Below are 57,671 nucleotides of genomic sequence, written 5' to 3' on the forward strand. Positions count from 1 at the left end.
GTGAATTTCTTAGCGAGCAATCCAGCAACGAGCTATTTGTTAAAGCATGGATTAAAGGTGACAACAGAGCAGGTACAGATGACAAAGCAACTATAAGCCAGGCTGTCGTTCAGTATACAAATCAATAAAGAGTGGAAATAGAGCGACGTATGTAAAAAGCAGAGGGAAAAGTAATTACAAAACAACAAGGGCTCCTTATGGTACATGAAGCGCCATAAGGAGTCCCAGCTATGAAAAAATAATTGACCTATTGATTAATTTGAGGGTCTTGGGGTGCCTCATTATTGTTATTATCAGGAGATTTATTGAGTTGCACCGAATTATTGGATGTGTTCGATAGCGAATAAGTTCCTTTCGCCAAAATCAGAACCTTAGCAACATATTCTGTAGATGAATCAAGTTGATTACCAAATGCATCTACTGGTTTGCTTAGCGCTTGGCTAACGTTGGAGAGAGGATTCGGTTGAATTCTGGTGCTATTTGGATTGCTAATAGCATCCCCCAATTTGAAACTTTCTGCTTTATCCTTCGGCAACATAAACACTCTATACTCCGTTACGCTTTGACCATTTTTGACATCGAAACTAATGTTAATATCGTTATATTTATATCCCTTATTCAAGAGACTAAGTGTCACTTTCTCCACTGATCCAGCGGCTGAAAGGTCTTCCAAAACAATGTAGGAAGATGGGTAGGATAAGCTATACATTTCCTTAGAATTTCCACCACCTACAGACAAGATATATACGCGATATTCTTCGCCATTCGTTATAAGTCTTCCGTCTGTATCTCTACTAGTAGCTCCCAATTCCATACTATATTGGCCTTTACCCCAACTTGTATAATTAGTTGCTCTAATAGCTGTGTTCAGATCAAAGTCATTTGCCTTTGATGCGGGTACAACTAGAATACGGTAACTATCTATATTTGATTCATCAGAAGGTTTTGTAAACGATATCTGTAGGTCTCGACCATCTCCATAATCACCAACATCGCTTACATTAATATTGCTTACTGCCTGAACAGCTTTGCTTTTACTAATTGTAATCACAGCTGAAGGAGAGGATAGAGCATAGGCATTTGAAGAGTTACCATTTGCAACAGTCAGTACATAGACGCGATAGCTAGTTCCTTCTGTAATAAAATTACCTCGTACATCCCTAATCCCATCTAACGTTCTATTCGCTACTAAATTTCCACCTTTGCCTTCTGTGATGTAATAAGAGCTACTATTGGCTTGTGAAAGATTAAAGCTACTGTAATAGGCAGTTGGTACCATTAGAATCCGATAATGATTAACATTCGATTCATCTGTAGGCTTCGTGAATGTTACTTGCACATCACGGCCATCCCCTTTATCATCGATATCTGCAACATTCAGATTAGTTACAGCTTGCACTGTGAAGTTTTTAGTTAGTGTAATCGTAGATGTTGCGGCAGTTAGCGCATTGTTTCCTAAGGTATTTCCATTGGCAACCGTCAATACATAGATACGGTAGTTCGTACCTTCTTTAATAGTATTTCCGCGTACATCCCGAGTATTTTCAGTTAACGCTTGCTCATATGTGGTTTTCCCAGATTTGTTAATAGTCGTGTAATTGCTGCTGGATACGCTATTAGCATCCGTCAGACTAAAATTATTGTAATTTGCTGTTGGTACCACCATAACCCGATAGTGATTAATAGGTGCCTCATCAGCAGCTTTATTGAATGACACAAAGAGGTCACGACCGTTACCATTATCACTCACATCGCTGGCAATGATATTCGACACTGCACCCACATTGTTGCTTAGCAGCGAAATCATATTGGAGGCTGGAGAAAGCACATTATTTGCAGAGTTATTAGTTACTGCCATAATAAATACACGGTAGCTAACGCCATTTTGAATAGCATAACCGTCAGTATCTTTTGCTCCTGCAGAGAGCATCTGCGTAATATTGTTGCCTGTTTTGTTCACTTGTGTGTAATAAGTGTTAGGTAAACTGTTGGCTTTTGTCAATGTAAAGTTCGTATAGTTGTTAGCTCTTACAACAAAAATTCGGTAAGAGAGAACATTCGATTCATCAGACATTTTGTTGAAGCTAACTCTCAAATCGCGTCCATCGCCAAAATCATTAACATCATCTACTTGTGTAATAATCGGAGTAGATACAGTAAGCGTTACTGCTAATGAAGCAGGTGAGAGTTTATTCATGCTAGAATTTGTATTACTTACAGACATAACGAACGCTGTGTAGGATTCGTTATTCTTTATAAAGTCACCTGAAGTATCTCGTGTTGAGGAGGACAGAGTTGCTATCAACGTACTGCCGTTGCTTCCCGATTTGTCCACTGTTGTATAATAATTGCTGGATAAATTATTCGCAGTGGTAAGACTAAAATTGTTAGCATCCTTGGTCTTTACTATAAACACACGGTAATTGGACGTATTGCTATCATTCTGTGGACGAGTAAAGCTAACTGAGACATCACGTCCATCGCCAAAATCGTTAATATCGCTAATCTTCACATTTGTTACCGCTGTAACAGTAGACATGTTTGTTAGAGTAATCTTCGGAGAAGAAGTTGATAGTACGCTAGAATAAGAACCTTTGCCAATGGCAAGTATATAAACCACATAAGACTGATCATTTTTTATGTAGTCTCCGTCCACATCTCGTGAGCTTTGCAATAAAGTTATGGCACGATTCGCATTTGAAGTCGATACCACCGAATAATTAGAAGAGGAGACTTTAAGAGCTGATGACAAATTAAAACTTTTAGAAGCCTTCACAACCATAACCCGATAATGATCTACATATGATTCTGTAGACGATTTAGAGAAGCTAACCTCAAGATCACGCCCATCTCCCTGATCATTCACATCTCGAACTGACACATTGCTCGCTGGAGCAATACTGATATTACTTGGCGTGTCAGATTTAATAGATACTTGCTGTTTTTCTGAGTTCCAATCAACATCCTGCCCAAGTGCTTCACTGACGAAGCGTACTGGTACCATTGTTCTACCTTTTAATACCTGTGCTGGTACATCAAGCGTTACTGTCTGGTTATTAATAGTAGCTGTCTTCGATTTAATCTTGAGAACTACCGTTGTATCACCTTTTATCCCTGTGACTGTTTGAGTCTTTTGGTCCCAGTTTACGCTTGCATTCAATGCTTCAAAGATCGCTCTAAGTGGTAGCATAACACGTCCTTGAATCATCGCTGGTGGCTGATCGGTTTTTAATTGCACCCCATCCACATTAATTGTGATGGCTTTTGCAGCTTGTGCGGTTGCCGGCTGCAATACTAACGGTACAATAAGTATCACAGCAAAAAGTAAAGTCCATATTTTTTTCATAAATTCCACCCTTCTTCATGCCATTTGAATGACTTAGCATGACATCTAATTTAACGTATGAGCATCCTAAAAGTTTCACCCTTTTACCTTTTGAAGAAAATTTAACCATCATGCAGTTTTGATACTTATTCTGGCTTACTTTCCTTACAAGATGATTGAAAAGAGTAAGGGAATTTTGAGTGGATAACCTCACACTATTCGACGTAGGAGAATTGAATAAAGCAGGTTAAATTGAAGTGTTACAATTTACGGGAAGTGCAATTTTCTTAAAATAACTGCACGACTGTATGTATATTACCAACTAAATTTTTTATGACATATTTTTTGTACACTTTCACCAAACTAAGGGAAAGGCAGAGGAAGGTGAAGAGATGCAACAACCATTTGATGTGGGTGATATTGTTTATATTTTTTACCGCAATCCACATATTCAAGATGTAACGAATATACAGGAAGCGGCAGTCGTTTATCATCCAGAAAAACCAGAGGAGCTAGCTCTATTTTTATTTGAAACCTATTATCCAATCACGAATGACATGGTGATTTTTGCAAGCGAGATGGCGGCTGAACAGGCCTATCACCAGTATTTTCATTAAGGGAGGACTCACATGATAAAGCCATTTACCCCTCAGCTTGTTTATTTTGAGCCAGATGCCCTCCAGTATCCATTAGGTCAGGAGCTAAAAGAGAAGTTTGAGCAGATGGGAATTGAAATTCGCTATACAACTTCCCATAATCAAGTGAGAAACCTTCCTGGAGACAATGATTTTCAAAAGTATCGGGTAGCAAAATCGACCTTAGTAGTGGGTATTCGAAAAACATTAAAGTTTGATACATCTAAGCCCTCAGCGGAATATGCCATCCCATTTGCGACTGGCTGTATGGGACATTGTCATTATTGCTATTTACAAACAACTATGGGCAGCAAACCTTATATTCGGACGTATGTCAATGTCGATGAAATCCTAGAACAGGCCGATCACTATATGGCTGAACGAGCACCTGACATCACTCGCTTTGAGGCATCCTGTACTTCTGATATTGTAGGAATTGATCATCTTACGCATACCTTAAAGCGAGCCATTGAGCATTTTGGACAAAGTGAGCTAGGTCAGTTACGATTTGTAACGAAATTCCATCATGTGGATCATTTATTAGATGCTAAGCATAATGGTCGTACAAGGTTTCGTTTTAGTGTCAATGCTGATTATGTGATTAAGCACTTTGAGCCAGGTACATCACCATTGGAAAAGCGCATTGAGGCAGCGGGGAAAGTGGCAAGAGCTGGATACCCACTCGGATTTATTGTTGCGCCAATCTATCTTCATGATGGCTGGCAGGAGGGCTATTATCATATGTTTGAGCGATTGGACGCTGAATTGCCAAAGGATGTGCGCGATGACATCACCTTTGAATTTATTCAACATCGCTTTACAAAGCCTGCAAAACGAGTGATTGAAAAAAATTATCCAATGACAAAGCTAGAGCTCGACGAGACGGTAAGACGATATAAATGGGGCAAATATGGCATTGGTAAATATATTTATCAAAAAGAGGAAGAGGAAGACATTAAGGAACATTTGTATCGCTATATGCAGAAATTTTTTCCTCAAGCAAAATTAGAATATTTTACATGATAATTAGAGAGAGAACGGCTTGTTTTCTCTCTAAATTAATTGTGCGATATATGGTTCAATATATCGACGATCTTTTAAATCGTTTGGTAAATGGTAAAGAGAGAAATATTGCATTGTCTCTGATTCATTGTAATCAATCACTAAATTACCAAGCACATTTCTTGTATAGAAGACTGCTGTAACGGCGTATAATTCGTCCCCATTCGAAACTTGAAGGTAACAATCCGGACCAGAAAAAACACCTAATAACTGTAAATCTGTGATGGCTAGTCCTGTCTCTTCTTGTACCTCTCTTTTGGCAGTATCCTCTAAGCTCTCGCCTAATTCCATTAAGCCTCCAGGGAGCCCCCAACCGCCATCATATCTTTTTTGTAGTAATATTTCGTTTTCAGTATTAAGAATGAGAACCACCGATCCAGGTAAAATAATTGGTTGGTGTCCTACATACTGTCTTAAAAATTTATAGTATTCCATAATGACACCCCTTTCTCTAAATAGTTTTAATTGGTAAATTCTTCTTAATTATGGTCTTTGTATAATCTGAAAGTCAATGGTAACGCTAACAGAGATTGTTGTGAAGAAGGAGAGAATACTTGAATGGATTCATTTCAACTAAATTGTTGGTCAGAACATGGAGAACTGAAAGTAGTGATGCTTTGTGCACCTTCACTCGTAGATGTAACGGATTTAACAATAGCAGAGCAGGTTGGTTGGAGTGATACGGTCAACCATCAGAAGGCGATGGATAATTTCATGGCATTAAAGACAACATTCGAAAACGCAGGGGTACATGTACTTGATTATGCAAGAGAACTAGCCCACGATCAGCAGCTATTAAGTGAGCAGCTCCTCAATCGTTATTTTGTGCGTGACCTAGCCTGTGTCATTGGGAATCGGCTTTTACTTGGAAATGCTGGAACCTCACTTAGAAAACCAGAGTACCCTCTTGCACATTCACTATTAGAAAAATGGTTTCCACAACAATGGAAAGCTAATTTGCAGCCGCTTCATTCCTTCGAATGTGGAGATTTGTTAATTTTAAATAAAGATGCTGTACTTATTAATCTTGGAATGAGAACTTCGATAGAAGCTATCGAAAGCTTAAAGGAAGGCATTTTTCAAGAGGGGTTTTCTGAAATTGCCATAATTGATTTACCGAAAAGCAATGATACGCTGCATTTAGATATGAATTGTAATGTTGTAAATGCGAATCTGGTTGTTGCTAAAAGCTTTGTACGCCATTTTCCTATTCAGGTGTTAACAGCTCAAAGCAGTCGTTTTGATATGGTAGAGTCATTTTTAAAGCGTCATGGTTTGGATGTTTACTGGCTGAACTCGTATAAGACCATTCCAGACATCAACTTTATTAACCTGAATCCAGAAACACTGTTGATAAGCAAGCAGGCAACACAACAACAATTATTAGCGCATCCACTGCTGAAGAATAAAAACTTGCTTGAAGTTGATGTCACTGAGCTTGAAAAAGGCGGTGGTGGCATTCGATGTATGATATTGCCATTGGTAAGAACGTAACGAAGGGTTGAGAACAAATGACTTCAAAATCAGCTAAAGGAAGTATGGCCTGGTGGCAGCTTTCGCTTCTTGGTATCGGTTGTACTTTGGGCACTGGCTTTTTTCTTGGGACAAGTATGGCCATTCATAAAAGTGGGCCTGCGGTATTAATACCTTTTTTATTAGCGGCCATTTGTACGTATATCGTGTATGATGCACTTGTTAAAATGTCTGTGGAAAATCCAGATAAAGGCTCTTTTCGTACCTATGCCAAGCAAGCCTTTGGACGCTGGGCAGGATTTAGCAATGGCTGGGTGTACTTGATTTCTGAGCTATTAATCATGGGAAGCCAGTTGATGGCGCTCGGCATTTTTACGAAATTTTGGTTTCCGGCACTGCCCCTGTGGATTGCTGCATCGATTTATGCTGCTATTGGTTTAGTCGTTATTCTCACAGGCATGAAGGGCTTTGAAAATTTCCAAAATATCTTCGGTGCCTTAAAGGCAGCTGCCATCATTATGTTCATTATTGTAGCAGTGGTCATCATCATGAAAGGTACACCATCTACTACAATGGCTTCACTTCAAGCTAATTATGAAGCATTTTTTTCACAAGGACTAAAAGGTATTTGGCTCGGATTACTTTATGCCTTTTATGCCTACGGAGGAATTGAAGTGATGGGTTTAATGGTCATCGATTTGAAAAATCCAAAAGAGGCGCCAAAAGCGGGGAGAATTATGCTGATCGTGATTACCGTTATTTTTATCATGGCCATCGCCCTTGCATTAGTACTCGTTTCGTGGAAAGACTTTTCGATTGATGAAAGTCCTTTTATTACAGCGCTTCAAGGACACCATATCCCTTTTGTGGCAGATATCTTTAATGGTGTGCTAATCATTGCTGGTTTTTCAACAATGGTGGCCTCGCTTTACGCGGTGATCACCATTCTCACTACACTTGCAGAGGATCATGATGCACCGGCAGTCCTTGCAAAGAAAGGAAAAATGAAAGTTCCTTTTCCAGCCTTTTTATTTTTAACGTGTGGGCTAGTAATTACGATTGTAATTGGTTTTTTGATGCCAGAAAAAATCTTTGAATATTTAATTACAGCGGCGGGTTTAATGTTGATCTATAATTGGCTTTTTATTTTAGTGACCTACTGGAAGCTCATGGAGTTAACTAAGTGGGGGCATGTAAAGAATGCTATGGGGATGTTGCTCATTGCTGTGACGGTATCTGGAACTTTAGGTGAAAAAACAAGCAGACTCGGTTTTTATGTGAGCCTGCTCTTTATAGTCTTAATCAGTGTGGCGACCTGGATTGTTGTGAAAAGGCAAAAAAACATTACGTAATGAACCGTTTTCCTGAGACATCCTTAAAAAAGGACATTTGGATGGACTATGGTTATCATCACTTAAGAAGTACTGCTTCCATTCATAACTATCTTCTTGCCCATACCATTTCAAATCTGGATGTCCTGGGACTGTGTCGTAGTCTGCAATCCGCTGACGAATGAGCTTTTTGATTTTTCGCCCAAAGGCTGTGGTGTCGTTTATATCATCGAATATCCAACGGGGTTGAATGGCCATTAATAAAGTGGAAAAATGACGACTCTTTCGCAATTTATGGGCTGGTGTTGCACAAGAGATAAAATAGGGTTCACCATGAAAGCAAAACTCCCATTCATGGTGAGTAGGCTCCATTGGTATTCCTTCAGGCCAATTCATCTCATCCAAATTGGTTAAATTATTTAATATGGACCAAAATAACTGCTGATAATCTGCTACCTCAAAGCTATCTTGCATATCGTGAGGGGTATGAAAGAACACAGTAAGAGTTGTATACTTTCCGAAAGTTCGTGATGCTTTCGTATAGTCCTTTAAGCATTGTGCTAACATTTTAATCGATTGCTCTTCCCGTGGATCCCCGACAAAACTATAGCGCAAATGGTTTGATAAAAAGCCCATTCTTGCTGGTATACACGGAAACGTATTTGCTTCATCCGCAATCGTGGCAGCAAAATCTGTATAGGCTGACCGTTGCCATAATGGAAGTGTATCAAACTGTTCTTCAATCCACTCCCGATCAAACACTACTTCCACTTGAGACTCCTCCTTCTACTCACCTTTATACTATTAAAGAAAAGACAAAGTGGTTACGAATCTGTGGTGCGTGACACTAAAGATTTTTAATGATTCAAGTCAAATTATGGCTAACCTTTTTGCGTGTAAGATGAATAATTCCTTAAAGAAGAATGAGCAGTTTTGGTTTAGAAGTGATCACTCTGAGCAAGGAGATGAGCAATTTGAAGTAAAAGAGAGCGCTTCGAACCAAGAAAAGAACGGCTTTGCATGAAAAGAGAGTGCTTCAAGCCAATAAAAGAGCGGCTTTGAATCAGAAGCGAGCACTTTAAACCAAAGAAAGAGCGGTAGCGATTGAAAAGGGATCACTTAGAGCAAAGGAAAGAGCGGTTTTGAACAAAAAATAATCACTTCGAGCAAAGAAAAGATCGGTTTTGAAAAAATGATCACTTCAAACCAAAGCAAGAGCAATTTCAGTCAAAAAAGATCTCGCCTCCTGCTTCTCCAATAGTAGCGATCACCACACCCGAAAAGCAGCATGGTCTTAGCCGTTTTGCTGTAAAACCTTTTCCTCTAAAATGGTTAGAGCATGTTGGATGTCCTTTAGATCATCCTGTGTTGCGTGTTGAATAAGCTGTAAAAAGCGTTCTTCGATACAGGCAAATGCCTCCTCCATCATTTTTTCACCCTCTTTGGATAAACGGACATACTGCTTTCTGCGGTCGGCTGTGTCGTTAAATTTTTCGATTAGCTGCCGTTCCTGCAATTTCCGAAGTTCACGGCTTGTGTTGGGTAGGGACATATGCTGACATTCACTGATTTCCGTTGGTGTGACAGGTTGGCTTACTTTAATATATTCAAGAATTTTATATTGTAGCGGTGTAATATTCGCAGTGTTAACATTTTGTGTGAGATCATGTGTCACTTGATGGATTGTGGCTGTAAATGCTACAAACTGATGAAATAAAGCGCTTTTATTCAATGGGATCACCTCTTACTGTCAAGATAACAAATAACTTGTCCTAAAACAATTATCATTTGACAACTAAAATGAAATGAATTATTATTTTGTTATCAAATGATAAGTAACGAGGAGGCGCACAATGAAAACGTTAATTGTTTATACATATCCCAACCATAAAAGTTTAAATTATGCTTTTTTACAAGAAGTGATAAAGGGGTGTCGAGAGAATCCTACCATCGAGGAGATTCAGATACTAGATTTATATGAAGAAGAGTTCGATCCACGCTTAATTTTCCATGAACATAAACGACGTCGTGATATGTATCGGGATCCGAAAATGGAAAAATACCGCCAACAGCTCTCTTGGGCAGATCAAATTGTATTTGTTTATCCGATCTGGTGGGGGAGACCGCCAGCCATGCTGTTAGGATATATCGACCAATTATTTGCAGCAAATTTTGCTTATCGAGATACAAAGGGTTTATTTCCAGAGGGTCTTTTAAAAGGGAAGTCTGTAGTCTGTGTGTCCACGATGAAGGGGCCAACCAATTATCCATTTTTATGGTTAAACAATGCACATAAAATTTTAATGAAAAGGGCGTTGTTTAAATTTGTTGGAATGAAAAAAGTGAAGTTTTTTGAGTTTGGTAATATGGAAAGTAAAAAGGGGAAGCAACAGCAAAAACTAAATAAAGTATATCGATACTTTAGTAAAGTAGCATACTAGAAAAAACAACTCATGCAGACGGGGTTAGTCGTTTGCATGAGTTGCCGTACTGTCGATGGGGACAGTAATCAAAAATCTTGTATATTCTGCTATTTGGCTTTCTACAGCAATGGTTCCATGATGCATCTCAATTATTTTTTTGACAATGGCTAGCCCTAATCCGCTACCGCCATTTCCAGCAGTTCGCGATTGATCGGCCTTATAAAACCTTTCGAAAATATGCTTTTGTTGTTCTTCGGTTAAGCCTATGCCAGTATCTTGAACCCGAACGGTTATCGTGTCGAACTGCTTTTTCATAGATAATGAGATGGTTCCATTGGTAGGTGTAAACTTAATACTGTTTGTCAGTAAATTCATCCAGACTTGATTCATCAAATCCTCATCTGCAGTGATGCTCAGGTTATCAAGATCGAGATCAAAGTCAATCTGTTTGGCTAACCAATTCGGTTCTAGTGCCAGCACAACATTGCGTAATTGTTTATCGAGTCGATAAGTTATAGGCTCAAATGGATGGTGCTGCGATTCTAAGGAAGTTAGCTTGAGCAAATTGTCGCTAATTTTTGATAAACGATTACTTTCTAATTCAATTATAGCTAAATAATGCTGACGTTTTTCTTCAGGTAGGTTAATATTTTTCAAAGCCTTGGCAAAGCCATTAATAGATGTTAAAGGTGATTGAATTTCATGGGAGACATTGGAAATGAACTCCTGACGCATTCTTTCCAGTTCACCTAACTCAACAGCCATATGATTAATACCATGAATCAATTGCCCAAATTGATCCTCCTCATCTGCTCTCAAATCCAGCTGAACATCAAAATCACCTTTTGCCATGCGGCTTAATGCATCTACAATCGTATCCCAATAGTTACGTTGTCGATTTAGTCCGATTAAAAAGATAATGGCAGCTGAACAGGCAAAGAGTGCAAACACCCCAATCACTGTTGCTAGTTGTAGCCAAAATCCATGAGGCTCAGTTCCTAACCGTCCATAAAGCCATGAAGTTACATGATAGGAAATAAAAGCGAAAACGGTGTTTGCAATCAGAAACAGGCAAAAGACCATCGCTAATCTTAACAAGAATCTTCGTTTTCTCATGTGCCTAGTTCCAAGCGGTAACCAAGACCACGAATGGTGCGAATGACAAAGCCACTCGTCTCCTGTGGAAAGCGTTCTCGTATTCTTTTGATATGGACATCAACTGTTCGTTCATCTCCCTCATAGTCGTAGCCCCAGATTTCTTCGATCAACTGTTCACGGGAAAAGGTTTTGCCAACATAGCTTGCAAGTGTAAATAATAGCTCGAACTCCTTCAAACGAAGGAGAATCGTCTCGCCGTTCATTTCCACTTCATGTGTATGGCGATTTAATTTGACATGACCAGCCTCTACAACTTGAGAAAGGGAGATACGATATCTTTTTAAAATAGACTTAACACGTACGATTAGCTCGGCAGGCTCGAATGGCTTCACAAGATAATCATCTGTCCCTAAATGAAAGCCCTTGATTTTTTGAGAGGTTTCTCCTTTAGCTGTTAGCATAAGGATTGGTAGATCTGTATTGAATGAACGTATTTCCTCACATAATGCCCAGCCATCCATGTTGGGCATCATAATATCCATCACGACCATATCGACTTTCTCAGTGTCTAATTTAGACAGTGCATCGACACCATCGATAGCCTCTATTACTTCTAAGCCCTCGTTTTGCAGAAACACTTTTACCAATTCGCGAATATGTGCATCATCATCCACGACTAATAGTTTTGTCATCTCAACAAACCCCTTTATTCTACGTCTTTAATGCGTAATTGCTGCATGGCAAACTCACGATACATAGCATGTGTTTCAAAGAGTGTTTCGTGTGTACCACAGCCTGTAATATGCCCTTTCTCAATAAACAATATTTGATCGGCATCTACCACTGTCGATAAACGGTGCGCAATGACTAGTGTTGTGCGTCCTTGCATTAAGTTGTCTAATGCTTTTTGTACATAAATTTCTGAATTACTATCTAAGCTTGATGTTGCCTCATCCAGCATTAATATTTGCGGATTACGTAAGAGCGCTCTTGCGATAGAGATACGCTGACGTTGTCCTCCTGAAAGCTTGATGCCTCGTTCTCCAACTTCAGTATCGAACTTATCTGGAAGCTCGTTAATAAATTGATCTGCATAGGCCATTTTAGCCACTTTTTCTAGCTCATCATCTTGCACTTCACGGTCTATACCATAGCAAATGTTTTCTCGAATCGTACCTGAGAGCAGGGCACTTTCCTGCGCTACATAGCCGATTTGACTGCGCCAAGAGTGGAGTGAAAAAGTTTCGATTGGTGTATCTCCTAGTGTGATACTGCCGTTCGTTGGCTGATAATATCGTTCTAGCAGTGAAAATGTAGTTGTTTTACCGCCACCACTTGGTCCAACGATGGCTGTTACTTTGCCTGGCTCAATTGTGAAGTTAATATCGGATAAAATGGGCTCCTCACCATAAGAAAAATCAACATTTTTAAGATAAATGGGTTGATCTATTTTTTCTACTGTTAAGCCTTCTTCAATATGTTCTTCCTCGTATTCAAGCAATGCACTAATTCGTTCTGTAGCACCCATGGCTTTTTGGAGCTGGGTAAAGAACATCGTTAATTGCGTCATTGGCATAATGATTTGGATTAAATATAAAATAAATGCCACCATATCGCCAGCCGTCAGCTCTCCAGAGGAAACACGGACACCACCATAGCCAATAATAGCTACAAGCACAGACATCAGAACGAATGAAATCAGCGGGGAAATCAGTGCATGAATTTTTGCTTCTTTTAAGCCAAATGTAAAGAGATTCGTAATGCCCTTTTTTCCACGCTCATATTCAATTTGCTCAGCATTTGAAGCCTTGACTAGGCGCGTTTCAGGTAAAACTTGATTTAATACAGACGTAAATTTTGCTGTTTCATCTTGCATCCCTTTTGAAATCACAAACATGCGTCGCCCTAACAACATTAAGATCACCATAGCCAGTGGTACGGCAATCAGCATGACTAATGTCATTTTCCAATCTAAAAATAGAAGAATGATGATAGAACCTATAATGGAAATAACGCCAGATAAACAGTTTGCTAAATGCTCTGTTATAAGCTCTTTCACAACCCCTGTGTCATTCGTAACACGGCTCAATGTTTCGCCTGTATCATGTTCATCATAATAGGGGATTGGTAAATGCAACAGCTTTCGCCATAGCTGGTCACGTAATTTTGCCACAACATGATGTCCAACTCGATTTAAATAATAGATGGATAAGCCACTGGCAATAGCCTGTGCGATAAAGGCAATACCTAGTACAATAATTTGCCAATAATTAAGCGATTCTAACGAAAAGCCATCCACTAATTGTTTTGTAAATAATGGAACAATAAACCCTACACCTGTCGTTGCTAAACTCATCACTAAAGCGATGACAAGTAGCCATATCGGTGGTTCGGCACGTTTTACTAACTGTATAAAACGGCGCCAATCTTTTTGTTTAGACATATCATTTGATGTTTCTTGCAAAGAAATAAGCCTCCTTCATTGTCTGAAAACAATGTATTTCGTTTCTATGGCTTTACTATAGCATGCGTTTATGAACTGAATATGAAATGAATGGTCATCAAAAAAGGTGATGCGATCACCACCTTTTGATACTAGTCTGCAAATTCATCGTGGTATAAAGACTTACCAAGCAAGCGATAGATTCTTAAGGCTAGCTGGATTTGTAACAGCTCCTCATAGCTTTTTAAATCGGTTTTTAAAATTTCTTTAATCTTTTCAATCCGATAAATTAACGTATTGCGATGGATAAACATTTCCTTGGCTGTTTCACTTATATTCATATGATTGATAAAGTAATTTTCTAATGTAAGTAGATAGCTTGTCCCATGTAATAGATCATGCTCAAAGACAGAACCCAAGCTTTCTAAGAAAAAGTCCTTTAGCTGCACTTCATTAATATTCGAATCTAAAAAATGATAAATGGAGTGATCCGCATAATGAGCCACTGCTCCACGCTCTTCGAAGCGGTGCATAAGACGGAGAGCTTCATGTGCCTCTGCAAAGCTTTTATGGACAAAACGTATATGTTTATATTCTTTGCCAATTCCCATTAAGAAAGAGCTTTGCGTATGTTGCTGTACTAATAATTGGAGAATGTTTTCTGCGTATTGCTTTGTTTCATTGATCGTGAAATCTTGTTTGCTGTCTTGCTGTCCAACTAATATAATGATTTGATTGTTGCGATAAAGGCATGTAATTTCCCCATTAATTGTGCTAGAGTGCTCATAAATTAAATTCATACATTTTTTTGCAATATTATCGGTTTCGTATTTTCTAGAAATTAAATCATGCTGGTTTTGCAAATTTTCATGGCTAATAGAGATGACGATGCAATAATATTTATGGTTGATCTTTAAGCCGTGGAGATCGCATAGTGTTTGTAGCGTTTCAAGCGAAGTGATTTTTCCAGTCAATAAATCATCAAAAAACTCTTGTTTAATCTTTAGACGTACACCCTCAATTTCCTTCTGTTTTATCCTTTCTAGTGCCACAATCGTGGAGGCTTGCTCTAAAACGATGAAATCAAACTCATTCAGATCCCGTACAGTTTGCCAAATGACAATATAGCCATAAATATAGTTGGCTACTGCAACAGGAAGAATTCTACATTTTACGGCTAGATCTTCTAATTGATAGATTCGTGTAATGGATTTTTGCATTTCATTGAGATCATTCGGAATGGTATTTATAAAATCCTTTGAAAATGTTGGACGATTCTTCTTTAAATTAATGCCATAGGCAAGGGGCACAGGATTCGTATCAAGATCTGTATAATGCAGTAAATTCCAGTCATTATCTAAAAAAATAATCGGGTTATTAATTGTTTCAGCTAACTTAGAGGAAATAGATTCGATGCCTCCTCCTTCAAGCGCCACCTTAAATAGCGTATTGTGCATGTCCAAAGATTTTCTATTTAATAGATCATAACGGCCAGATGCCTTTTCATTGATAATCGAGATGACCTTGGAAAGGGTGTAATTATAAGGTAACTCTAATAACGGCAATCCATGCTGATTGGCAATATCGATCATGTTTTGAGGCGTCTTTTGTAAATAGCGTCTCATTTTAATAACAAGGCCTGCACAATTGATTTTAGAGATTTCTTGGATAATTTTATTTTGTAAGGCTTCGTCATCTTGGAAGATGTAACCAGTCGTTAACAGTAATTCATTCGGTGTCAGCCAATCAAATGCATCGGGATTTTCGATAATATTCACAAGTGCAATTTCATTGTGAATTCCTTGCTCTCCAGCAACAATTTTAATTCCTTCAAGTGCCTTTATCTCTAATATATCTTTAATTGTTAGCAAATGATTTCACTCCTTCGCCATAATCTTATCACAAAACATTGTACATATTGCCTAAATGATCTTCATTCTTTTTGGTTTTGCTAAACAATGATATCTACGGCATAAGAGAATAAAATAAAGCTTGTAAGACGGAAATGTGAAAGTAGTAACATTCTCGTGGTTTATTTCTTTTTAGTTGAAATGAACAATAGGTCAGAGAAATGGAGGAATGAAATTGGTAGATATGAATGTGGTCTCAGAATTTTTAACTGCAGCTGAAGCAGGTGATAATAACGCTCTGAAAGGTTATTTACAACAAGGTGTGGATATTAATTCTCAAAATAAGCGCAAACGTACAGCAATTTTACTTGCTGCGATGAATGATCAGTTAGAAACAGTAAAATTTTTAATTCAGGAAGGGGCAGATATTGACCTTCAAGATCAAATTTGTTTAAACCCATTTTTGTATGGATGTATAAATGGAAAGTTAGAGCTTGTGAAAATAATGCTACAAGCAAACACAGATTTAGAGCGTTTAACACGCTTTGGCGGTGTAGGGATTCATCCAGCAAGTGAGAAGGGCTTTGTTGAGGTAGTTCGTGAACTTGTAACGACTACAGACATCAATGTCAACCATACAAATATTTGTGGATGGACACCATTGATTGAAGCCATTCTCCTCAATGATGGGGGAGAAAAGCAACAAGAAATAGTTCGTCTATTAGTAGAACATGGAGCAGATACACAATTAGTGGATCAATATGGTGTGACACCATTAACAATGGCTAAAGAAAAAGGATTTACTGAAATTGAAAAAATTCTACTAGAAGCAGGAGCGAAATAGTAGTACTCCTACGACATAAAGAGGTGTACATATGATACATGCCAAATTGGGTGATGATTATTTCCTGCAGCAAATAGTGGCGACGTTTACGGGAACGGTTCATAGCGTGTTTAAACATGCCTTAAATATACGGAGTGATGGTAATGATGAAATTTTTACACTTGCTACGAAGGCAATGGATCGGGCACCCAATACACTTGTCATTGATCTTGATACATTGGATCACCTGGGCATTCAGCAACATGACAGGGTATCGGTTCGCCATAATCAACTATTAATAGAAGAAAAATTAATAATAGCGATCCCAACCGCCTCTCGTTGGCAATGTCAGCTACCTATTTATCCAGCAAATTGTACACGCTTAAAAATGAATATGATCCGTGTAAAACAATTCATTGATTTACATGGGAAAGGCGGCGGCATAAAACGTAATGATTCTCCCGTCAGTGAATTTGAAGCGGAGACATCGAGATTATTACAGCAACGTACAACTTTACTTTATGAGGAAATATTGAATCAACGTTTGGATCGTTTTCAGGCATATGCTGCTGATTTAGTAGGCTTAGGGCCAGGGCTCACACCATCAGGGGATGATTTTTTAGTAGGCTTATTTGCTATCATTCACTTACAAAATAGCCCGTGTTCTATGTATAAACCTTTGTGTGAAAGCGTCATCAAAGTGATTCAGCCTTTGACCAATGAGATTAGCTTTACAACATTGAAGAAGGCAGCATATGGACAAGTAAGGGAGTCCATCTGTTCATTCATACACGCCATTTTATATGGCACAGAAGTGGAATCCATTGAGGCTCTGAGAAAGGTGCTTGCTATTGGCTCTTCCTCAGGAACAGATATTGCCTTAGGGCTGATAAGTGGCTTAGAAGCCAATATAAAATTAGGAGGATAATGATGAGTATTAAAGTCGTAATTAAGCGCAACACATATTTTGATTCAGTGTCATTGATGTCACTATCTACAAAAGCGAATCAAATTGAAGGCGTCGAGCAAGCAATTATTGGTATGGGTACGGAGATGAACAAAGGAGTCATTCGTAACGTTGGTTTGATGACGCCAGAAGTGGAGGAAGCAACAGTAGGGGACTTAATGATTATTGTTAAAACTGCTAATGCGGATCAAATAGAAAGCGCTTACCTAGCAGTGGAAGAATTACTAACAAATAAAGATAAAGCACAAGCAAAAAGTGATATTAAATATGCAACGATTGATTCAGCTGCACAAGGAATTCCTGATGCAAACTTTGCGGTCATTTCTGTCAATGGGGCATTTGCTGTTCGCGAAGCACGCAAAGCACTTGAAAATGATCTACACGTGATGCTTTTCAGTGATAATGTGAGCGTTGAAGACGAAGTAGAATTAAAAACTTTAGCACATGAAAAAGGCTTATTAATGATGGGACCAGACTGTGGTACCGCTATTATTGGTAATACAGGACTTTGCTTTGCAAACGCTGTAAGAAAAGGCAATATCGGTATCGTAGCGGCATCTGGTACAGGTAGCCAAGAAGTAAGTGTTCGCATTCATGACTTCGGTGGTGGTATCACACAACTGATTGGTACTGGCGGAAGAGATTTAAGTAAAGAAGTGGGCGGTATGATGATGCTTGATGGAATCAAAGCACTAGAAGCCGATGAAGCCACTAAAGTGATTGTACTTGTATCGAAGCCACCTGAAGCAAGTGTTGAGAAAAAAGTACTCGCACAAATTAAAGAATGCAGCAAACCGGTAGTGGTTTATTTTATAGGTGGTAATGAAGAGGCTGTAGTGGCAGCTGGTGGACAATTTGCTAAAACATCGAAAGAAGCAGCCTTAAAGGCAGTCTTACTAGCAGGTATTGATGAAGCAGGTATTAACAAACGTGCGCTTAACATTCCATTAGTTGAAGAGGTTCGTGCAAAATTAGCGCCAGAGCAAAAATACATTCGTGGGTTATTCTGTGGCGGTACGCTTTGTGATGAATCTATGTATCTAGCTATGGAAAAATTAAATAATATTTACAGTAACATCCAAAAGAATCCTGATTTCTTATTGAAAGATATCAATGTGAGTCAGGAACATACATTCATTGACTTCGGTGATGATGATTTTACAAATGGTAAACCACATCCAATGATCGATCCGTCTTCTCGCATTGAGCGCTTCTTACAAGAAGCAAAAGATCCGACAGTTGGTGTCATTGTGATGGACTTCGTATTAGGCTTTGGCTCTCATGAAGACCCAGTAGGTGTTATGCTTCCCGCCATCATTGAAGCTAAACAATTTGCTGAAAAAGAAGGTAGACATTTAGAGATCATTGGGTATGTCCTTGGAACAGACTTAGATACGCCAAACATAGATGAGCAAGTGGAAAAATTAGTCGATGCAGGTGTTACACATGCAAGCAGTAGTACAAATGCAGGGTTACTTGCTAGAGAAATGGTGTTGAAAGGAGAAAATCATGAGTAAGATTAATGAACTTTTCACAAGTAAAATTAACGTAATTAACGTAGGTATTGAACTTTTTAAGGATGATATATTAGCACAAAATGCAAGTGCTACACACCTAGAGTGGTCACCACCGGGAGGAGGTAAGCCAGAAATTATTGCAGCACTAAACAAAATCGATAAAGCAGAACTTGCTGAAAAAATCGAAGCAGCAAATCGTCTTGCGGTGGAAAAAATTGTGAACTCTCAACCCGTGTTGATTGGTTTCGATCAAGCCATCAATGTTGTACCTGGCATGACGAAAAAAACAATTTTACACGCAGGACCACCCATTACTTGGGAAGATATGAATGGCCCAATGAAGGGCGCTGTGATGGGTGCTCTTGTATTCGAAGGATTAGCAAAAGATTTAGAAGAAGCAGCAGAGGTAGCGGCGTCTGGAGATATTACATTCTCACCTTGCCATGAGCATAATGCAGTTGGTTCAATGGCTGGGGTAACATCTGCTTCGATGTTTATGCACATCGTTGAAAATAAAACGTATGGCAATATCGCCTATACAAATTTAAGTGAGCAAATGGCAAAAATCTTGCGTATGGGTGCCAACGATGACAGCGTTGTCGAGCGATTAATATGGATGCGTGATGTGTTAGGACCAATTTTACGTGATGCAATGAAATTAAATAAAGACGGCATCGATCTACGATTAATGCTTGCACAAGCGCTCCACATGGGTGACGAATGTCATAACCGTAATAATGCAGGTACAAGCTTATTAATTCAAGCATTGACACCATATATCTTAGAAACAGATTATCCTGTTGAACAGAAGCGAGCAGTATTTGATTTCGTTGCAAGTAGTGATTATTTTTCAGGTCCTACATGGATGGCATGCTGTAAATGTGCATTAGATGCTGCACATGGAATCGAATATAGTACTGTCGTGACAACAATGGCACGTAACGGTGTAGAATTTGGTGTTCGTATTAGTGGCATGTCAGGTAATACATGGTTTACTGGCCCAGCACAAAAAGTAATCGGACCGATGTTTGCTGGCTACAAACCAGAGGATTCAGGTCTTGATATAGGGGATAGTGCTATTACAGAAACTTACGGTATTGGTGGTTTCGCAATGGCTACTGCACCAGCAATCGTTGCTTTAGTAGGTGGAACAGTGGATGAAGCAATTGGTTATTCTCGTAAAATGAAAGAAATTACGACGACAGAAAACCAAAATATTACCATTCCATTATTAAACTTCATGGGAATTCCTACTGGTATTGATATTCGCAAAGTCATCCAATCAGGTATTCTTCCAATTATTAATACAGCTATCGCACATAAAGAGGCTGGAATCGGTATGATTGGTGCTGGTATTACAAATCCTCCAATGGAAGCTTTTGAAAAAGCATTAATTATAATTAGTGAGAAGTGGGCTTAAGCCCACTTCCTATAAGTAGGAGGAGCTTTCTATGGAACACGCAAAAATTGAACAGTCCAATCAAGATTATAGAGCACTTGGCTATTCGGAAGAACTTTTACCAAAAGGTCCTCAGGAAAGAGACTGGGGAATCTTTAACTACATTACCGTGTGGATGGGTGCAGTTCACAATATTATGTCTTATATGACGGTTGCAGGGTTTTTTGTCTTAGGATTATCAGTTAATCAAGTTTTCTTAGCCATTATGCTTTCAGCAGTAATCGTCTCAGCAGGCTATTGCTTAAATGGATATTCCGCCTCTAAATATGGCATTCCGTTTGCCATATTACTAAGAGATTCATTTGGAGTAAAAGGCTCTATTATTCCGGCGTTATGTCGAGGGTTGATTGCTGGGGTTGTATTCTTTGGTACGACGACCGTTGTGGGCGCTCAATCCCTTAATGTATTATTTGCAAGATTCATTCCGAACTATATGTCTATTGGTGGAGACTTCACTATTTTTGGCTTAGATGTTCCGACTATGATTTCTTATATTATTTTATGGGTAATTACAGTTTTACTTTTTTTAGGTGGCATGGATATGCTAACAGTCTTCGGTAAATACTCATCACCGATTGTTTATATTTTCATTATTGGCGCAGCGATTTGGGCAATTAATATTGCTGGAGGAATTGGACCAATTTTAGAATATAAGCCTTCTACAACGATGGAAAGTCCATTGGTTTTTATTGCATGTGTTAGCGCATTGGTGTCTAACTGGGCTGGTCCAATTGTAAATATTGCAGATTTTACGCATAGAGCTAAATCGCCAAAAGCAATGATCTATGGCTTATCCATCGGTATGATCGGCTCGTATCTATTATTTGCGATTACTTGTATTAGTTTAATAGCAGGGACAGAAATTGCTTTTGGGCAACCAATTTTTAATATTGTAGATGCTATTGATAAAATTCAAAATCCCTTTTCAGTGATTGTATTAATTTTAGCTTTAAATGTAGGCGCAACAGCTTTTGTAGTTTTTGGCAATTTATTACCATCTGGATTACAAATGACAACTTTATTCCCTAAAGTATTTACGGTCAAAACAGCAGGTATTTTAACAGCGATTATTGGCACAGTCATTTTGCCTTGGAAACTAGTATCGAGTACAGAAACGTTATTTTTCTTTTATAGTTTTATAGGCTCTATGTTTGGACCGATTGCAGGTATTATGTTGTCTAGCTTCTTTATCGAGCGTAAAAGACGTTTAGATTTATCTATGATTTATGTGGAAGAAGGTCATAATGGAGCTTATAAATCTGGCTATAACATCGTAGCATGTATCGTTCTATTAATAAGCTTCCTCTTACCAATGTCAGGTGCTTTCCTGAAAAGTGTGCCGTTTTTAGTACAGCTAAATAACTTTGCTTTCTTTAGCGGACTGATCGTGTCATTCATTTTATATACGCTGTTATATAAATTTAATCAGCAAAATGTTCAAAATAGTGTAGAAAAAGAAGTAGGGGTGTAGTTGTGAATAAATTAGTAATTGTAGCAATCGGCGGTAACTCGTTGGTAAAGGATAGTGGAAGTGAATCTATTCAAAGTCAGCAAGAGGCAGTTGCTCAAACTGTCGAGCATATCGCGGATATGATTCAGGAAGGTTATAAAGTGGTTGTCACACACGGCAATGGTCCACAAGTTGGTTTCACTTTACAACGAAGTGAAATTGCTAATGAAGTATCAGGCATGCCAGCAATTCCGTTAGTAAACTGTGTGGCTGACACACAAGGTGGAATTGGCTATTTAATTCAACAAGCATTAATTAACGAACTGACTAAACGTCAAATTAATAAAAAGGTAGTCAGTGTGATTACACAAGTTGAAATCAATGAACATGATCCCAACTTTATTAACCCTACAAAGCCAGTTGGTTCATTCTTTACAAAGGAGCAAGCGGAGGCGATGCTAGTAGAGCATCCAGATTGGAAAATGGTAGAGGATTCTGGCCGTGGCTACCGTCGCGTTGTGCCTTCACCAAAACCAATCGATATCGTGGAAAAAGAGGCGATTAAATCATTAATTGATAATGATTATGTCGTGATCGCTGTAGGCGGTGGTGGAATTCCAGTTGTGAAAAAAGAAAATAATGTCTACGAGGGTGTAGATGCAGTCATTGACAAAGACTTTGCAACAAGTCTATTAGCGGCACAAGTAAATGCGGATTCATTAATTATTACAACGGGTGTTCCGCGTGTGTTTATTAACTTTGGAAAACCTGAACAACAAGCACTTGAAGAAATTACTGTTGAGGAAACAAAGCAGCATGTTCAAGATAATCAGTTCCCGCCAGGAAGTATGCTACCAAAAATCGAAGCCAGCTTAAGCTTCTTAGAAAATGGTGGTCATCGAGTAATTATTACAAACCCTGAAAGTCTGAAAGAAGCGATCAATAATCAGGCTGGTACTCATATTATTAACTAGGAGGAATCACGGTATGGATTATATTCAACTAGCTGTTGACAAAACAAAAGAAGGCATCGATAAAAATATTGGTGGACCATTTGGTGCAACCATTGTAAGAGGTGATGAAATCATCGCTGTTGTTGGCAATACAATGATGCGTGATACAGACATCACTGCACATGCAGAAATAGTAGCCATTCGTGAAGCCTCTAAAAAGCTTGGCACAATGGATTTATCCGATTGTGTCATCTACGCTACTTGCGAACCATGTCCAATGTGTGTGGGCGCTATTATTTGGTCGGGTATTAAAGAAGTTCATTATTGTAATACAGCAGAAGATGCTCATGTACATGGCTTCTCTGATATGCATCTACGTGATTACTTAACTGGTAAAGATAAAAGTGTCCTGAACATGCAAAAAATTGAAACGACTGAAGAATGTGATGCATTGTTCCATCATTTCAATGACAAAATGGCTAATAGTAAATAGATTAGAGCAGTCATATACTGCTTAAGTCTTTCCAGTGAATTAGAGTAGGGATCTCGTTATGGAGAATCCCTTTTCTAATTTTCAACCAAAAAGGTGTAAAATAGATACTATACAAGCGTACATTTGGTCTGATTTTCATCTTCGTAATTCTTCAAAAGGAGCTGTTTACATGATCTATAAAGAACGTTATCAACAATTACTAGATAAAATGAATCAATATAATTCAGGCGAAAAAGGGATTACGAGAGTTGCCTATACGAATGAAGAACAGGCTTGTTTACATGCCTTTATTCGTTTATGTAAAGATGAAAATCTTCAAATTCATATTGACCATTGTGGAAATCTTATTGCTCGAAGAGAAGGCAGTGTGCCAGGATTGCAGCCTGTTGTCATGGGATCTCATTTAGATACTGTCTATCAAGGCGGTAAATATGATGGCGTTGTAGGGGTAACCGCTGCCCTAGAGGTCATCAAGCGATTAAACGAGCGATCTATTGTGACAGAGCATCCAATTGAAATTATCGCCTTTGCCTGTGAGGAGTCTTCAAGATTTGGTGTGTCAACAGTAGGCAGTAAAGCAATGGCAGGATTAATTGATAAAGAAAAATATCGCCATTTAGTCGATCGAGATGGTATTACGATGGAGCAGGCTTTTGCTCATTGTGGACTTGATTTTAGTAGTGTTGATCAAGCGACAAGAGTAGAGGAAGGATTCCATGCCTTTTTCGAATTGCATATTGAACAGGGACCACTGCTAATTAACTATGAAAAGAAAATTGGTATTGTCACAGGGGTAGCAGCACCAGTTCGCTTATTAATGAAGTTAAATGGAAAAGCGTCCCATTCAGGCACGACTCCAATGAATATGAGAAAGGACGCTCTTTTAGGAGCATCCGAATTGGCATTAGAATTAGAAAAAGCGGCGATAGCAGAGCAGGAGTTTGGCACTGTGGCAACTGTTGGAATACTAGAGGTTGTGGCAGGCTCGATGAACGTAGTTCCAGGTGAAGTGGAGTTAACTGTAGATATCCGATCATCCTCTGTGGAATCGAGAGAACGTGTGCTTCAGCATTTTTATACGGTTATTGCAAACGTTCAACAAAAGAGGCAGCTTGCGATTGAATACAATGTCATTAGCTCAGAGGATCCTGTCCAGCTTTCTCCAAAGCTAATGCAAGATTTAGAAACAATTTGTGTAGAGAAGAAACTATCCTATCAATATATGCAAAGTGGAGCAGGTCACGATTCTATGAATATGACAAGGCTCGGACCAGTTGGCCTTATTTTTATTCCTTCAGTGGATGGTTTAAGTCACCATCCAGATGAACATACGGAGCTTGAAGATATATTAATAGGAATCGATGTTTTAGAGGCAGTTGTGCTAAGATATGCTTCAGTCAGCTAATTAGCAAGCATCAGTTGAAGACGCTACATGTATGGCCAGTGTCATCCCGTGAAGGCAATACAACAAAGGCACAAAATCGATTCCATCATTAAAAGACGACCTTCCTTGTTAGAAAGTCGTCTTTTTCATGTGAATATGATGCATTTGTGGTTGCTTTTGGTTTCCAATTTTTAGTTGAATCAGAATCATCACAAGGACGATGATGATCATGCCAATAATAGCAGTTGTAAAATTGCCTGTGAAATCTCGAACAAGACCGACAAAGAAGGGGCCCAATGCAGCAAATACAAAGCCAACTGATTGTGTCATAGCAGCTAAGAAGCTAGCCTCGTGAATATCTTTGGCCTCATCAATTGGTAATGTTAGCCCTAATGAGAAAAGCCCACCTGCACCAAGGCCAATCAGAATACTGCTCAGCCAAGGATTATAAGAAAACAGTAGCATCAATAAACCAATTAATTCTAATGATGAACTACCTACTAGCCATACGGCTCGATGCTGAAAACGGTTATTTAATATAGGCACTAAAAATGTAGCTGGCATTTGGGCAATTGTTAATAGTGTCAGCATCATTCCAGCGTCGTGTTTGCTATAGCCTAAATTTTCTGCGATGGGAGGTAACCAAGCCATGATGGTATAAAACATAAAGGCCATTAACCCAAAAAAGCCTGTTAAAAGCCAAGCCTTTTGATTCATTAACATTTGCTTCACACTGTTGCTCTTACTAGGTGAATTTGTGACTGATGCAGTAACTGCTTTTTGTTCAATTGGCTTCCACCAAAAGAATAAAGCGATTAAAGCAAGAATAGCCCAGGAGGCAGAAGAAGCTTGCCATGAATGAAAAAAATTGCTTAGTGGAATAGAAAGCCCAGAGCCAAGTGCAGCTCCTACTACAAGTGCTAGCGAGTAAATCCCCACTACACGGGAAGGGTTCGCAAATTTCTCCTTAATATAGCCCGATAACAGTGGTCCTACGATGGCAATGCCAATGCCTGATAACAAGGCTGTTACTAGCATGACCCAAGCAGTATTAGCAAAATATCTGGTAGCTGTTGCTAGTCCAATAAGAATAAGAGCGTAAGCGATAGTTCGCTCGATGCTCCAACGATTAGCTAGTTTGATTGCGAAAGGTGCAAATAAGCCCATACATAGCACAGCTAAAGAAGTTAGCAAACTAGCAGTAGCTGCGCTCATATGTAAAGTCTGGCGAATAGTTCCTAATAAGGGGGACACCGAAGTAATGACAGGCCGTAAATTAAAAGAAGCTAAAATAATGGCAATAATTGGTACAATTTTGTGATTTATATTCATTGTCTTTCCTCTCCGTCCTATCAAATAAATAGTAAGCCTAAATTGAAGTCTATCTGAATTAGAATGATTGAACAATACTATTATTACTATTACAATGATAGTTAGAAACTATGATAGGGCGTGGTCTATGTGGAAATACGGCATCTGCATTATTTTATGGCAGTCTATGAGGAGCTACATTTTACAAAAGCTGCTGAGAAACTTGGCATCTCTCAGCCAACGTTAAGCCAGCAAATACGTGTGCTGGAGGATGAGCTAGGAATGCCATTGTTCGATCGTATTGGCAAAAAAATTGTTGTGACTGAGGCAGGCTCTCTTTTGTTTAGCTATACAACAGAGGTATTTAATACATTACAAAATGTCAAAGATTCGATTAAAGATTTACAGGGGCTACAAGGGGGACAAATAAGTATTGGCATCATGCCATCTGATCTTGATTATCGGATTACACAGCTTGTTATTGATTTCCATCAAAAATTTCCAAAGGTAAAATTAAAGATACTTGCTTCCATCGATATTATGCGGCAGGTTCTCGAAAATGAAGTGGATATCGGTATTGGGACGAATGTAGAATCAGATGATCGATTGGTCATTATTCCTTTATGTAGAGAGGAATATGTACTGACCGTTTCAAAGGAGCATCCATTGGCACAGCAAACAGTGATCCCAATTGCTGAATTAGAAGGACTTCCTATGGTGATGTATCCAGAAGGTTTTCTTGGTAGAGAGATAGTAGAAGAGGCTGTAAAAAAGCATGGTTTTCACATTCATTCTATTCTTGAAACAAGCTCTGTCACGTCCATTATGAATCTCGTTCGAGCCAATATTGGTGTAACGGTGCAACCCTATCCTTTGCTCCAACAAATGAATGATCCTAGTTTGTGTAGTATACGAATTTCAAATGGTGCTCCAAGCCGAAGCCTATCCATTATTTTCCGCGTAGATCGCTATGTTAGTCAGGCAACTACTGCTATGATTGAGCAAATTAAACATTACTTTAAAAGTAAATAGGGTTAACAAAAAGGAAGATATAAAAATATGTTCCTTTTTTTGGGGAGTTCACATATACTATTTATAAACCGACAGTCAGTCTAATTTGTAGGGCAAGTCCTAGAAGCTTGTGCCTACAATTTTTTAACATATTAAATGACCGACTGTCGGTCTAAAAATAATAAGGGGTGTTTTTTATATGGAAATGCTAGTCAAAGAAAAAGGCTTTTCGAAAGATTTTATCATTATGGTAGCTGGGCAGATTATTTCTATTTTAGGCTCTGCGCTTTTAAGATTTGCTCTTTCACTTTTTGTTTTAGATATAACAGGACGGGCAGATCTTTTTGCTGCGCTTTTCGCTATTTCAAGCCTTCCTGTTTTACTTACACCATTTGGTGGCGCTATAGCAGATCGTTTTAATCGGCGAAATTTAATGGTCCTATTTGATTTTATCAGTAGTGGCATTGTATTGATTTTTTTTATTGTATTACTAACAGACAATCATTCTGTGCTATGGATTGGGTTGGTTATGGTGCTTCTTTCATTCATTAGTGCCATGTACACGCCAGCTGTAATGGCTAGTATTCCGCTATTAGTTAGCGAACAAAAGCTTGAGCAGGCTAATGGGATCGTCAATGGGGTCCAGGCATTAGCAGGAGTGACAGCACCTGTGCTAGGGGGGATACTATATGGAATGCTTGGCCTCAAACTTCTCGTCATAGTAAGTGGTTTATTATTTTTCTTTACGGCTATTGTAGAAATGTTTATGACAATCCCATTTGTGAAACGTAGCTATGATGGTCATTTGATGCCGACCTTAATCAAAGACATGAAAGAAGGTTTTACTTATGTGGTGACGCAAACTTTTATTTTAAAATGTACGCTACTTGCTGCTTTATTGAATTTACTATTGACTCCACTTTTTATCGTTGGTGTGCCTATTATTCTTCGTGTCACGATGAAAAGTAGTGATACATTGTATGGAATAGGAATGGGGATTATTGATTTTGCGACGATTTTAGGCGCGTTAACGATGGGGTACTTTGCAAAAAAGCTGCGTATTCACACCCTCTATATTTGGGTATTGATGTCAGCCTTTTTGGTAATTCCCATGGCTATGTCTGTGCTACCTCGCGCCCTTCAAATTGGCTATTATCCATCGTATAGCTTATTTATTGGTTGTGCTCTTATCATTGCGATGATGATGACGATTATCTCCATTTACGTAATGACCCTTGTCCAAAAAGAAACACCAAATGAACAATTAGGGAAAGTCATGGCAATTATGATGGCAGTATCACAGTGTATGGCACCACTTGGGCAGATGGGGTATGGGTTGCTATTTGAGTTCTTTCAAGCCAACATCTATATACCAGTCTTTATAATCTCTGTGTGTGTATTATTATTAGCTTTCGTAACGAGAAGAATATGGCGATTGGAGGTCAAATAAATTGCTGGAACAAAGAAAACCACCTTTTCATGGGTAGTTTTCTTTGTAAAGCGTACTTAGCTAAAATCTTCGGGTTCTTTGACGAGGCCTATGCCTGCTGGTAGGAGTATTGGTAGGAAGGGTTGGAAACAGTAGCGTTGGCATATGTTGTGTATTATCTCCTATATGAATAGTAATGGATTCTTCTTCTTGAGGTGAGACTACCTTTTCTTCCTCAAGTTGTGAATGTTCTACCTCATTTAATAGTGGAGCTGAAGATTCACTATGATGGGTAGTACTTGTAGGATTTGTAGGATTTGTGGGAGCTGTTGATTCTTGATGTGTTACAGGATGTTCTACTGCTGCATGAGGCTGCTGAACAGCATGGACGTCTTTCATAACGAGAATGGGTCGCATCATATCATGATCCTCATGCTCAAGGAAATGACAATGCCACATATAATTCCCGACATGATCTTTCCAATGCATAATAATTTTTGTCACCTTTCCAGCGTCAGCCTTCACCGTGTCCTTCCAACCTCGCTCATAGTCTCTTGGTTCTTCAGGCGGCCCTGTAAATTGTACGATGCCTTCATTTTGATAGATTTCTAAATCAAACGGCCTTCGTTCCAGAATTTTAAATTGAATGAGGTGCAGGTGAATAGGATGGATAAAGGGTGTAGCATTAATAAAGTTCCAGATTTCCACACTATCTAAAGAAGGTTTTTCCGTTGCTGGATCATGGTACATTCGATCATTTAACAGCAACATAGGTCGACCAAACTCATCGGTAGTCGCCGTCAATGGTAGTTGTCTTTCAATATGTGCATGGTGTGGATGTAGATCCATAGAAACGGCAAGTCTTTCTGGAATCTCACTTGTATCTTCACATTTCAAAGGTAAAGTTACTCGAAACTGCATAATCACGTTTGTGTGTTCATCACTGAAATCGGTATCAGTATTAAGTAAGGTAATCTCCTGTCCAGCACAGCTTGAAAAATCGATAATGACATCCGTGCGTTCAGCTGGCAGCAACTCGACAGATTGGATAAGTTGTGGTGCTGATAAGAAACCGCCATCTGTACCAATTTGAAACATTGGTTGATCATTGGAAAGACTGATGACATAGCCTCGTCGATTAGAGCCATTTAGTAAACGAAATCTATATTTACGTGGCTCAACATCTAAAAAAGGCCATAGTTTTCCGTTAACCACTATCGTATTGCCAACAAAGCCTGGTGTGATAGAGGGATGAACAGGCACGGGAAAGGGTGGTTCGTCAGGATAAAACAATGAGCCATCCTCATTAAACGTTTTATCTTGAATTAAAATCGGATATTCATAGTCTCCACATGGTAAATTAGAGCGTTCCTCAAGGGCATCCCTCAGTAAATAAAAGCCTGCTAATCCTGCATATACATTTAAACGTGTTAAAGCCATGGCATGGTCATGATACCACATGGTAGTGCCAGGTTGATGATTCGTATATTCATGTATTTCCTTATTAAACTTTGGACCAGTATGCCGATAGTCTCTTGTGTACCATGCTTCAGGATGGCCATCACTCTGCCAATCCACATTGGCACCATGTAAGTGAGTAACTGTTCTTACTTCTTGTGAATCGTTTGCAGCATGAAGCGTAAAATCTACTGGTAAAAAGTGCTGTAAGGGCAGCTGGTTTTTGTATTTCACATAGATAGTTTTATCTTTAGAAGCTTCTATGGTTGGCCCTGGGTAAAGCCCATTGTAGCCCCAAATTAATGAGTTTGGAAAATGCTTATGAAAACGATGCTGGCCCTCCATCATGACCAATTCGTAATAATCATTCTTCTGTTGCCCTCTGCTGTATTTTGGTTTAGCAATCATTGGTTTTGGAAGTTCATCTACAAATTTTGGAATTGTTGCTGGATCAGAAGGGTTAATTTGCATACTCACAACATCACGTCCCTTTTCGATACTAAAAAAGCTAATTAACTCATCATATGGGTAAAAACAACAGGTAACGAGGACAAAAATGGAGAAAAATGTGTAAAGACATAAAAAATTTACCTACATATTATGATGGGATAAGATGATTCACTTTCAAGCAAACAGATGTAAGATTTTAAAACAATCATCACAAAAGATTTTTGCGTTGTAGGTAATAGTTGGTATCATACGAAAAAGGCGGACTAAGTGAATACATATGTCTTATAATTGAGAAAGCACAAAGTAAACTGGATGATATGGGGTATGGAGAAGTGGTGAAACGGTGGAATTAACATTAGAAGAATTAAATAAAACGATAATGGAGATGCGCACAAAGGGGTATTTAACGAAAGCACTAAAGCTTGCTGATCAAGGTCTTTTAGTCGCATTAGAGAGCAATAACTATCCATATGTCATGGATTTGTACTATCAAAAAATATTAGTTCATCATTCTTTAGGTGACACATTAAGCATGGTTAATCTTATTCATGATTATGAGGCCATTTGTCAAAATTATGGTACGACAAAAGATTTAATGCATTATCATTTAGTAATGTCATTAATCTATGATTTAGTTGGCATCCGTGAAAAAACGGTGGAGATGACGAAAAAATCTATCGCCTATGCACAGGAGCTACAAGATCCTGTCATGCTTGTTCGCTGTCATAATAATCTGTGCTATTTAGAGGTAGAGAAGGGCTGTACAAAGGAAGCACTTCAAGCAGGGCTATTAGCTAGAGAATATAATAAATCTCTTGCTAGAACAATGCCTGATCTAGCAAAATTACATGATATTCGTATTAATAATAATTTAGCAGATGTGTATATTTTAGAAGGGGATTTTAAAAAGGGGAAGGCATTGCTGGACAGTACGTTATCCTCTACTATTATTCATCATCATAAACGAGAAAAAGTAGCGGCATTGTTTGGCTACGGTTTTTTATTTGAAAAACAGCAAAAGCTTGAAGAAGCTGTATTTTATTATAAACAAGCCATAGATCTTGCCCGATCTTATGGAGATAAGCCAATTACAAAAAAAGTGATGCGCTTACTGTTAAATGTATTGTATCAATTGGATTGGCGAGATGAAATTTTTGATGTACAGCGTGAATATATTGATCTCTCGGAAAAAATGAGTGTTGCAAATTTATTACAACAAGTAATGAACTTAGAATTTAAGCGTCAAAAGGAAAAGCTTGAGAAAAAAGCACATTATGATCCATTAACAGGCGTTTTAAATCGACATTTTTTAGACTATGAGCTACAGGAATGGCTCAATGCAGCCGAAATAACGCAATCCTATGTATGTATTACGGTTTTGGATGTCGATTATTTTAAACTATTTAACGACACGCATGGTCATTTATTTGGAGATATGATTTTACAGCTTTTAGCTAACAGCTTGAAGGATTTTTTACAGGATGAAGATGTGGAAATTATTCGTTATGGCGGAGATGAATTCATCCTTTGTTTTAGGCATTCTCAGAAGGACTATATCAAAACATTGGTCCATAACACACATGCCTATTTGCTCTCACTAAAGCTCGAACAGGAACAGCAAAGTTATCCCTTAAGGGTCAGTATGGGTGCTTGTGTGAATAATCAGAAAAACTATCAATACAAGGAGCTATTTGAGCAAGCGGATAGCTGTTTATACCAAGCAAAGGCGAATGGCCGTGCTAGCTGTGTGCTATACGAATTATCATAATGACAGGTTCCTATTTACATAGTTAAATAGGAATTTTTCTTGTGATAGGACCATGTTTTTTATGCCCAAAACGAGGCTTCTATGAGGTGAAATGAAATTTACTGTAGTCATTGTTTGAAAACGTTGTTCTAGCAACGTACAATATATGAAATTAAGAAACACGACAGCACAAAATTGTTGTATAATGTTGTGGTATGAGGAAAGAAAGCAGGTTGACAAAATGGAAAGCAAAATGAATGGTTACACAGTTATAGACACACACATGCATCAGCTATGTGTTATGCCAAAACAGCTCGATGTGAAACATAAGGTGAATAGATGAAAAACTGGTTAATTTTCATTTCTGTCTTTATTGTTTCGTTGTCACTTGTCATTAGTATTTTAGTACTCTGGAAAGCCGAGGCTCCGTTCCGTTCAATTGAAGAGCAGGCTGAACAGTTGGCACTCGATGCCAAAGCCCTCGCAATTGTATCGGAGTCCTACACATATAATGGCAAACATTCGTATGTTACTGTGTTCGGGGTAGACGAATACGGTGATAAAAAAGCTGTCTTTGTTCCGACGAATCTAGACGAGGATTCCATTCAGGAAGTGATATTAGAAGATGGTATTACGGAAAAGCAAGCATTATCGGTTTTTAAAAATGAAGGAAATGTACAAAAAGTCCTCCACATGAAATTAGGCTATGAGGAGCCTGGCGCAGTTTGGGAAATTACATATCTGAACGACCACGACCAGCTCAACTATGTCTATATTCTGTTTAAGGATGGCGACTGGTGGAAGCGCATTACGAATTTATAAGAGGAGTAGATCCCGAATGAAAAATTTATTAGCAACACGTGTAAAAACTTTAACACCATCTTCAACATTAGCGATTACTGCAAAAGCAAAAGCATTGAAAGAGCAAGGTATTGATGTGATTGGTCTTGGAGCTGGTGAACCAGACTTTAATACACCTCAAAATATTTTAAATGCTGCCATTGATTCAATGGAGAAAGGGTATACAAAATATACACCTGCTGGCGGACTTCCAGTTCTGAAAAAAGCCATTATTGATAAGCTTCAACGCGACAATAACCTTACCTATCAGCCAAATGAAATCATTGTTGGTGTAGGGGCAAAGCATATTTTATACACGCTATTCCAAGTGATTTTAAATGAAGGTGACGAGGTTATTATTCCAATTCCTTATTGGGTGTCTTATCCAGAACAAGTGAAATTAGCTGGCGGCGTACCAGTTTATGTTGAAGGTACACGTGAACAAAGCTATAAAATTACAGCGGATCAACTGAGAGCAGCTGTGACAGACAAGACAAAAGCAGTGATTATTAATTCTCCTAGCAACCCATCAGGCATGATTTATTCTCGTGAAGAGCTTGCAGAACTTGCTGCTGTTGCAGAAGAAAAAGATATTTTAATCGTGTCAGATGAAATTTATGAGAAGCTTGTATACAATGGTATTGAGCATTTTTCAATTGCACAACTTTCTGATGCAGTGAAAGCACGTACAATCGTTGTTAATGGTGTGGCAAAATCTCACTCTATGACAGGCTGGCGTATTGGATATGCTGCAGGTGACACAGACATTATTAAAGCAATGACTGACCTTGCATCACACTCAACATCTAATGCGACAACAACAGCACAATATGCAACTGTGGAGGCGTATAATGGCTCTCAGGATGCGGTAGAGGAAATGCGTCAGGCATTTGAATCTCGTCTTGAAAAAATTTACCCACAGTTAAGTGCTATTCCTGGCTTCCATGTATTAAAGCCACAGGGTGCATTCTACCTATTACCGGACGTAGCAGAAGCTATGGCTCACACTGGCTATGATTCAGTAGATGCATTTGCTGCGGATATTTTAACAGAAGCAAACGTAGCAGTGATTCCAGGCTCTGGCTTCGGTACACCAACTACTATGCGATTATCTTATGCTACATCTTTAGACTTATTAGAAGAGGCAGTCCGTCGTATTGATACATTCGTAAAATCAAAATGGCAAGACTAATCCTTCTAGTCAACTTTGGAGGATTTCTATGAAAAAAATTATGATTAAAGATATGCCACAGCATATCGGTGAAACAGTCAAAATTGGCGCTTGGTTAGCCAATAAACGTTCAAGTGGAAAAATCGCGTTCCTACAGCTACGTGATGGCTCTGGCTTTGTACAGGGCGTTGTAGTGAAAGAAGAAGTAGGCGAAGAAATTTTTGCTACGGCAAAAGGGATGACGCAAGAAACTTCTATGTATGTGATTGGTGAGGTGAAAGCTGACGAACGTTCAAGCTTTGGCTGTGAGCTTGCTATAACTGGTATCGAGGTACTACATGCAGCAACAGATTTCCCAATCACACCAAAAGAACATGGTCCAGAATTCTTAATGGATAACCGTCATTTATGGCTGCGCTCTCGTAAACAACATGCCATTATGAAAATTCGTAATGAAATTATTCGCGCTACATACGAATTTTTCAATAACAACGGTTTTACAAAAATGGACCCACCAATTTTAACAGGTTCTGCGCCTGAAGGTACTTCAGAGCTGTTCCATACAAAATATTTTGATGAAGATGCTTATCTATCTCAATCTGGTCAGCTTTACATGGAAGCTGCTGCGATGGCTTTAGGAAAAGTCTTCTCATTCGGTCCAACTTTCCGTGCTGAAAAATCTAAGACTCGTCGTCATTTAATCGAGTTTTGGATGATTGAGCCTGAAATGGCATTCGTAGAATTTGAAGAAAATTTAGAAGTACAAGAGCAATATGTAGCGCACATCGTACAATCTGTACTTGCAAACTGCAAATTAGATCTAGAGCGACTTGGCCGTGATACATCAACACTTGAAAACATTAAAGCGCCATTCCCTCGAATTTCTTATGATGATGCGATTAAGCTTTTACACGAACAAGGCTTCGACGATATTGAGTGGGGCGATGATTTTGGTGCGCCTCATGAAACTGCGATTGCGAATTCATTTGACAAACCAGTATTTATTACTTGTTACCCAGTAGGTATTAAACCGTTCTATATGCAACCACACCCAGATCGCGATGATGTTGTATTATGTGCTGATTTAATTGCACCAGAGGGTTACGGAGAAATTATTGGTGGTTCAGAGCGAATCCATGACTACGATTTATTAAAATCACGTCTGGAAGAGCATAACCTATCATTAGATGCCTATGCTTGGTATTTAGAGCTTCGCAAACATGGTTCTGTCCCACATTCAGGTTTTGGTCTAGGGTTAGAGCGAACTGTAGCATGGATTTCAGGCACAGAGCATATCCGTGAAACAATTCCATTCCCACGTTTACTAAACCGCTTATATCCATAAGCTAATCAATTTAAAAGTCGCGTAGTGAACTATCTACGCGGCTTTTCTACTTACTTAAAGAAGGAGTCTGGAGAATAATGAACGTAAATAATCATCGACTCCGTACATGGACTGAGCAGAGAATGATTCCCATTCCACAGCTTTTTTTTCAGTTTTATAAGGAGTTAAACATGGAGGATGAAGAGGCACTGATTGTCATGCACTTATTGGCCTTTCATATGGAGGAGAATGACTTCCCAACACCTAATGATCTAAAAAATCGTCTCACAATGTCTGATAATGACATCACATCCCGTTTACAGCGATTAATGCAGAAGGGTTTTCTTGAAATTACACGAGATGTCGACGCGGGTGGCAAGCTATATGAAAAGTATTCCGTATACCCGCTATGGGAGCGCATTTTACAGATGATTGATATGAAAGAGCAGCAACAAACGGCAGTGACACTTCAGCAAGAAGAAGGGGAGATATTCCGTCTTTTTGAAGAGGAAATGGGGCGTCTTTTATCTCCTTTAGAACTTGAAAAAATTGGATGCTGGCTTGATGAGGACAAGCATAGTCCCGCACTCATCAAAGAGGCGCTAAAGGAGGCTGTCTTTGCTGGGAAATTGAGTATTCGCTATATTGATCGCATTTTATTAGAATGGAAAAAGAAAAATATTACGACACCACAAGCAGCACAAAAGCAAAGTGAACAGTTCCGTGAGAAACAGACATTTAACAGAGCACCAGCTCGAACAGTTCAACAAGAAACGCAATCAACGGGTAGAGTTCCTTTTTATAATTGGTTGGAAGAAAGAGAATAGGGGGCATCCAGTTTGTTAACGAAAAAACAGTGGGAGCATTGTCTAGAAGAAATGGATCGAATGTTTCCCGACGCACATTGTGAGCTCGTCCATGACAATGCTTTTGAGCTAACGATTGCCACATTATTATCTGCACAATGTACAGATGTACTAGTCAATAAAGTAACGAAAACCTTATTTCAAAAATATAAAACACCAGAAGATTATTTAGCTGTTTCCATAGAGGAATTGCAACAGGATATTCGCTCTATTGGCCTTTATCGCAATAAGGCGAAGAACATTCAGGCTCTATGTCAACGTTTACTAGATGAGTACGGTGGCGAAATCCCTGCAACACGTGAAGCATTGGTGACATTACCAGGCGTAGGTCGAAAAACGGCCAATGTTGTGCTTTCAGTAGCCTTCGATATTCCAGCACTTGCAGTGGATACCCATGTGGAGCGAGTATCCAAACGCCTAGGGCTCTGTCGATGGAAAGATTCGGTGCTTGAAGTGGAAGAAACGATTATGAAGAAAACGCCAATGGACAAATGGTCAAAAACGCATCACCAATTAATTTTCTTTGGACGTTATCATTGTAAGGCACAAAATCCTGGATGTGGTACTTGCCCTTTACTCGACGATTGTCGTGAAGGGCAAAAGCGTTTAAAGAAAGGCATGGTGAAGGAAGCATGAATAGTGAAGCCATTGCAAAAGAAAAAGTAGATGCATGGTTTGCCCAATGGACTTCACTACAAGCCGCTATCCATACAGCACATGATGCAAGAAATGGACTGGCAAAAGGGCTAATGGAAGATGCCATCGAGCTATTTGAACAACTTGTGCAAGATGCAGGCGATGAAGTGCTACCGATTAATGGGGTTGAGCGATTAGCCTTTATTAAAGCTAAGCCAGGTCAATATGCATGCTATCGTCAACTAGATGAGCTATTTAAAGAAACGAAAAAGCGCACAGCACGACTGCGGATTCAAGCTAGTAAAAGTTAGAGTGGATGGATAGAGTATAAAAAGTGGATAGGACAGATAAAGTGAAGGATAGGACGCGAAAAGTGGCGGATAGACCTTGTAGAGTGAAGGATAGACCTTCAAAACTGACGGATAGCCTCCTCAGAGCCCTTCATCAATAAAAAAACAAAAAACCGAGAAGCAGTGAATGAACTGCATCTCGGTTTTTTTCTTTATTCTGAGCTTTGGTCTTCTTCATTTGGGTTGGTAGGCTCGGTAGGAGGTGTTGGCTGCTGATTTCCATCATTATTGCCATTGTTTCCACCATTGCTGTTATTTCCATGCCCATTACCATTTCCATGCCCGTTATTACCGTTATTACCATTATTATTGTTGTTATTACCGTTGTTGCCATTACCATTATTGTTATTACCTTGATCATTATCCTCTTGACCAGGATCAATCGGTAAATCAATATCTGGTTCATCTGGATCTTCCGTTTCCAAATCTTCCTCAGGGGTACTTGTGATCTGGAAGGTAGTTGTCCCAGGCTCACTGCGTGTGCCATCTACAATGGCTACGACAGAGATTGTATAGTTACCATCTTCAAGTGTGTTAGCAACAGTTAGGCCTTTGGTGTCTGCTGTGCCAAGGACAACCGTTTCTCCACCTTCACGTGTGGCAGAAACTTCAAATGAAGTTGGTAATGGTTCATCGGTTTCTGGATTTAGGATGGCATCATGTTCCCAAGAAATATTGATCGACTGTGCTCCTAAATCTAAGTTTGCTGAAACATTATAAGGTGTAGATAGCTCTGGCGCCTCATAGACCTCAGAAACCTCTGTTGGTTCAGTCCCGCGAACGAATAACTCTGTTTGACGTAGTTCGCTAGGTGTATAGTCACTTGCCAATCTTAAAGGTTTAGAGCCTACTTCCACCGTTGCTTCTACAACAGTACTTGGCTTTTTGAAGCTAGCTGTCTCAACATTCGCTGAAATTTCTTGCATAATCGTCTTAAATAAGTTTTGTGGTAATCGACGTTCTTCCCACGTTGTAATTGGATCAAAGTGTTTTTCATAGCCACTCCATATAGCGATGGAATAGTTAGTTGTGTAACCAGCAAACCATGAATCTGGCACACTTGTATTCGGTAAATTATATTTGTTAAAGTCTTCTGCTGAATAGTTAGTTGTACCTGTTTTACCTGCGATATCCAAGCCAGGCACATTGGCTGCAGTTCCTGAGGCATCAGGCTTATTGCCGACTACATCACGTAGCATGTCTGTTACCATGTAAGCCGTATAATCATTCATAGCCACTTTAGACTCAGGTGTATAGTTTTTAGACGTTTTACCATCTCGATAGACAATTTTTGTAATCGAATGTGGATCTGTATAGACCCCGTTATTACCGAAAGCAGCATAGGAAGCTGCCATTTGAATAGGAGAGATAGTAATAGCACCACCGCCAATTGCATCGGACTCATAGAGATTTTCTGTTTCAATTCCTAAACGTCCAACAAATTCCTTGGCTTTTTCTGTGCCAACCTCCTGTAATGCTTTGACAGCTGGAACGTTCCGTGAAGCATATAATGCTTTACGTGCAGTCATGGCACCCATATATCTGCCATCCCAGTTTGTGATTGTTTGCTTTGTACCTGTATAGTTCATTGGTTCGTCGACAAGTGTTTGACCTGTAGACCATTTTAAATATTCAATTGCTGGCCCATAGTCGACTAACGGTTTCATTGTGGAACCTGGTTGATTATTTGTTAAGTCCTCGGCATAATTCCAGCCACGTTCTGCACCATATTTACGACCGCCACCAACGGCTTGAATGGCACCTGTTTTTGTATCAACGACCGCCACACCTGACTGAATATCTTCAGTTGGGAAATTACTATCATCATTCATCACATTTTCTACAACTTGTTGAGCATTTGGATCAAGCGTCGTATAGACTTTGATTCCTTCTGCCATTGCCGAACCGTCACCATTATTTTCTAATTCATTAATAACAATATCCAGGAAGGCATCATATTTGGAACCTGCAAATGATTGGCGTGTTGCATCATCCGCTAAACCTGATTGAACTTCTGCTTTTTTGGCTTCTTCCATTTCGGCTTTAGAAATTTTTCCATGTTGATACATTAATCCTAAAACGGTATTACGTCGTTTTTTTGCAAGCTCAGGGTTTTTTAATGGATTATACGCATTTGGTCGTTGCACTAGCCCTGCTAATAGTGCTTCTTCATCTAAAGTTAAATCTTTTAATTCTTTACCATAGAAGTATTGTGAGGCTGTACCGAAGCCATAGATACGACCTGACATAAGCATTTTGTTGAAGTACATTTCAAAAATTTCTTCTTTCGTATACTTACGCTCTAATTGGAAGGCAAGCCATGCTTCCTGTGCTTTACGCTTTAATTTCTTCTCGTTTTGTAAAAATGAGTTTTTGACTACTTGCTGTGTTAAAGTTGATGCACCTTGCGCACCAAAGCCATCACGGAAGTTTGCAAGGATTGCACCGCCTAGACGATAAAAATCCATACCATGATGCTCAAAAAAGCGTACATCTTCTGTAGCCAGAATAGCATTGATCATATCTTCAGGTATATCTTCATATTTTATATATTTACGGTTTTCAGCACCGATTGTTGCAAATAATTCACCGTTTTTATCGTAGAACTCTGAAGAAACAGGATCTTTCAGTAATTCTTCATCGAGCTCAGGAGCCGTGCTTGCATAGAAGGCAAATAATGCACCTCCTCCAATTAAGCCTGCTACACCGATGGCTAAGACAGTTAAGAAAATGCGTTTAAACCATGTCTTAGCGGATGAGGCTGGTTTCGTTTTTTTCTTTTTATTTTTTTCAGCGAGAGCTTTTTGATGCTCTCCACGTGTTCGACGACGTTCAGTCATTCTTATTTCTCCTCACTTTCAGACCCGTAGCATTTTGCATCAATCAATTGTTGGATGATAGGTAAATAATCGATACGCGGATAATAGCTCGTGGGAATTTCATATGCCTCTTGTTCGATGATCGAAAAGGGTATCGATTTACGATTGCCATTTTCCATTGCTTGCCAGGCCTTTTGTAAAACTTTGTATGGCACAATAAAATATCGTTCAAAAGCAGAAAAACGAACGATAATAAAAGCCACACCATTTTGTTCCGTCACTTGCTGCATATGTGTCATTTGATGCTCATGAATATTTTTTAAGGGGAAACTTGTTTTGGAAGCCGTTTCCTTTGCATCAAAATCTATATAATGCCCATTCCAAACACCATTGTAGTCGGTTGTAGAGGGTGTTCGAAAATAAGCTTCACGAATGACAGCAGCACTTCGTGAAGGGTACTCTACTTTGACGATTTGCACAGGAACAGGTTTCTTATGAATGATAGCAAGTCGCCTTTTTATATAATAGTCGTTTGCTTCATTAATTTCATCTTCTAGCGTCTTCCCGCGATTACTAAAAGATAAATCTTTGCTTTTGCTCTTTTTTTCTGTTTTCTGTACAGAAGCATTTGGGGTATACAATTTCCCGTTTGGATAACGAATTGTCATTAAACTCACCCTTTACCTTACTGCTTTTCTATCCACTAGTTTACCATGATATAATAGCTGTTCTCTACCTCCATCATTCATGAAATTGTTACTAGAATAGTAGAAAACAAATGGTACGTATGAATAATTTGCGTCGAAAAATCGCCAGCTTTATTATTACTAGAATCGTCAAAATAACTGATAAATTTAAATAGGTCATTGGGATGAAAATATACTCACACAGCAACCTTTCATTCATGACGATTTTTTTGGTCAGAGGTTCACTATTAAAATTTTATCGAAAATCTTCTTCTTTCAGCTAACTTACGCTTATTTTGTCACGCCTGAAGGTAATTCTATACATACGAGGAATACTAAAGTAAAGCAAAGGAGGCGTTATTTTGAACAAGTTAGAACAATTAGTTGCGCAGTTAGATCTGGTCAATCAATTACTTTTCACGAGAGTGTCATTGGAAAACAATGCTCATAGTTTGCATTTTTTTATGCAACTTAAAGCGGTTAGCCAGAAAGTAAGCTTAGCAGAAAAGAACTGGCAAGTAAAGAATGCTTGTTCGCCTATTAGTAGTGAAAAATCATAGACTTTGGTACACTTATCTTATAAGCAATTGAACTAACGCAATAGCATGAAAATTGATACATTATTTTCCATAAAGGTGTGGTAAATAGGTGTCATAAACAGTGATATTTCCATAGCTGACGAGCTGAACAAAACATACTCAGCATGTATATGCCGTCACTACGAAATATATTTGCTATGTATAATTGTTGAGAGATGAGGTGCAAAATTGTTAGTTATCCAGCAAACATCCAAATTAATAGATGAATGTGATCAGTGCGTTTCACGTTTTTGGCAAATGCGTGAGGAAGATCGAACACCTGATTTTTTTCAAGAGGTAAAGCCACATGCAGATGAAATTCATCAACTTTTAAAGGTATGGCAGCAAGAAGCCAATAAATGGATTCAAAAAAATCGACCAAAATACATGCATACGCAACAAATTGCTTCAGTCGTTGAATCGATGGAGCAATTTGTTGTGCAATCTTTTTATAAAGAAACAAGTAAAAAACGTTTTTTAGATGCCATACATTCTACTTCCTATACTTTGAAAATATTTGAACGATTAGTTAAGGAGGGAGAAAAGGATGCTATCGAAGAAACGAACGATTAGTGAGCTTTTACATGAGTGGAGATATGATGAAGAACTTAAAGAGCGTATCCTGCACTGGCAAACATTAGAGGGGCGTCCAGCGAACTATGCACCATTTCCTAGGAATTTACATCCTTCTTTAGTGAAAGCCTTACAGACAAGAGGGATTGAGCAGCTTTATACACATCAGCGAGAGGCATTTGATTTGGCACAGAGTGGTACATCTTTTACAGCGGTTACGCCAACTGCTTCAGGTAAATCCTATTGCTATCATCTGCCAGTGCTACAAAAAATAATGGAGGATAAAAATGCACGTGCCATTTATTTATTTCCAACAAAGGCACTGGCACAGGACCAGAAAAATGATTTGAATGAGCTCATTGAGCAAAGCGGTGAGGAGATTTTAAGCTATACCTATGATGGAGATACGGCTCCAGGCATTCGCCAAAAGGTTCGTAAGGCAGGGCATATCGTGATGACGAATCCTGATATGCTTCATTCGGGGATTTTGCCGCATCATACAAAATGGGTTTCACTTTTTGAGAATCTACAATATATTGTGATTGATGAATTGCATACATACAAAGGTGTGTTTGGTTCCCATGTGGCGCATGTTATTCGGAGATTAAAAAGAATTTGTGAATTTTATGGGAGTAAACCAGTGTTTATTTGTACATCGGCTACCATAAAAAATCCTAAAGAGCTTGCTGAGCTACTAACGAATGAATCTCACATGCTCATTGCTGATTCGGGTGCTCCAGTTGGTAAGAAAACCTTTCTTTTTTACAATCCGCCAATTATTCATAAAACATTTGGCGTGCGTAGAAGTGCTGTATTAGAGGTAAGTGATTTAGCTAAGAGGTTGTACACGGCTGGCATTCAATCCATTATTTTTGCCAAAAGTAGGGTACGAGTAGAAATGATTGTAACCTATTTAAAGGAACTTACACGTAATAAGCTGCTCGATGAATCTGTACGTGGCTATCGAGGTGGGTATCTGCCATCTGAACGACGTGTCATCGAAAAAGGCTTACGTGATGGGACAATCCAGACAGTAGTTAGCACCAATGCATTAGAATTAGGTGTCGATATTGGTCAATTACAAGCATGTATTATGACAGGTTACCCAGGAAATATTGCGAGTGCTTGGCAGCAAGCAGGACGTGCAGGGAGACGTCAGGATGAGGCATTGATTATTTATGTTGCGCAATCTTCCGCATTGGACCAGTATGTAGTCAATCATCCACTATTTTTACTAGGCAGTACACCAGAGGAAGCACGTATTTATCCAGAAAATATGCTGATTTTAATGGATCATTTGAAATGTGCTGCCTTCGAGCTACCTTTTTCAACAGGCGATACGTATGGAGAATATGACATACAAGAATTGCTGGAGTATTTAGCAGAAGAAGGGGTAGTTTTTAAGACGAGTGATAAATGGCATTGGATGAGTGATCGTTTCCCGGCGCATGATATTAGCTTACGTTCAGCGTCACAAGAAAATGTAGTCATTATTGATCTTACCATTCCTGCACAGACAAAGGTTATTGGTGAAATGGATCGTCATAGTGCCATGACACTCTTGCATGAAGAAGCCATTTACTTGCACCAAGGCATTCAGTTCCAAGTAGAGAAGCTTGACTGGGAAGAAAAGAAAGCCTACGTACGTGAAGTAGATGTTGATTACTATACAGATGCCAATCTAGCAGTTGAAATGAAAGTTTTAGAGGAAGATCGTAACCGTTCATATGCAGGTGGTACAATCTGCTTTGGCGATGTTGGCTTAGTTGCACAAGCAACGATTTTCAAGAAGATAAAGTTCGGTGGAAAACAGGACAATATAGGGTCGGGAACAATCCATTTACCACCTGATGAAATGCATACTAGCTCATCTTGGCTATCATTTGATGCTCCCACAAAATGGACAGAAGCAGAGTTAGATGGAGCTATGGTCGGTGCTGCTTATGCCATTAATGCTTTTATTCCGATTTTCATTCGATGTGATAGTAGTGATGTAGCTGTCGTGCCACAAATAAAGGCAACACATAATGAGCTACCAACATTTTTTGTATATGACAAGTATCCTGGTGGTATTGGTCTAAGTGAAAAAGTATACGATTTATGGGAGGAACTTTTGGACAAAACACTACAACATGTATCAAGTTGTCCCTGTGAAGCAGGTTGCCCATCCTGCATTGGCGTTCAAGACAGCTTGAATGAATCAAAAGGGTATGTTGTAAAATTGTTAAGCTATTTAGTGTCCCAACTAAATAATGAAAAGGAGCGTTGAGGGTACGCCTTCAACGCAATTTTTCTTCGCGTATAAGCTTGTATATCATTTTTCTGTTTATTCCTGTGATTTTTTCGAGTTGACGCCCTGTTGCATTTGGATTTGATTGTAGGGCTTTTTTTATTGTTTTTATTCTTTTCTGGCGCATTTCAGGTCCCAATCTATTAGGCGCTAAATGCTTAAATGGGCCAAACCATTCTTGATACTTAATAAGTGTGCTGTAATTACTGTGGAAATGTTTCTGTATACGCTCAAGCGAAACACCCTTATTTTTGTTTAGGTATGTTTGAATTGCATTATATTTTTCTCTGGCAGCCGCATACATTTCTCTTTCTTTAACAGCTTCCATTGTTTCAATATCAATGCGAATGTCCAGTGTGACTTGTTGTGGCAACCTAGCGTGCATAATTAATAAATTATTAGAAACATCTAATGTTGCTGTAGGAAAGATAAAACCAATAAGCCTTTGTTGTTCGGATTCTTCTAATAAACTATCAAAATGTGCAGCAATTGATAGAAATTCAACAACAACATCATAATTGAATTGGCTAGTCTTCACTAATTCATACTTACGTTTTAAGTCATCTATAGAATTTTCAATATGTTTAAGTCGGCTATCTAGCTGATCTCGTTCCTTATCCAATACTTCTTCTGACCATTTACCATCAAGATAAAGTTTTAAAATTTTATCCATTTTTGAATTCACATCATTTTTTTGTTTATTCAATTCGGATAATTGTTTTTTGATTTTATCAAGTTCCTTATCATCAAATTCAGCATCTATATACTTCTTTGCTGTTTTTTCGTCTATTAAAATAGACTTTACTGCTGTTATAAGGCTATTCTTAATACGTTTAGTATTTACATAAGGCTTTGCTTCGCAATCATTATGTGTTGATTCATTGAGATGTCTCACTGTGAATACAGGATACGTTTTGTCTTTCTTTTTTGAATGAGAGGAAGTTTTATAAACACTTACTAGCCGATTGCATGATGCACATGTAATGATGACATTTCGCAAAAAATGTGGCTCTGCTGGTTTTGCCTTATAATTTTCTTTTAACCTTTGAGTAATGGCTTCAAATGTTTCAAGTGAACGTAGTTTTGGATAAACATCTTCTACTGTTATTGTTTCACCATTACTAAAAGTTTTTTCGAGTACACCATGATACGCTTTATTCTTATATCTTTGAATGACTTGATTGACCGTCCATTCCTTACCTGTTGGCGTTTTACATAGCTGATTTAAACAAGAGGCAACACCTGTGGCACTTATACCTTGTTCTAATAATAAATCATCTATATAAGGGATAATCCAAGAGCGATTCTCATCAACAACAACCGAACTAGTTTCTTTTACATGAATATAGCCATCTGGCTGCTTTCCCCAAACTTTCCCTTCACGTGTAAATTGTCGTTTACCACGCATCATCTTTCTTATAATGTCGCGTCTATTTCTGTGAGCAAAAATATTTTTTAGATCTGAATAAAATTCATCATCCACATTTGATAAGTCCATAATATGCCCAGGCTCTGCGATTTTAACATTATTTTCGCGTAATACGTTTTTTAAAAAATGCCAAGATACTGCATCAAGTCGAGATAAACGGTCTTGTTCGATTACTAATACAACATCTATTTTCCCATCTTCTACATAATCTAATAGCGATTCTAGACCTGGCTTTTTTAATTTTGTACCTGAATCTGTATCTTTAAAAATATCAACGATTTCCCAACCTTGACTTTCTGCATAGCGTGTTAGTTCAGTTGTTTGAGCAGATAAACTATAACGATCCTCTTGTAAATTTTTAATAGATACACGAATATAGATAGCTGCCCTAAGGGAACCTTTTGGTGCAGTTTTTTTTATAGTCATATTGGCACTCCTTCTATAAGAAAAGAGCCAGACAAATGAGCCTGCTCTTTTCTGTAATTACTATTTTGCGCAAAATATTAATGATTTAGTAAGTAATAATATTTCGGAATATGTCTGTCTTTATTGTTGATAATGAAATCATCATAAAGTGCTTAAAATATTCAATCTAACTTTAATAACATTTTTAATCTTTTTATTTTCTCTTCTTGGGTGATTGTTTCTATTGTAGAATCAGGCACAAAGTCTTTGAATAAATCTTGATTTTTTAATAGAGATTCAACGATGTTAAGTACATACTCTTTATTACTCTGAGTTAGTCGGTTAAATAGCTGTAACAATTTATCATCATCCATCTACGCTTTCATTCACCTTTCATCCTGTTAAGTCTTTTTTTTGCTTTTGTGAAGCTAATAACATTCGAGCTTTTTTCTCAGCTTCCAACTCTTGTCGATAACGCTCCAATTCTGCTTCAATATCAACTTCATCATTATTTTCCTCAACAGTAGACGCTATTTCAGAGTGTTTTGTAAAGAGATGTTGTGCTGTTTTGAGAATTGCTTGACGCACATCTTTGTTTAAATCCATATAGCTTTTAATGATGTCCAGCTCTAATTCAGAGAGCTGGCTTTTTTGTGCGTACTCATCTAATGAAAAAGTTTCTGGTTGGATGAACATTTCACCTTCGCCTGTTCGTAGCCAGTGTTCATTGACGTTGAATTCTCTACAAACATCGCTAATTATTCTGTCTGTTATTTCCCTAGTTCCATTTTCTAAGGAAGAAATATGAGAACGAGATAACTTTACTTTTTCACCCATTTCGTCTTGCTTTAATTTTAGATGCTTTCTCATAGCTTTTAGGCGTTCATTCAATTTTAATCCCCCCTTTCTTGTAAACATCGTATATCACTTTATGACTCAATGCAACATTTTGTGTTCTAAAACGATTGACAAAATACTCAAAGAGTAATATATTTGACTCAAAGAGACATAGTAAGTTTATTTTGAGTAATTTATTTGAGGTTTAGTTGCGGTGCAACATCAATCTAATTGAAAGGAGTGAGTGAAATGAGTGATCGAATCATTGCTGTGGAAGAAAAAGAAGCGGTTGAGCAAGTAAGCGCATATTTGAAAATGTTGACACCAGAACAGCAACAGACATTTGCAACATTAATTCAAGGTGCAATGGTGACTATGCAGGTAGTGGGGAGAAAAGATAAAGAGCAACAGAATGAAACTGCGTAAGAAAATTATTTATACTGAGTGCTGTGATACCGTGTCGATGACGGTACATAGGTCCTTATAGCTTTGTGACGGTAGCAACGTCAGACCATTCTAAAGGAGGTGATCCAATTATGACAAAATCAAATTGTCCAATCCTTCCAGAGCGTATTCGTCAACATGCGAATTTACCCGCTAAATTAGCAGAACTTTCACGTCTTGATGCTGAAAAGGCAATTTCTTTATTACGCGATTGGGGTGAGGGTAAGAAGACGATTAAAGCTTTGTGGGAAGAAACTACAGAATATGTAGGTGATACTCTGTCTTAAATTATTTTGGTTTCTCTTGTTCCTCCCATTCAAAAGGTATATGGAATTGTTCTGGTAGCTTATAGAAAAAAGGGAGATTTAAATGTACAGGTTAGATGAATTACAAAAGGCATATGCTACGAAATATATGATAGATACGGAGGTTAATATAATTAGAGGTTTGAAGTTTTCCCTTGCTGATAAGTCAAATCGTAGAGGGTGGAAAACCCAGGTGATCCAGCTAAATGCATATACAACTGAGCAATAAAAAAACTGCTTAATCGCTCTAACGATTAAACAATTATCAAAAAAGACTATAGATACAAAACATCATATCAAGAGGCAGTGAGAGTGTCTACGCTCTCCCGTTTACGGCAATTTTATTTGGGCTTTATTCTCATGTTGAAATTACAAGTTAAATATTAAAAAACGTGGGAGAAATTCCTTTATTGCTTAGAGAAGAGGTATTTTCGATAGCAGGTTAGTAAAAGGAAACTGATGAAATTGATGTAACGAATGGAATAAATAAAAATTGTTTTAGAGAATAGGACATTAAATTTTTTTAAAATATCAAAAATTGGTGATGGATAATGAGGGTCCTAGAAATACAGAATGTACTTTATGATTGTTGAGGACTATTAAATTTTAAAGGGAGGAATTTTGATGCAAAGGTTAAACCAAATTAGATCATTTATCGATATGGTTTTACAGGTACAGCAAGATTTTGAGGATCATTTTAAGACCTATCAAGATGTCTATTTTTTCAACCTCAATCCGCGTTTTGTGAGAATACAACAGGATCTTCAGACGGAAGCTCTAAGAATAGGCATTATTAGTATTTCTAAAGATCAAAATAATAAAATTGGCAATGTTTTAATCACAAAAGAAGCTTTTTTGGCCATTACAACTAAAGACCAGCAACAGCCCTGGTTTAAAGATACAACAAATGAAAATTGGCTAATTGAACACTATAAAGTCACTATCGATGGGATAGAAATGTGGAGCGTAGATAGTAGACAAAGAGAAACAGTTTAACTATAGAAAGGGGCATTAGTTTTGACTCTACAACAATTGCTGGAAGGTCATCAAGGAATTGTTTTCGTGAATGATAATAAAGCTTTTACAGATAGTCGGATCATTGCAGAGGTCTTTCAAAAAGGGCATGACAAGGTTTTACGCGATATACGTAACTTGAAATGTTCAGAAACTTTTCGTCTCGCCAACATTGGAGAGGCGGATTATGTAAATGGACAAGGGCGAAAAATGCCAATGTATGTCTTAACATTTGATGGATTTGTTATTTTGGCTATGGGTTATACAGGTGAAAAGGCAATGCAATTTAAAGAACTTTACATAGCTGCATTTAACCATACACATCAATTACTTGCTGATCGACAAAATACTTTAATTTTTAGTGAACAACAAGCTATAAGCCGTGCGGTAAAAGAGAGATTATCTATTATTTATCCGAATCTATCACCTTACGCTAAGAGAAAATATTTTACTACTTTATATAAGTCACTAAAGCAGCAATTTCAAGTGTTGTCTTATAAAGATATTCCAAGAAGTTCATTTGCTGAAGCACTAGCAGTTATTAATAGTTGGGAATCACCAAAATTGGAGAGTCCTCAAAATATTAAATAGGTTCGGGATGTTGCGGTTTCCGAGTAAAGGAGGGGTGTTCAATGAAGAATGGGAAAAAACTAACAGTTTTTCAACGCCAGCATCTTCAATCATTGGGATTAGAGCCGAATGATTGGTTACTCAGTAAAAAAACGAATGTTGAATGGGTAATAATCGAGCGCATTTCTGGAAATGCATGTACTATTCCTGCGCCTTAGAAACGGAAAGGTGTGAGGAAGTTGTTAGATGTATTATGTTTTCTCATCATTTTAATGTGTTGTTTTTATTTATATCTAATATAAAAAAATAAAAAGTTGGGAGAGTTAAAAATATGCCTGAATCAAAAAAAGGTACTCTTGTTTCATTAATGACTATGTCATTTTCAGATGGAATGGTCCATAAAGTGGGTTTTGTTGTATCTAAGCTTAGAAAACATGGGGATTTGACAACAGTTGTGCAACAAACTTCAGCGATTAAAAAGAGTAGTTTATCAAAATATGGACAATCCCTTTTTGATGCATGTTTTAAGGGTTGGTAATAGCCAAGCACTACATATAAGAGTGAAGAACTAGCGTGCAATGTTTAGTTTTTCACTTACTTTTATTTTTTCAAGGAGGGCTGTCACTGTTGAAATGGCTAAACGTGAAGATAAAGAAGAGTTAATCAAATGGGTAATTGACAAATGTTTGCAAAAGTATTTTGAAATGGAGTTACAGGCTAATGCTAGCCATTTACCTAGTATGACTAGTCGATGGACTGATACACCAATGCACTCGAATGGTTTTCATAGCTCTACAGAAACGGCAGCAATTAAAAAAGCTTCAGCAGCTGAATGGGTGGAGGCCTTCCATGTGAATTTAAAGTGTCTTCCAGAATTACATCGTAAGCTGATTCAACTTAAATATTTATCAAGAAGTTCTGATGGTAAATATCTAAGTGACGATTTTGTTTATACAGAATTGAACCTAAGTCGCTCTGCCTATTATCTTTTAAAAAAAGATGCACTTTATTGGTTAGGACTTCAACTTGCTGATGATTCGATTATCCGAAGTGAGTATTGACGACAAGTACACATTTTATAAAGGGTGGATTATATGAAAATAAAAGCAAGCCTAATGATCTTGGGGTTATCATCGCTATTCTTCCTTAGTGGATGTGAAGAGGAAGAAGAAAAAGAAGAAAAAATATCAGCAACGTTTCTCAAATTAGAAAAACAGGATGATGGAGCATATGCAATTCTTGCAGACGATACCAATAAGGTTTATTACAAAATGATGATTAACTCCTATGAGTATAACCATTGGAACATAGAAGAAAATACGCTGTTAGAAGATCTTGCTGTAAAAGAAAAATCAGTCTTATCTTTTTTTGGACCTTTCCCTGAATCAACGACAATAAAAAAAATTGAAATCGATGATAACTGGTATCCAATTGATGAATTTGATTATTTTGAGGAAGAAGATATGTAGAAGTGAGGTAGCTCAAATAGGGGGTGCCATAGCATGGGATTAATAATTTATCTGTTTGTGGGAAGCTTCTCGATGTCACTAATATTAGGACATTATTTCCCTAATTTACATGATCTCATAATTAATGGTTTATCGATTTTCATTTGCTTACTGTTACCGATTATTATTGTTATTTTTTCTAAATGGTTAAAAGTAAAACTTCGGTGATGCAGCAACAAAAGGAGCGTAGCTATGTTTCAACGATTTTTTCGTAGTCCAATACAAGAAAATCCGATTATGACGTATCAATGGCTGGATGATGAGAGAATCTACCATCCTTCAATAGCTGATGTAGCGTACATAAAATCGTTTTTAGAACGAACGCAAAATGACGTACTTATAACTCGTAGAGAGTACAGCGACTTATTAATTGGAAATTTGAAAGAGACTTCTACTAATCAAGAGGTCATTATCCATCTTATCTCCATTATGAAGCAATTAATTGAAATATCCATTATTCAGTATGAATCAGCTATTTTGCCCTCTCTCAGTGTATTAAAAGACTTTGAACGCTCTGACGATTTACAACGCTCTGTATGTGCCATGACGAACCATGATTATTATGGAGCGCTTATTTGTTTATCAGACTACCTAAATCGTCATAGAAAAGATGATGATCCATTGGACGTTATGGAAATCCATATTCTTTATATTTTTGTTAACTGCATATTAAGCAACGCTTTATGACGTTGTAAAGGAGGAGGCTATTTATATGAGCAATGGTACATTAGCAACACTAATTTTTACTTTATTTTTCGGGTGTGTTCTTCTATTTTCAGCAAATGAACCAGCAGCTGAAGCCAAAGAGAAAAGTTTACCAAAAGGGTTTGTTTTAGTTTCTGATACAAAGATCGGCACACAAACAGTTCATGAAATAAAACACTCAAAAACAGGTTGCCATTTTATTAGTACAGAAGACATTAAATCGGGTGGTGGTTTTGTGCAAATGTATGTCAATGTGAACAATACAGCAATTCCATATTGCGATAAAAGCAAGGGGGACAACAAATGAAATCAGTAGATGAGTATAGACAGCTACATTTTGTTGATTGTTTTAATAGGACTCACAATACCCTTGTCATAGGAAAAATGGGGAAAGGTGCAGCCTTTCATATGGTGAAAATTAATAACTCCATGTTTTGTGTCAGTGGAGAAATGGGGACGGGTTGTAGAGAATTACAACTACTTCTACCTGCTCCAAATAATCAAAATAACTTGTTTTCTAGAGTAGTAACTTTCAAAGAGCAAATGGAGATGATACTACAAAATCATCAAAAAAAATTACGACACAATCATTATTCAGCAGAAAGAGAACTTTATCGAAATATCTTTGGATTAATGTGGTGAGGTGAATGTAATGAGCCATTTTGAAGCGATGGAAGCATTAGGACAAGTCACAATATATGATTTGTTAGAAAATGATCAACCTACATTTACAGTCGGTGACAAGGTACATGCTGCCATTACACAAGAAAGTGATTATGAGGCATATATGTATTTGGAAGCTTATTACCCAATTGTTTTAAAGAAGCCTGGTGAGATTGTGGAGGTTTTACCTAAAAATCAGTATCGGGTCGATTTTGCTGGAGAGGTGCAGATAATGCGAGCGCATGAACTCTCATTTTAATTGGAAGGGTGTGAAAACATGGTATGAAAAATTACATTTGTCACTGTAATGTAAGTGCTAATGATGGTGTAAGTCATCTATCAGCTAAACCAACAATATATGTTGAAGCAAATGATCCTAGTGGAGCACATGCAGAAGCCGAAAAACAATTGACAACAAAATATGAGCGATTAGGATGCAAATACATTAGTGTTCAGGTTGCTTTATTAAAAGAAATTTAGCTATATACACGATTTATGTCACGGCAATACTTCAATGATTTTAAAAACTGAACAGGGAACATTATGTTATTTAGTGTTCCTCATTGGGTTTTTAATAGAAAAAGAAGAAGGAGGAATATGGAGTTTTTCACTAGGCATTTTATACATTTACTGTTATTGCTTTTATTATGCTTGGCGTAATGCTGAGGATTTTAAAGGATGGCTGAACAGCTTGAAAGAAGGTGATTAGATTTGAAAAAGTTAGGTCTAAAAGACACTTGTATTGGTTGTGGCGCAAAAGCTACTGACCCTGAATGTGATTGTGATTGGGCTACTTGTTCTTGTTGTGGTTATTCTGATTGTTGGGTTAGAGAAGATGACACGTATCATTGTTACCATTGTGATTATGAATCTGATCACAGAAGGAGAATGTGGGAATCGTTTTAAAGATTTATCTTGTGTATGAAGGGAGCTAACTAAATGAAATACAGTGCGAAACTTAACCAATTTTTAGTGAAAAACTCGGAGCTTACAAATGAGCAAAAGGCCGAGAAAGTAGCAAATTTAGATACAGATGATTTATTCGACTTAATGCGTAATATCGAGGAAGCTCAAGACAAGTACGACAGAATGGTAATTAAAGCAGTTGCTGGTTCTTTGCTTGCTAAAAATATTTTCTTAGTTTAATCAGTACAATCATCAAATTTACTGAACAGTTTGAGGATTATTTGAAAGAAAATGTGCAGTAAGGGGGTGACGAGTTGGAGCTTAATAAAATCTATCAAGGACATTGTTTAGAGGTGTTAAAAACACTATCTGACGAAAGCGTAAATACAGTCGTCACAAGTCCTCCTTATTGGGGGCTACGTGACTATGGTGTTGATGGACAAATAGGACTTGAAAACTCTGTTGAAGAATATGTTTCAGCACTTGTAGATGTGTTTCGAGAAATTAAACGGATCCTGAAAGATGATGGGACTGTTTGGCTAAATCTTGGTGATGCATACGCAGGTAGTGGAAAAGGGCGTAATGCAGATGGCAAAGGCAATCCAAGTAAAAACCACATGCAAAGTAATGGGCAGTTTGATGGGATTGTTAAAATATCAAAAAATGTAGATGGATTAAAGCCAAAAGATTTAATAGGGTTGCCTTGGCGTGTTGCCTTTGCATTACAAGCAGATGGATGGTACTTGCGACAGGACATAGTATGGAGTAAGCCAAATCCGATGCCAGAAAGTGTTACTGATCGGCCAACAAAATCCCATGAATATATTTTTCTATTAAGCAAGCAGCCAAAATACTATTACGATCATGAAGCAATAAAGGAACCAGCTGTATATGGAACTTTAGATGTTAGAGGATCGCAAGGTGCATTCGGACAAGCACAGAAAGCAAGGCGTACTGATAAGCCTAGAGGTTCCTTTGAGGGCAAGTATGGTAACGAGGCATTTTAGAGCAATTCGAGATAAACGCAATAAACGATCAGTATGGACAGTTTCAACTAAACCATTAAAAGAGGCACATTTCGCAACATTTTCAGAAGATTTAATTGAACCATGTGTATTGGCTGGTTGTCCGTTGAATGGCGTTGTAATGGATCCGTTCTTTGGTTCAGGAACAACAGGATTAGTTGCATTAAAACATGGCCGTAATTTTATCGGAATCGAACTCAATCCAGAGTATATAAAAATAGCTGAAAAGCGATTAAGTAAAGTACAGCTGGAACTAATCCATGAATTAGGTTAAACACTAGAAAGAAAATGTTCAGAAAGGATAGAGAGAGTATGAAAAAGTGTAAGAAATGTAATGGTCAAGGTTATGTAGTTGTCAATGATGGTGAGCGTTTGGGTAACAGACGCATTCAATTGGTCGGAAGTAGTGGAAATACAATTTGGGGAGGTAAAGTAAAGGTAAATTGCACGAATTGTTATGGAAAAGGGCATAGATAGATACTGCTCAACAGAAAGAAAATGTGCAGTAACGAAAGGGGCTGAGTAAATGAAAGAATCCGATTTATTTGAACCATTAAAACAGTTTTTATCGAATGATATGAATTGTGAAAAAGTGTTTGCTGAGGTTGTAGATTTAGATGTTGTTAGCAAGCATGGAAATGTATACATTGGCGTTGAAATGAAAACGTCGCTTAATTTTAAAGTAATTGAACAAGCAGCAAGACGTAAACATTTAGTCGATTATATGTTCATTTTAGTTCCAAAGCCGAAACACTATCACGCGCAATTAATCTTAGATTGGTTAAAACATTTAGAAATAGGTTTAATTTATTTCGATGAAAAAGCATATCGCAACAAAGTGTCTATTTACTTTTGGGGCAAGCGACAGCGAAGTGCTAAACGATTTAAAATTGCTGACTATATCGATGAAGAACTAGACATTTTAAATGTTGGTGGCGTTAAAGGTGGCGAATCGATCACACCGTATAAAAACACCATAGACAAAATAAAACATGCCTTATACATGAATGAAGATGGCTTAACGATTGAAGAAATACTTTTAAAAGTGCAAACGCATTATGCAACACCAAAGCCGTCAGTGGTAGCGACCTTACAAGCACAATGGAATCAAAAGTGGTGTGAGGTTTTCGTAAAGGATAAGGAACGTTATTTCAAAATGAAAGAAGATTATCGTGAAGAGTATTGGAATGAATATATTGGATTATCGAGAGAGGTACGAGCCTTGCGTAAGGCATAAACCCTTTATCTTACTGAACACTTAGGAAGGAGATTTCACTATGAATGCCACAGAAAATCGTCAAGGCAAAATAGAGAATGTTATCTTACGTTTTGCTAATCGCATGGATGACAAATTAGAAGTCAAGGTGCGTATTACACAGCATGTATATCAAGAAGCTAATTTACGAGTTGATTGGCAGCAATTAAAAGATGTAGGGGCAGTCAGAACTAAAGGGGCATTTCGAAGAGCCGAACGCTGGATGAATAACAATAAAGGCTTTGTCCTAAAGTTAATCGATGAACAGTTTCCGACATTTTGGGACGAGACTGACGATATTTAACTAAGCAATATGTCAAAGTTACTGCACAATATGAACAGTGAAGGGAGATAGTGAAATGCTACAAAAAGGCGACACAGTAGTAATGCATACTTGCATTGAAGCTGAAAGTCATGACGGACAAATTTGGATATGTACGTCGGATGAATTTAAGCACCATCCAAATCACGATTATACAGTAATTATGCTTGATGGTTTTAGTGGTTCGTTCCAAACGAAATATTTACAAAAGGTTAATTTCGATTTTAGTTACCAACAGTTTTTAGCAAATGAAAAGAACTACGAAAAGCTAATTAACGAACATGCCGATTTGCTTCATTTTCACGATACAGCATGCGAAGTATTAACGTCAGATCAGATTGAAGAAATTGAAGAAGCTATGCGCGATATTCCAGAAACGGTTTACTGAACAATATGAGGATATTGTTCAGCCAAAGGAAGGGGTATTTACATGGATATTTATAAAGTTATAAAGCAAAAGAATGAACTTGAAAAACTTTATGAAAACTGGACAAAGCAAGGTTTGAGCGACAAAGAAAAACGCATACGATTAAATGCTTATTTAGATGAAATGAAGCGAAAATTCAACAAAGACTCTTAAACATTTTGTGCAAAGGAAGGAGTAGTGATTTTGTGATAGTTTTAGATTTTATTTTTATAGTGCTTCTCTTAGTAAAGCTATTATTTTTAGTGGTTATTTTGAGTGCGTGTATTGATATAACTATGCTCCTAACCATAAGTTATTCTTCTAATTTAATGAGTAAATTTTTTAAGCAACTAAGACTAACTAGGCTTGAGAAATTATGACTTAAAAAAATGGGCTAATGATAGATATGAAAGGATAAAATTTTAATGAATTATTCTGGTGGATATTTATAAGTCTTAAGGTGAGTGTGATTTATCAATTTAACCTCAGGTCCAACAGATATTTCATAGGTCATTCTATCTTTTCCTAATGAAATATTATGTCCGCCATCTGTAGGCTCAATTTCAAATGTAATTTGCAGATCAAAGCCTCTGAAATGATTTCTTTTTGTTTCAATTAATTCAATTTTCAAAGGAGTAACAAAGGGTGAAACATCCTTTAAAATCTTCGGATTATAATAGCTTCTCAAATCCTTTTCAATATAAGGAGTTAGAATGAGCATGAGCATATCCTGTAATCTAAGATCGTTAGAATCCTGAGTAGGTCCATAAACCCCTAACCCTGTCCTTGGAAGAAAAAATAAAGCAAGAGTAATTAATATTATAAAAGCAGATAATCCCTTTTTCATTTATAAAATAATACACCTCTTTTATATATTTTATAAATTTATTATTAACCATCCAATTAAAAGTATGTAGTTAAAAGAGGAGGTAAAAAATACCCTAGATAATTCAACAGTAGTTTACTGCACCATCTGAGGATTGTTTTCCTTTGAAAAGTTGGCAATAAAATATACCAGGGAAAAGGAAGTGTTGTTTTGGACATGATTTTTCGGAACGCTTTTATCGTTTTTTATTTAGGGATGTTAGGCTGGTGTATTTATAGGGGGATTTTTGGAAAGGAAGAAGATTAAGTGAGGGTTATTACAGTGGTACTTTCAGTTTCTGCGTTGATATTTGCCTTATGGGTTGTATTCTTCGGAGATATTACTAGTTTCGAAAAAGTTAAGCAGTTATCATACAACTGGATTGCATTCGTTGTTGTTTTAATGTTTTTTGGAGGTTTTTTCTATGCCTTAAAAAGAAAATAACTAAATGTGCTTTATTTAGTACAAGGACGATTTCTGTAGCAACATTGGTCAGGAAAGGAGTTAAATATGTTTGAAGATAACGAAGGTGCTCTAAAATTTTTGGCAATATTAAGTCTTGCTAGTTTATGTTTACTATTCTTTGTAAGTATTACACCACTTAAAAATGATATAGAGGTAGCATCTTTATATGGAAATAAATGTATCAAAGAAAGAAATGGTGCCATTTTAGAAGAGGACCATTCATTAATAATAAAATATACGATGGAATCCGAACGATTTGACATATTTTGTTATAACGAAATGATCACAGATATGAATAGTCAAAATATCAGTAATATATGGG

General features: G+C 37.8%; 66 protein-coding genes (2 of these 66 cut by a window edge). 50 read left to right on the forward strand and 16 right to left on the reverse strand.

The window, feature by feature from the left end; translation table 11 throughout:
- Positions 1-96, forward strand: the 3' portion of a protein-coding gene (locus NYE73_RS08260; protein WP_112117697.1) for a GNAT family N-acetyltransferase. It extends 750 nt beyond the left edge of the window; the window shows 96 of its 846 coding nt (coding positions 751-846); the start codon falls outside the window, past its left edge; it ends in the stop codon at positions 94-96.
- Between the two features lie 151 nt (positions 97-247).
- Here the strand turns inward: NYE73_RS08260 and NYE73_RS08265 are convergent, their stop codons facing one another.
- The gene (locus NYE73_RS08265; RefSeq protein ID WP_445668867.1) at positions 248-3,346 is read right to left on the reverse strand and encodes a stalk domain-containing protein; all 3,099 of its coding nucleotides are present in this window, start codon (positions 3,344-3,346) and stop codon (positions 248-250) included.
- Between the two features lie 371 nt (positions 3,347-3,717).
- Between NYE73_RS08265 and NYE73_RS08270 the strand changes: the two genes are divergently transcribed.
- Entirely contained in the window at positions 3,718-3,942 is a 225-nt protein-coding gene (locus tag NYE73_RS08270; RefSeq protein ID WP_004232790.1) for a transcriptional regulator SplA domain-containing protein, read from the forward strand.
- A 12-nt stretch (positions 3,943-3,954) separates the two neighbouring features.
- Positions 3,955-4,983: a spore photoproduct lyase gene (splB, locus tag NYE73_RS08275; RefSeq protein WP_048389930.1), complete on the forward strand. Its 1,029-nt coding sequence runs from the start codon at positions 3,955-3,957 to the stop codon at positions 4,981-4,983.
- 30 nt (positions 4,984-5,013) lie between these two features.
- Here splB and NYE73_RS08280 read toward each other — a convergent pair whose 3' ends face one another.
- Positions 5,014-5,457: an NUDIX hydrolase gene (locus NYE73_RS08280; protein ID WP_103117744.1), complete on the reverse strand. Its 444-nt coding sequence runs from the start codon at positions 5,455-5,457 to the stop codon at positions 5,014-5,016.
- Between the two features lie 123 nt (positions 5,458-5,580).
- Here NYE73_RS08280 and NYE73_RS08285 point away from each other — a divergent pair, with 123 nt between their 5' ends.
- Positions 5,581-6,516 (forward strand): arginine deiminase family protein, encoded by a 936-nt coding sequence (locus NYE73_RS08285; RefSeq protein ID WP_259950079.1) that lies wholly within the window; start codon positions 5,581-5,583, stop codon positions 6,514-6,516.
- Between the two features lie 17 nt (positions 6,517-6,533).
- On the forward strand, positions 6,534-7,847 hold the full coding sequence (locus NYE73_RS08290; protein WP_259950081.1) for an amino acid permease: 1,314 nt from the start codon (positions 6,534-6,536) through the stop codon (positions 7,845-7,847).
- Here NYE73_RS08290 and NYE73_RS08295 read toward each other — a convergent pair.
- Positions 7,794-8,597 carry a YqcI/YcgG family protein gene (locus tag NYE73_RS08295; RefSeq protein ID WP_016994316.1) on the reverse strand — a complete coding sequence of 268 codons (804 nt, stop codon included), beginning with the start codon at positions 8,595-8,597 and terminating at the stop codon, positions 7,794-7,796. The genes NYE73_RS08290 and NYE73_RS08295 overlap by 54 nt on opposite strands.
- A gap of 130 nt (positions 8,598-8,727) precedes the next feature.
- On the opposite strand from NYE73_RS08295, the gene NYE73_RS08300 reads away from it, so the two are divergent.
- The gene (locus tag NYE73_RS08300; RefSeq protein ID WP_256389911.1) at positions 8,728-8,850 is read left to right on the forward strand and encodes a hypothetical protein; all 123 of its coding nucleotides are present in this window, start codon (positions 8,728-8,730) and stop codon (positions 8,848-8,850) included.
- A 270-nt stretch (positions 8,851-9,120) separates the two neighbouring features.
- Here NYE73_RS08300 and NYE73_RS08305 read toward each other — a convergent pair whose 3' ends face one another.
- On the reverse strand, positions 9,121-9,558 hold the full coding sequence (locus NYE73_RS08305) for a MarR family winged helix-turn-helix transcriptional regulator (protein WP_016994314.1): 438 nt from the start codon (positions 9,556-9,558) through the stop codon (positions 9,121-9,123).
- A 121-nt stretch (positions 9,559-9,679) separates the two neighbouring features.
- On the opposite strand from NYE73_RS08305, the gene NYE73_RS08310 reads away from it, so the two are divergent.
- Positions 9,680-10,267 (forward strand): NAD(P)H-dependent oxidoreductase, encoded by a 588-nt coding sequence (locus NYE73_RS08310; protein ID WP_054550751.1) that lies wholly within the window; start codon positions 9,680-9,682, stop codon positions 10,265-10,267.
- 24 nt (positions 10,268-10,291) lie between these two features.
- Here the strand turns inward: NYE73_RS08310 and NYE73_RS08315 are convergent, their stop codons facing one another.
- The 4 genes from NYE73_RS08315 to NYE73_RS08330 form a co-directional block, all read right to left on the reverse strand.
- A complete protein-coding gene (locus NYE73_RS08315; protein WP_259950083.1) occupies positions 10,292-11,365 on the reverse strand; it encodes a sensor histidine kinase in 1,074 nt (357 codons plus the stop codon).
- Positions 11,362-12,039, reverse strand: a complete 678-nt coding sequence (locus NYE73_RS08320; RefSeq protein ID WP_103117749.1) for a response regulator transcription factor — start codon at positions 12,037-12,039, stop codon at positions 11,362-11,364. The genes NYE73_RS08315 and NYE73_RS08320 overlap by 4 nt, the downstream gene beginning before the upstream one ends.
- Positions 12,040-12,053: 14 nt before the next feature.
- Entirely contained in the window at positions 12,054-13,811 is a 1,758-nt protein-coding gene (locus NYE73_RS08325) for an ABC transporter ATP-binding protein (RefSeq protein ID WP_115673419.1), read from the reverse strand.
- Between the two features lie 131 nt (positions 13,812-13,942).
- On the reverse strand, positions 13,943-15,661 hold the full coding sequence (locus NYE73_RS08330) for a PucR family transcriptional regulator (RefSeq protein WP_054550754.1): 1,719 nt from the start codon (positions 15,659-15,661) through the stop codon (positions 13,943-13,945).
- 214 nt (positions 15,662-15,875) lie between these two features.
- Between NYE73_RS08330 and NYE73_RS08335 the strand changes: the two genes are divergently transcribed.
- From NYE73_RS08335 to NYE73_RS08370, 8 genes are all read left to right on the forward strand, one after another.
- Positions 15,876-16,484, forward strand: a complete 609-nt coding sequence (locus NYE73_RS08335; protein ID WP_081011059.1) for an ankyrin repeat domain-containing protein — start codon at positions 15,876-15,878, stop codon at positions 16,482-16,484.
- Positions 16,485-16,515: 31 nt separating this feature from the next.
- Complete coding sequence (locus NYE73_RS08340) at positions 16,516-17,391, forward strand: DUF2877 domain-containing protein (RefSeq protein WP_048389949.1); 876 nt, start codon at positions 16,516-16,518, stop codon at positions 17,389-17,391.
- A gap of 2 nt (positions 17,392-17,393) precedes the next feature.
- On the forward strand, positions 17,394-18,947 hold the full coding sequence (fdrA, locus tag NYE73_RS08345) for an acyl-CoA synthetase FdrA (protein WP_259950087.1): 1,554 nt from the start codon (positions 17,394-17,396) through the stop codon (positions 18,945-18,947).
- A complete protein-coding gene (locus tag NYE73_RS08350) occupies positions 18,940-20,367 on the forward strand; it encodes a YlbE family protein (protein WP_259950089.1) in 1,428 nt (475 codons plus the stop codon). The genes fdrA and NYE73_RS08350 overlap by 8 nt, the downstream gene beginning before the upstream one ends.
- Before the next feature lie 31 nt (positions 20,368-20,398).
- Complete coding sequence (locus tag NYE73_RS08355; RefSeq protein ID WP_054550758.1) at positions 20,399-21,877, forward strand: cytosine permease; 1,479 nt, start codon at positions 20,399-20,401, stop codon at positions 21,875-21,877.
- Positions 21,878-21,879: 2 nt separating this feature from the next.
- On the forward strand, positions 21,880-22,830 hold the full coding sequence (arcC, locus tag NYE73_RS08360) for a carbamate kinase (RefSeq protein ID WP_048389956.1): 951 nt from the start codon (positions 21,880-21,882) through the stop codon (positions 22,828-22,830).
- 13 nt (positions 22,831-22,843) lie between these two features.
- Complete coding sequence (locus tag NYE73_RS08365; protein ID WP_259950090.1) at positions 22,844-23,302, forward strand: nucleoside deaminase; 459 nt, start codon at positions 22,844-22,846, stop codon at positions 23,300-23,302.
- Between the two features lie 169 nt (positions 23,303-23,471).
- Positions 23,472-24,707, forward strand: coding sequence for a Zn-dependent hydrolase (locus NYE73_RS08370; protein WP_048389960.1), 1,236 nt, complete (start codon positions 23,472-23,474; stop codon positions 24,705-24,707).
- Positions 24,708-24,815: 108 nt separating this feature from the next.
- Here the strand turns inward: NYE73_RS08370 and NYE73_RS08375 are convergent, their stop codons facing one another.
- Complete coding sequence (locus NYE73_RS08375) at positions 24,816-26,018, reverse strand: MFS transporter (protein ID WP_048389962.1); 1,203 nt, start codon at positions 26,016-26,018, stop codon at positions 24,816-24,818.
- A 129-nt stretch (positions 26,019-26,147) separates the two neighbouring features.
- Between NYE73_RS08375 and NYE73_RS08380 the strand changes: the two genes are divergently transcribed.
- Both NYE73_RS08380 and NYE73_RS08385 read left to right on the forward strand, forming a co-directional pair.
- The gene (locus tag NYE73_RS08380; protein WP_048389964.1) at positions 26,148-27,029 is read left to right on the forward strand and encodes a LysR family transcriptional regulator; all 882 of its coding nucleotides are present in this window, start codon (positions 26,148-26,150) and stop codon (positions 27,027-27,029) included.
- Between the two features lie 178 nt (positions 27,030-27,207).
- Positions 27,208-28,458, forward strand: coding sequence for an MFS transporter (locus tag NYE73_RS08385; RefSeq protein WP_259950091.1), 1,251 nt, complete (start codon positions 27,208-27,210; stop codon positions 28,456-28,458).
- 60 nt (positions 28,459-28,518) lie between these two features.
- On the opposite strand, the gene NYE73_RS08390 is transcribed toward NYE73_RS08385, so the two are convergent.
- Positions 28,519-30,366, reverse strand: coding sequence for a multicopper oxidase family protein (locus NYE73_RS08390; protein ID WP_259950133.1), 1,848 nt, complete (start codon positions 30,364-30,366; stop codon positions 28,519-28,521).
- Positions 30,367-30,688: 322 nt separating this feature from the next.
- On the opposite strand from NYE73_RS08390, the gene NYE73_RS08395 reads away from it, so the two are divergent.
- From NYE73_RS08395 to NYE73_RS08425, 7 genes are all read left to right on the forward strand, one after another.
- A complete protein-coding gene (locus NYE73_RS08395; protein ID WP_259950092.1) occupies positions 30,689-32,113 on the forward strand; it encodes a tetratricopeptide repeat-containing diguanylate cyclase in 1,425 nt (474 codons plus the stop codon).
- Between the two features lie 318 nt (positions 32,114-32,431).
- Complete coding sequence (locus NYE73_RS08400) at positions 32,432-32,914, forward strand: cell wall elongation regulator TseB-like domain-containing protein (protein ID WP_048389969.1); 483 nt, start codon at positions 32,432-32,434, stop codon at positions 32,912-32,914.
- A gap of 16 nt (positions 32,915-32,930) precedes the next feature.
- On the forward strand, positions 32,931-34,124 hold the full coding sequence (locus tag NYE73_RS08405) for a pyridoxal phosphate-dependent aminotransferase (protein WP_048389971.1): 1,194 nt from the start codon (positions 32,931-32,933) through the stop codon (positions 34,122-34,124).
- Positions 34,125-34,152: 28 nt separating this feature from the next.
- The gene (gene asnS / locus NYE73_RS08410) at positions 34,153-35,448 is read left to right on the forward strand and encodes an asparagine--tRNA ligase (RefSeq protein ID WP_004232833.1); all 1,296 of its coding nucleotides are present in this window, start codon (positions 34,153-34,155) and stop codon (positions 35,446-35,448) included.
- A gap of 77 nt (positions 35,449-35,525) precedes the next feature.
- Positions 35,526-36,254: a DnaD domain-containing protein gene (locus NYE73_RS08415; protein ID WP_016994290.1), complete on the forward strand. Its 729-nt coding sequence runs from the start codon at positions 35,526-35,528 to the stop codon at positions 36,252-36,254.
- Positions 36,255-36,266: 12 nt separating this feature from the next.
- On the forward strand, positions 36,267-36,929 hold the full coding sequence (gene nth / locus NYE73_RS08420) for an endonuclease III (RefSeq protein ID WP_048389975.1): 663 nt from the start codon (positions 36,267-36,269) through the stop codon (positions 36,927-36,929).
- The gene (locus NYE73_RS08425; RefSeq protein WP_205442474.1) at positions 36,926-37,240 is read left to right on the forward strand and encodes a YpoC family protein; all 315 of its coding nucleotides are present in this window, start codon (positions 36,926-36,928) and stop codon (positions 37,238-37,240) included. Before nth ends, NYE73_RS08425 begins: the two co-directional genes overlap by 4 nt.
- A 191-nt stretch (positions 37,241-37,431) precedes the next feature.
- Here the strand turns inward: NYE73_RS08425 and NYE73_RS08430 are convergent, their stop codons facing one another.
- Positions 37,432-40,119 (reverse strand): penicillin-binding protein 1A, encoded by a 2,688-nt coding sequence (locus tag NYE73_RS08430; protein WP_259950094.1) that lies wholly within the window; start codon positions 40,117-40,119, stop codon positions 37,432-37,434.
- A 2-nt stretch (positions 40,120-40,121) separates the two neighbouring features.
- Complete coding sequence (gene recU, locus NYE73_RS08435) at positions 40,122-40,766, reverse strand: Holliday junction resolvase RecU (protein WP_112117718.1); 645 nt, start codon at positions 40,764-40,766, stop codon at positions 40,122-40,124.
- A gap of 380 nt (positions 40,767-41,146) precedes the next feature.
- On the opposite strand from recU, the gene NYE73_RS08440 reads away from it, so the two are divergent.
- The 3 genes from NYE73_RS08440 to NYE73_RS08450 all read left to right on the forward strand — a co-directional run bounded on the left by NYE73_RS08440 (position 41,147) and on the right by NYE73_RS08450 (position 44,204).
- Positions 41,147-41,344, forward strand: a complete 198-nt coding sequence (locus tag NYE73_RS08440) for a hypothetical protein (protein WP_004225568.1) — start codon at positions 41,147-41,149, stop codon at positions 41,342-41,344.
- 207 nt (positions 41,345-41,551) lie between these two features.
- Complete coding sequence (locus NYE73_RS08445) at positions 41,552-41,935, forward strand: YppE family protein (RefSeq protein WP_054550767.1); 384 nt, start codon at positions 41,552-41,554, stop codon at positions 41,933-41,935.
- The gene (locus NYE73_RS08450) at positions 41,910-44,204 is read left to right on the forward strand and encodes a DEAD/DEAH box helicase (RefSeq protein WP_340815435.1); all 2,295 of its coding nucleotides are present in this window, start codon (positions 41,910-41,912) and stop codon (positions 44,202-44,204) included. The genes NYE73_RS08445 and NYE73_RS08450 overlap by 26 nt, the downstream gene beginning before the upstream one ends.
- Positions 44,205-44,214: 10 nt before the next feature.
- On the opposite strand, the gene NYE73_RS08455 is transcribed toward NYE73_RS08450, so the two are convergent.
- The 3 genes from NYE73_RS08455 to NYE73_RS08465 all read right to left on the reverse strand — a co-directional run bounded on the left by NYE73_RS08455 (position 44,215) and on the right by NYE73_RS08465 (position 46,950).
- Complete coding sequence (locus tag NYE73_RS08455; protein WP_315054497.1) at positions 44,215-46,080, reverse strand: recombinase family protein; 1,866 nt, start codon at positions 46,078-46,080, stop codon at positions 44,215-44,217.
- A 161-nt stretch (positions 46,081-46,241) separates the two neighbouring features.
- A complete protein-coding gene (locus NYE73_RS08460) occupies positions 46,242-46,433 on the reverse strand; it encodes a hypothetical protein (protein ID WP_315054495.1) in 192 nt (63 codons plus the stop codon).
- A gap of 19 nt (positions 46,434-46,452) precedes the next feature.
- Positions 46,453-46,950, reverse strand: coding sequence for a helix-turn-helix domain-containing protein (locus NYE73_RS08465; RefSeq protein WP_315054493.1), 498 nt, complete (start codon positions 46,948-46,950; stop codon positions 46,453-46,455).
- A 195-nt stretch (positions 46,951-47,145) separates the two neighbouring features.
- On the opposite strand from NYE73_RS08465, the gene NYE73_RS08470 reads away from it, so the two are divergent.
- The 22 genes from NYE73_RS08470 to NYE73_RS08575 all read left to right on the forward strand — a co-directional run bounded on the left by NYE73_RS08470 (position 47,146) and on the right by NYE73_RS08575 (position 56,193).
- Positions 47,146-47,322 (forward strand): hypothetical protein, encoded by a 177-nt coding sequence (locus NYE73_RS08470; RefSeq protein ID WP_158499496.1) that lies wholly within the window; start codon positions 47,146-47,148, stop codon positions 47,320-47,322.
- Between the two features lie 110 nt (positions 47,323-47,432).
- Positions 47,433-47,627 (forward strand): hypothetical protein, encoded by a 195-nt coding sequence (locus NYE73_RS08475; RefSeq protein WP_315054489.1) that lies wholly within the window; start codon positions 47,433-47,435, stop codon positions 47,625-47,627.
- Between the two features lie 642 nt (positions 47,628-48,269).
- Positions 48,270-48,641, forward strand: coding sequence for a hypothetical protein (locus NYE73_RS08480; protein WP_315054487.1), 372 nt, complete (start codon positions 48,270-48,272; stop codon positions 48,639-48,641).
- Positions 48,642-48,662: 21 nt separating this feature from the next.
- The gene (locus NYE73_RS08485) at positions 48,663-49,250 is read left to right on the forward strand and encodes a Rha family transcriptional regulator (protein WP_315054484.1); all 588 of its coding nucleotides are present in this window, start codon (positions 48,663-48,665) and stop codon (positions 49,248-49,250) included.
- Positions 49,251-49,291: 41 nt separating this feature from the next.
- Positions 49,292-49,447, forward strand: a complete 156-nt coding sequence (locus tag NYE73_RS08490; protein WP_274995971.1) for a DUF6906 family protein — start codon at positions 49,292-49,294, stop codon at positions 49,445-49,447.
- Between the two features lie 113 nt (positions 49,448-49,560).
- Positions 49,561-49,767, forward strand: a complete 207-nt coding sequence (locus NYE73_RS08495; protein ID WP_274995973.1) for a hypothetical protein — start codon at positions 49,561-49,563, stop codon at positions 49,765-49,767.
- Positions 49,768-49,861: 94 nt separating this feature from the next.
- Positions 49,862-50,290, forward strand: a complete 429-nt coding sequence (locus NYE73_RS08500; RefSeq protein ID WP_315054478.1) for an ArpU family phage packaging/lysis transcriptional regulator — start codon at positions 49,862-49,864, stop codon at positions 50,288-50,290.
- A 33-nt stretch (positions 50,291-50,323) separates the two neighbouring features.
- Positions 50,324-50,698, forward strand: coding sequence for a hypothetical protein (locus tag NYE73_RS08505; protein WP_315054476.1), 375 nt, complete (start codon positions 50,324-50,326; stop codon positions 50,696-50,698).
- A gap of 33 nt (positions 50,699-50,731) precedes the next feature.
- Positions 50,732-50,905 (forward strand): hypothetical protein, encoded by a 174-nt coding sequence (locus NYE73_RS08510; RefSeq protein WP_315054474.1) that lies wholly within the window; start codon positions 50,732-50,734, stop codon positions 50,903-50,905.
- 24 nt (positions 50,906-50,929) lie between these two features.
- Positions 50,930-51,424: a hypothetical protein gene (locus tag NYE73_RS08515; protein WP_315054472.1), complete on the forward strand. Its 495-nt coding sequence runs from the start codon at positions 50,930-50,932 to the stop codon at positions 51,422-51,424.
- Between the two features lie 25 nt (positions 51,425-51,449).
- Complete coding sequence (locus tag NYE73_RS08520; RefSeq protein WP_315054470.1) at positions 51,450-51,749, forward strand: hypothetical protein; 300 nt, start codon at positions 51,450-51,452, stop codon at positions 51,747-51,749.
- Positions 51,746-52,084 (forward strand): hypothetical protein, encoded by a 339-nt coding sequence (locus NYE73_RS08525; RefSeq protein ID WP_315054469.1) that lies wholly within the window; start codon positions 51,746-51,748, stop codon positions 52,082-52,084. The genes NYE73_RS08520 and NYE73_RS08525 overlap by 4 nt, the downstream gene beginning before the upstream one ends.
- A gap of 10 nt (positions 52,085-52,094) precedes the next feature.
- Positions 52,095-52,364 (forward strand): hypothetical protein, encoded by a 270-nt coding sequence (locus NYE73_RS08530; RefSeq protein WP_315054467.1) that lies wholly within the window; start codon positions 52,095-52,097, stop codon positions 52,362-52,364.
- A gap of 23 nt (positions 52,365-52,387) precedes the next feature.
- Positions 52,388-52,585: a hypothetical protein gene (locus NYE73_RS08535; protein ID WP_315054466.1), complete on the forward strand. Its 198-nt coding sequence runs from the start codon at positions 52,388-52,390 to the stop codon at positions 52,583-52,585.
- Positions 52,586-52,853: 268 nt separating this feature from the next.
- On the forward strand, positions 52,854-53,030 hold the full coding sequence (locus NYE73_RS08540) for a hypothetical protein (protein WP_340815438.1): 177 nt from the start codon (positions 52,854-52,856) through the stop codon (positions 53,028-53,030).
- 14 nt (positions 53,031-53,044) lie between these two features.
- Positions 53,045-53,251, forward strand: a complete 207-nt coding sequence (locus NYE73_RS08545) for a hypothetical protein (protein WP_315054463.1) — start codon at positions 53,045-53,047, stop codon at positions 53,249-53,251.
- Positions 53,252-53,325: 74 nt separating this feature from the next.
- The gene (locus tag NYE73_RS08550) at positions 53,326-54,018 is read left to right on the forward strand and encodes a DNA-methyltransferase (RefSeq protein WP_340815439.1); all 693 of its coding nucleotides are present in this window, start codon (positions 53,326-53,328) and stop codon (positions 54,016-54,018) included.
- Entirely contained in the window at positions 53,999-54,310 is a 312-nt protein-coding gene (locus NYE73_RS08555) for a DNA-methyltransferase (protein WP_315054461.1), read from the forward strand. The genes NYE73_RS08550 and NYE73_RS08555 overlap by 20 nt, the downstream gene beginning before the upstream one ends.
- Positions 54,311-54,562: 252 nt before the next feature.
- On the forward strand, positions 54,563-55,273 hold the full coding sequence (locus tag NYE73_RS08560) for a hypothetical protein (RefSeq protein WP_315054457.1): 711 nt from the start codon (positions 54,563-54,565) through the stop codon (positions 55,271-55,273).
- A 40-nt stretch (positions 55,274-55,313) separates the two neighbouring features.
- Positions 55,314-55,595 (forward strand): hypothetical protein, encoded by a 282-nt coding sequence (locus NYE73_RS08565; protein ID WP_315054456.1) that lies wholly within the window; start codon positions 55,314-55,316, stop codon positions 55,593-55,595.
- Between the two features lie 55 nt (positions 55,596-55,650).
- Positions 55,651-56,001 (forward strand): hypothetical protein, encoded by a 351-nt coding sequence (locus NYE73_RS08570; protein WP_315054454.1) that lies wholly within the window; start codon positions 55,651-55,653, stop codon positions 55,999-56,001.
- A 42-nt stretch (positions 56,002-56,043) separates the two neighbouring features.
- Positions 56,044-56,193 (forward strand): hypothetical protein, encoded by a 150-nt coding sequence (locus NYE73_RS08575; protein WP_315054453.1) that lies wholly within the window; start codon positions 56,044-56,046, stop codon positions 56,191-56,193.
- Positions 56,194-56,449: 256 nt separating this feature from the next.
- Here NYE73_RS08575 and NYE73_RS08580 read toward each other — a convergent pair whose 3' ends face one another.
- Positions 56,450-56,866, reverse strand: coding sequence for a DUF3888 domain-containing protein (locus NYE73_RS08580; protein WP_315054451.1), 417 nt, complete (start codon positions 56,864-56,866; stop codon positions 56,450-56,452).
- A 528-nt stretch (positions 56,867-57,394) separates the two neighbouring features.
- Here NYE73_RS08580 and NYE73_RS08585 point away from each other — a divergent pair.
- On the forward strand, positions 57,395-57,671 hold the 5' portion of the coding sequence (locus tag NYE73_RS08585) for a hypothetical protein (protein WP_315054450.1). Its footprint extends 128 nt past the window's final position; only the first 277 of its 405 coding nucleotides appear in the window; the start codon lies at positions 57,395-57,397; its stop codon lies off the right edge, out of view.

Origin of the sequence: Lysinibacillus sp. FSL K6-0102 (assembly GCF_038003545.1) — a bacterium.
GTDB lineage: Bacteria > Bacillota > Bacilli > Bacillales_A > Planococcaceae > Lysinibacillus > Lysinibacillus capsici.

Coding starts and splice junctions, on each gene's coding strand:
- NYE73_RS08265 (WP_445668867.1), bottom strand. CDS start 3,346: ATGAAAAAAATATGGACTTTACTTTTTGCTGTGATACTTATTGTACCG.
- NYE73_RS08270 (WP_004232790.1), top strand. CDS start 3,718: ATGCAACAACCATTTGATGTGGGTGATATTGTTTATATTTTTTACCGC.
- splB (WP_048389930.1), top strand. CDS start 3,955: ATGATAAAGCCATTTACCCCTCAGCTTGTTTATTTTGAGCCAGATGCC.
- NYE73_RS08280 (WP_103117744.1), bottom strand. CDS start 5,457: ATGGAATACTATAAATTTTTAAGACAGTATGTAGGACACCAACCAATT.
- NYE73_RS08285 (WP_259950079.1), top strand. CDS start 5,581: ATGGATTCATTTCAACTAAATTGTTGGTCAGAACATGGAGAACTGAAA.
- NYE73_RS08290 (WP_259950081.1), top strand. CDS start 6,534: ATGACTTCAAAATCAGCTAAAGGAAGTATGGCCTGGTGGCAGCTTTCG.
- NYE73_RS08300 (WP_256389911.1), top strand. CDS start 8,728: ATGAATAATTCCTTAAAGAAGAATGAGCAGTTTTGGTTTAGAAGTGAT.
- NYE73_RS08310 (WP_054550751.1), top strand. CDS start 9,680: ATGAAAACGTTAATTGTTTATACATATCCCAACCATAAAAGTTTAAAT.
- NYE73_RS08315 (WP_259950083.1), bottom strand. CDS start 11,365: ATGAGAAAACGAAGATTCTTGTTAAGATTAGCGATGGTCTTTTGCCTG.
- NYE73_RS08320 (WP_103117749.1), bottom strand. CDS start 12,039: ATGACAAAACTATTAGTCGTGGATGATGATGCACATATTCGCGAATTG.
- NYE73_RS08340 (WP_048389949.1), top strand. CDS start 16,516: ATGATACATGCCAAATTGGGTGATGATTATTTCCTGCAGCAAATAGTG.
- fdrA (WP_259950087.1), top strand. CDS start 17,394: ATGAGTATTAAAGTCGTAATTAAGCGCAACACATATTTTGATTCAGTG.
- NYE73_RS08350 (WP_259950089.1), top strand. CDS start 18,940: ATGAGTAAGATTAATGAACTTTTCACAAGTAAAATTAACGTAATTAAC.
- NYE73_RS08355 (WP_054550758.1), top strand. CDS start 20,399: ATGGAACACGCAAAAATTGAACAGTCCAATCAAGATTATAGAGCACTT.
- NYE73_RS08365 (WP_259950090.1), top strand. CDS start 22,844: ATGGATTATATTCAACTAGCTGTTGACAAAACAAAAGAAGGCATCGAT.
- NYE73_RS08370 (WP_048389960.1), top strand. CDS start 23,472: ATGATCTATAAAGAACGTTATCAACAATTACTAGATAAAATGAATCAA.
- NYE73_RS08375 (WP_048389962.1), bottom strand. CDS start 26,018: ATGAATATAAATCACAAAATTGTACCAATTATTGCCATTATTTTAGCT.
- NYE73_RS08385 (WP_259950091.1), top strand. CDS start 27,208: ATGGAAATGCTAGTCAAAGAAAAAGGCTTTTCGAAAGATTTTATCATT.
- NYE73_RS08390 (WP_259950133.1), bottom strand. CDS start 30,366: ATGCAAATTAACCCTTCTGATCCAGCAACAATTCCAAAATTTGTAGAT.
- NYE73_RS08400 (WP_048389969.1), top strand. CDS start 32,432: ATGAAAAACTGGTTAATTTTCATTTCTGTCTTTATTGTTTCGTTGTCA.
- NYE73_RS08405 (WP_048389971.1), top strand. CDS start 32,931: ATGAAAAATTTATTAGCAACACGTGTAAAAACTTTAACACCATCTTCA.
- asnS (WP_004232833.1), top strand. CDS start 34,153: ATGAAAAAAATTATGATTAAAGATATGCCACAGCATATCGGTGAAACA.
- NYE73_RS08415 (WP_016994290.1), top strand. CDS start 35,526: ATGAACGTAAATAATCATCGACTCCGTACATGGACTGAGCAGAGAATG.
- NYE73_RS08425 (WP_205442474.1), top strand. CDS start 36,926: ATGAATAGTGAAGCCATTGCAAAAGAAAAAGTAGATGCATGGTTTGCC.
- NYE73_RS08430 (WP_259950094.1), bottom strand. CDS start 40,119: ATGACTGAACGTCGTCGAACACGTGGAGAGCATCAAAAAGCTCTCGCT.
- recU (WP_112117718.1), bottom strand. CDS start 40,766: ATGACAATTCGTTATCCAAACGGGAAATTGTATACCCCAAATGCTTCT.
- NYE73_RS08450 (WP_340815435.1), top strand. CDS start 41,910: ATGCTATCGAAGAAACGAACGATTAGTGAGCTTTTACATGAGTGGAGA.
- NYE73_RS08455 (WP_315054497.1), bottom strand. CDS start 46,080: ATGACTATAAAAAAAACTGCACCAAAAGGTTCCCTTAGGGCAGCTATC.
- NYE73_RS08460 (WP_315054495.1), bottom strand. CDS start 46,433: ATGGATGATGATAAATTGTTACAGCTATTTAACCGACTAACTCAGAGT.
- NYE73_RS08470 (WP_158499496.1), top strand. CDS start 47,146: ATGAGTGATCGAATCATTGCTGTGGAAGAAAAAGAAGCGGTTGAGCAA.
- NYE73_RS08475 (WP_315054489.1), top strand. CDS start 47,433: ATGACAAAATCAAATTGTCCAATCCTTCCAGAGCGTATTCGTCAACAT.
- NYE73_RS08480 (WP_315054487.1), top strand. CDS start 48,270: ATGCAAAGGTTAAACCAAATTAGATCATTTATCGATATGGTTTTACAG.
- NYE73_RS08490 (WP_274995971.1), top strand. CDS start 49,292: ATGAAGAATGGGAAAAAACTAACAGTTTTTCAACGCCAGCATCTTCAA.
- NYE73_RS08495 (WP_274995973.1), top strand. CDS start 49,561: ATGCCTGAATCAAAAAAAGGTACTCTTGTTTCATTAATGACTATGTCA.
- NYE73_RS08500 (WP_315054478.1), top strand. CDS start 49,862: ATGGCTAAACGTGAAGATAAAGAAGAGTTAATCAAATGGGTAATTGAC.
- NYE73_RS08505 (WP_315054476.1), top strand. CDS start 50,324: ATGAAAATAAAAGCAAGCCTAATGATCTTGGGGTTATCATCGCTATTC.
- NYE73_RS08510 (WP_315054474.1), top strand. CDS start 50,732: ATGGGATTAATAATTTATCTGTTTGTGGGAAGCTTCTCGATGTCACTA.
- NYE73_RS08515 (WP_315054472.1), top strand. CDS start 50,930: ATGTTTCAACGATTTTTTCGTAGTCCAATACAAGAAAATCCGATTATG.
- NYE73_RS08520 (WP_315054470.1), top strand. CDS start 51,450: ATGAGCAATGGTACATTAGCAACACTAATTTTTACTTTATTTTTCGGG.
- NYE73_RS08525 (WP_315054469.1), top strand. CDS start 51,746: ATGAAATCAGTAGATGAGTATAGACAGCTACATTTTGTTGATTGTTTT.
- NYE73_RS08530 (WP_315054467.1), top strand. CDS start 52,095: ATGAGCCATTTTGAAGCGATGGAAGCATTAGGACAAGTCACAATATAT.
- NYE73_RS08535 (WP_315054466.1), top strand. CDS start 52,388: ATGAAAAATTACATTTGTCACTGTAATGTAAGTGCTAATGATGGTGTA.
- NYE73_RS08545 (WP_315054463.1), top strand. CDS start 53,045: ATGAAATACAGTGCGAAACTTAACCAATTTTTAGTGAAAAACTCGGAG.
- NYE73_RS08555 (WP_315054461.1), top strand. CDS start 53,999: ATGGTAACGAGGCATTTTAGAGCAATTCGAGATAAACGCAATAAACGA.
- NYE73_RS08560 (WP_315054457.1), top strand. CDS start 54,563: ATGAAAGAATCCGATTTATTTGAACCATTAAAACAGTTTTTATCGAAT.
- NYE73_RS08565 (WP_315054456.1), top strand. CDS start 55,314: ATGAATGCCACAGAAAATCGTCAAGGCAAAATAGAGAATGTTATCTTA.
- NYE73_RS08570 (WP_315054454.1), top strand. CDS start 55,651: ATGCTACAAAAAGGCGACACAGTAGTAATGCATACTTGCATTGAAGCT.
- NYE73_RS08575 (WP_315054453.1), top strand. CDS start 56,044: ATGGATATTTATAAAGTTATAAAGCAAAAGAATGAACTTGAAAAACTT.
- NYE73_RS08580 (WP_315054451.1), bottom strand. CDS start 56,866: ATGAAAAAGGGATTATCTGCTTTTATAATATTAATTACTCTTGCTTTA.